The 47,646-nt window shown below is 60.6% G+C and carries 45 protein-coding genes (1 of these 45 only partly in view); 22 read left to right on the forward strand and 23 right to left on the reverse strand.

Features of this window, described 5'->3' with window-relative positions; all coding sequences use genetic code 11:
- Positions 1-775, reverse strand: the beginning of a protein-coding gene (gene rlmKL / locus ACP7EW_RS06000) for a bifunctional 23S rRNA (guanine(2069)-N(7))-methyltransferase RlmK/23S rRNA (guanine(2445)-N(2))-methyltransferase RlmL (protein ID WP_016979274.1). Its footprint begins 1,490 nt before the window's first position; the window shows 775 of its 2,265 coding nt (coding positions 1-775); it begins with the start codon at positions 773-775; the stop codon falls past the left edge of the window.
- 532 nt (positions 776-1,307) lie between these two features.
- On the opposite strand from rlmKL, the gene rmf reads away from it, so the two are divergent.
- Positions 1,308-1,523, forward strand: a complete 216-nt coding sequence (gene rmf / locus ACP7EW_RS06005; RefSeq protein WP_002553055.1) for a ribosome modulation factor — start codon at positions 1,308-1,310, stop codon at positions 1,521-1,523.
- 126 nt (positions 1,524-1,649) lie between these two features.
- Here rmf and ACP7EW_RS06010 read toward each other — a convergent pair whose 3' ends face one another.
- From ACP7EW_RS06010 to sctC, 5 genes are all read right to left on the reverse strand, one after another.
- Positions 1,650-2,675 (reverse strand): quinone-dependent dihydroorotate dehydrogenase, encoded by a 1,026-nt coding sequence (locus tag ACP7EW_RS06010; protein WP_033900535.1) that lies wholly within the window; start codon positions 2,673-2,675, stop codon positions 1,650-1,652.
- Positions 2,676-2,760: 85 nt separating this feature from the next.
- Positions 2,761-3,222: a transglycosylase SLT domain-containing protein gene (locus ACP7EW_RS06015; RefSeq protein WP_038847164.1), complete on the reverse strand. Its 462-nt coding sequence runs from the start codon at positions 3,220-3,222 to the stop codon at positions 2,761-2,763.
- Positions 3,215-3,610 (reverse strand): winged helix-turn-helix domain-containing protein, encoded by a 396-nt coding sequence (locus tag ACP7EW_RS06020; RefSeq protein ID WP_269131663.1) that lies wholly within the window; start codon positions 3,608-3,610, stop codon positions 3,215-3,217. The genes ACP7EW_RS06015 and ACP7EW_RS06020 overlap by 8 nt, the downstream gene beginning before the upstream one ends.
- Before the next feature lie 155 nt (positions 3,611-3,765).
- Complete coding sequence (locus ACP7EW_RS06025; protein ID WP_033900531.1) at positions 3,766-3,990, reverse strand: FliM/FliN family flagellar motor switch protein; 225 nt, start codon at positions 3,988-3,990, stop codon at positions 3,766-3,768.
- A 15-nt stretch (positions 3,991-4,005) separates the two neighbouring features.
- A complete protein-coding gene (sctC, locus tag ACP7EW_RS06030; RefSeq protein ID WP_426215929.1) occupies positions 4,006-5,433 on the reverse strand; it encodes a type III secretion system outer membrane ring subunit SctC in 1,428 nt (475 codons plus the stop codon).
- A gap of 272 nt (positions 5,434-5,705) precedes the next feature.
- On the opposite strand from sctC, the gene ACP7EW_RS06035 reads away from it, so the two are divergent.
- From ACP7EW_RS06035 to cobA, 5 genes are all read left to right on the forward strand, one after another.
- Positions 5,706-6,932, forward strand: a complete 1,227-nt coding sequence (locus ACP7EW_RS06035) for a CmpA/NrtA family ABC transporter substrate-binding protein (protein WP_426215931.1) — start codon at positions 5,706-5,708, stop codon at positions 6,930-6,932.
- 13 nt (positions 6,933-6,945) lie between these two features.
- Entirely contained in the window at positions 6,946-7,521 is a 576-nt protein-coding gene (locus ACP7EW_RS06040) for an ANTAR domain-containing response regulator (protein ID WP_010208501.1), read from the forward strand.
- Positions 7,522-7,678: 157 nt separating this feature from the next.
- Positions 7,679-8,890: a nitrate/nitrite transporter gene (locus ACP7EW_RS06045; RefSeq protein WP_016979267.1), complete on the forward strand. Its 1,212-nt coding sequence runs from the start codon at positions 7,679-7,681 to the stop codon at positions 8,888-8,890.
- Positions 8,890-10,560, forward strand: coding sequence for a protein kinase domain-containing protein (locus ACP7EW_RS06050; protein ID WP_426216399.1), 1,671 nt, complete (start codon positions 8,890-8,892; stop codon positions 10,558-10,560). Before ACP7EW_RS06045 ends, ACP7EW_RS06050 begins: the two co-directional genes overlap by 1 nt.
- A gap of 26 nt (positions 10,561-10,586) precedes the next feature.
- A complete protein-coding gene (cobA, locus tag ACP7EW_RS06055) occupies positions 10,587-11,330 on the forward strand; it encodes a uroporphyrinogen-III C-methyltransferase (protein WP_426215933.1) in 744 nt (247 codons plus the stop codon).
- A 60-nt stretch (positions 11,331-11,390) separates the two neighbouring features.
- Here cobA and ACP7EW_RS06060 read toward each other — a convergent pair whose 3' ends face one another.
- From ACP7EW_RS06060 to ppsA, 8 genes are all read right to left on the reverse strand, one after another.
- The gene (locus ACP7EW_RS06060; RefSeq protein WP_015885346.1) at positions 11,391-12,371 is read right to left on the reverse strand and encodes an OmpA family protein; all 981 of its coding nucleotides are present in this window, start codon (positions 12,369-12,371) and stop codon (positions 11,391-11,393) included.
- Between the two features lie 107 nt (positions 12,372-12,478).
- Complete coding sequence (gene sigX / locus ACP7EW_RS06065; RefSeq protein WP_010208495.1) at positions 12,479-13,069, reverse strand: RNA polymerase sigma factor SigX; 591 nt, start codon at positions 13,067-13,069, stop codon at positions 12,479-12,481.
- 87 nt (positions 13,070-13,156) lie between these two features.
- Positions 13,157-13,981: a mechanosensitive ion channel family protein gene (locus tag ACP7EW_RS06070; protein ID WP_003175519.1), complete on the reverse strand. Its 825-nt coding sequence runs from the start codon at positions 13,979-13,981 to the stop codon at positions 13,157-13,159.
- 2 nt (positions 13,982-13,983) lie between these two features.
- Complete coding sequence (locus ACP7EW_RS06075) at positions 13,984-14,229, reverse strand: hypothetical protein (RefSeq protein ID WP_005790375.1); 246 nt, start codon at positions 14,227-14,229, stop codon at positions 13,984-13,986.
- An 86-nt stretch (positions 14,230-14,315) separates the two neighbouring features.
- On the reverse strand, positions 14,316-15,311 hold the full coding sequence (locus ACP7EW_RS06080) for a zinc transporter ZntB (RefSeq protein ID WP_426215936.1): 996 nt from the start codon (positions 15,309-15,311) through the stop codon (positions 14,316-14,318).
- Positions 15,312-15,324: 13 nt separating this feature from the next.
- Positions 15,325-15,816: a ribonuclease E activity regulator RraA gene (gene rraA / locus ACP7EW_RS06085; RefSeq protein WP_028617513.1), complete on the reverse strand. Its 492-nt coding sequence runs from the start codon at positions 15,814-15,816 to the stop codon at positions 15,325-15,327.
- A 188-nt stretch (positions 15,817-16,004) separates the two neighbouring features.
- Positions 16,005-16,994: an alpha/beta fold hydrolase gene (locus tag ACP7EW_RS06090; protein ID WP_269131669.1), complete on the reverse strand. Its 990-nt coding sequence runs from the start codon at positions 16,992-16,994 to the stop codon at positions 16,005-16,007.
- A gap of 106 nt (positions 16,995-17,100) precedes the next feature.
- Complete coding sequence (ppsA, locus tag ACP7EW_RS06095) at positions 17,101-19,476, reverse strand: phosphoenolpyruvate synthase (protein ID WP_028617515.1); 2,376 nt, start codon at positions 19,474-19,476, stop codon at positions 17,101-17,103.
- Positions 19,477-19,654: 178 nt separating this feature from the next.
- On the opposite strand from ppsA, the gene ppsR reads away from it, so the two are divergent.
- On the forward strand, positions 19,655-20,473 hold the full coding sequence (gene ppsR, locus ACP7EW_RS06100) for a posphoenolpyruvate synthetase regulatory kinase/phosphorylase PpsR (protein WP_003193298.1): 819 nt from the start codon (positions 19,655-19,657) through the stop codon (positions 20,471-20,473).
- A 76-nt stretch (positions 20,474-20,549) separates the two neighbouring features.
- Here the strand turns inward: ppsR and ACP7EW_RS06105 are convergent, their stop codons facing one another.
- Positions 20,550-21,974, reverse strand: coding sequence for a PLP-dependent aminotransferase family protein (locus ACP7EW_RS06105; protein ID WP_033901208.1), 1,425 nt, complete (start codon positions 21,972-21,974; stop codon positions 20,550-20,552).
- 160 nt (positions 21,975-22,134) lie between these two features.
- Here ACP7EW_RS06105 and ACP7EW_RS06110 point away from each other — a divergent pair, with 160 nt between their 5' ends.
- The 5 genes from ACP7EW_RS06110 to ACP7EW_RS06130 are packed head-to-tail and all read left to right on the forward strand — an operon-like array spanning position 22,135 to position 27,623.
- Positions 22,135-23,028, forward strand: coding sequence for a DMT family transporter (locus tag ACP7EW_RS06110; protein WP_162240124.1), 894 nt, complete (start codon positions 22,135-22,137; stop codon positions 23,026-23,028).
- Between the two features lie 41 nt (positions 23,029-23,069).
- Positions 23,070-24,932: a molybdopterin-synthase adenylyltransferase MoeB gene (gene moeB / locus ACP7EW_RS06115; protein ID WP_426215938.1), complete on the forward strand. Its 1,863-nt coding sequence runs from the start codon at positions 23,070-23,072 to the stop codon at positions 24,930-24,932.
- Between the two features lie 15 nt (positions 24,933-24,947).
- Complete coding sequence (locus ACP7EW_RS06120; protein ID WP_426216401.1) at positions 24,948-25,862, forward strand: PLP-dependent cysteine synthase family protein; 915 nt, start codon at positions 24,948-24,950, stop codon at positions 25,860-25,862.
- A 37-nt stretch (positions 25,863-25,899) separates the two neighbouring features.
- A complete protein-coding gene (locus ACP7EW_RS06125; RefSeq protein WP_033901211.1) occupies positions 25,900-26,892 on the forward strand; it encodes a serine O-acetyltransferase in 993 nt (330 codons plus the stop codon).
- Positions 26,893-26,894: 2 nt separating this feature from the next.
- The gene (locus tag ACP7EW_RS06130) at positions 26,895-27,623 is read left to right on the forward strand and encodes an alanyl-tRNA editing protein (RefSeq protein WP_038851169.1); all 729 of its coding nucleotides are present in this window, start codon (positions 26,895-26,897) and stop codon (positions 27,621-27,623) included.
- A gap of 47 nt (positions 27,624-27,670) precedes the next feature.
- Here the strand turns inward: ACP7EW_RS06130 and prpD are convergent, their stop codons facing one another.
- The 6 genes from prpD to ACP7EW_RS06160 form a co-directional block, all read right to left on the reverse strand.
- Positions 27,671-29,155, reverse strand: a complete 1,485-nt coding sequence (gene prpD, locus ACP7EW_RS06135) for a 2-methylcitrate dehydratase (RefSeq protein ID WP_269131673.1) — start codon at positions 29,153-29,155, stop codon at positions 27,671-27,673.
- Positions 29,156-29,230: 75 nt separating this feature from the next.
- Positions 29,231-30,421, reverse strand: coding sequence for a 2-methylaconitate cis-trans isomerase PrpF (prpF, locus tag ACP7EW_RS06140; RefSeq protein WP_426215942.1), 1,191 nt, complete (start codon positions 30,419-30,421; stop codon positions 29,231-29,233).
- A gap of 9 nt (positions 30,422-30,430) precedes the next feature.
- Complete coding sequence (acnD, locus tag ACP7EW_RS06145) at positions 30,431-33,025, reverse strand: Fe/S-dependent 2-methylisocitrate dehydratase AcnD (protein WP_426215943.1); 2,595 nt, start codon at positions 33,023-33,025, stop codon at positions 30,431-30,433.
- Between the two features lie 197 nt (positions 33,026-33,222).
- Complete coding sequence (gene prpC, locus ACP7EW_RS06150) at positions 33,223-34,350, reverse strand: bifunctional 2-methylcitrate synthase/citrate synthase (protein WP_033901216.1); 1,128 nt, start codon at positions 34,348-34,350, stop codon at positions 33,223-33,225.
- Between the two features lie 40 nt (positions 34,351-34,390).
- A complete protein-coding gene (gene prpB, locus ACP7EW_RS06155) occupies positions 34,391-35,284 on the reverse strand; it encodes a methylisocitrate lyase (RefSeq protein ID WP_016979248.1) in 894 nt (297 codons plus the stop codon).
- Positions 35,284-35,994: a GntR family transcriptional regulator gene (locus tag ACP7EW_RS06160; RefSeq protein WP_016979247.1), complete on the reverse strand. Its 711-nt coding sequence runs from the start codon at positions 35,992-35,994 to the stop codon at positions 35,284-35,286. The genes prpB and ACP7EW_RS06160 overlap by 1 nt, the downstream gene beginning before the upstream one ends.
- A gap of 272 nt (positions 35,995-36,266) precedes the next feature.
- Here ACP7EW_RS06160 and ACP7EW_RS06165 point away from each other — a divergent pair, with 272 nt between their 5' ends.
- From ACP7EW_RS06165 to ACP7EW_RS06190, 6 genes are all read left to right on the forward strand, one after another.
- Complete coding sequence (locus tag ACP7EW_RS06165) at positions 36,267-36,803, forward strand: ATP-dependent zinc protease family protein (protein ID WP_016979246.1); 537 nt, start codon at positions 36,267-36,269, stop codon at positions 36,801-36,803.
- A gap of 5 nt (positions 36,804-36,808) precedes the next feature.
- The gene (locus ACP7EW_RS06170; RefSeq protein ID WP_038847322.1) at positions 36,809-38,341 is read left to right on the forward strand and encodes an inactive transglutaminase family protein; all 1,533 of its coding nucleotides are present in this window, start codon (positions 36,809-36,811) and stop codon (positions 38,339-38,341) included.
- Positions 38,341-39,327, forward strand: a complete 987-nt coding sequence (locus tag ACP7EW_RS06175) for an alpha-L-glutamate ligase-like protein (protein ID WP_033901220.1) — start codon at positions 38,341-38,343, stop codon at positions 39,325-39,327. The genes ACP7EW_RS06170 and ACP7EW_RS06175 overlap by 1 nt, the downstream gene beginning before the upstream one ends.
- 99 nt (positions 39,328-39,426) lie before the next feature.
- The gene (pabB, locus tag ACP7EW_RS06180) at positions 39,427-40,770 is read left to right on the forward strand and encodes an aminodeoxychorismate synthase component I (protein WP_426215946.1); all 1,344 of its coding nucleotides are present in this window, start codon (positions 39,427-39,429) and stop codon (positions 40,768-40,770) included.
- 229 nt (positions 40,771-40,999) lie between these two features.
- Positions 41,000-41,302 (forward strand): type II toxin-antitoxin system HigB family toxin, encoded by a 303-nt coding sequence (locus ACP7EW_RS06185; protein WP_426215948.1) that lies wholly within the window; start codon positions 41,000-41,002, stop codon positions 41,300-41,302.
- The gene (locus tag ACP7EW_RS06190) at positions 41,302-41,658 is read left to right on the forward strand and encodes a helix-turn-helix domain-containing protein (protein WP_177112708.1); all 357 of its coding nucleotides are present in this window, start codon (positions 41,302-41,304) and stop codon (positions 41,656-41,658) included. The genes ACP7EW_RS06185 and ACP7EW_RS06190 overlap by 1 nt, the downstream gene beginning before the upstream one ends.
- 12 nt (positions 41,659-41,670) lie before the next feature.
- Here the strand turns inward: ACP7EW_RS06190 and thrH are convergent, their stop codons facing one another.
- Complete coding sequence (gene thrH / locus ACP7EW_RS06195) at positions 41,671-42,288, reverse strand: bifunctional phosphoserine phosphatase/homoserine phosphotransferase ThrH (protein ID WP_095017258.1); 618 nt, start codon at positions 42,286-42,288, stop codon at positions 41,671-41,673.
- Between the two features lie 151 nt (positions 42,289-42,439).
- Between thrH and ACP7EW_RS06200 the strand changes: the two genes are divergently transcribed.
- From ACP7EW_RS06200 to ACP7EW_RS06210, 3 genes are all read left to right on the forward strand, one after another.
- Complete coding sequence (locus tag ACP7EW_RS06200; RefSeq protein ID WP_003214958.1) at positions 42,440-43,174, forward strand: phosphoadenylyl-sulfate reductase; 735 nt, start codon at positions 42,440-42,442, stop codon at positions 43,172-43,174.
- A 344-nt stretch (positions 43,175-43,518) separates the two neighbouring features.
- Complete coding sequence (locus ACP7EW_RS06205) at positions 43,519-45,045, forward strand: NCS1 family nucleobase:cation symporter-1 (RefSeq protein WP_038847340.1); 1,527 nt, start codon at positions 43,519-43,521, stop codon at positions 45,043-45,045.
- 13 nt (positions 45,046-45,058) lie between these two features.
- On the forward strand, positions 45,059-45,775 hold the full coding sequence (locus tag ACP7EW_RS06210) for an aspartate/glutamate racemase family protein (protein WP_426215951.1): 717 nt from the start codon (positions 45,059-45,061) through the stop codon (positions 45,773-45,775).
- Here the strand turns inward: ACP7EW_RS06210 and ACP7EW_RS06215 are convergent.
- Complete coding sequence (locus ACP7EW_RS06215; RefSeq protein ID WP_269131682.1) at positions 45,756-46,685, reverse strand: LysR family transcriptional regulator; 930 nt, start codon at positions 46,683-46,685, stop codon at positions 45,756-45,758. The genes ACP7EW_RS06210 and ACP7EW_RS06215 overlap by 20 nt on opposite strands.
- Positions 46,686-46,811: 126 nt before the next feature.
- Between ACP7EW_RS06215 and ACP7EW_RS06220 the strand changes: the two genes are divergently transcribed.
- Entirely contained in the window at positions 46,812-47,558 is a 747-nt protein-coding gene (locus ACP7EW_RS06220) for a 3-oxoacyl-ACP reductase family protein (RefSeq protein WP_033901224.1), read from the forward strand.
- The last annotated feature ends 88 nt before the right edge of the window (positions 47,559-47,646 follow it).

Genomic DNA, 47,646 nt, shown 5'->3' on the forward strand with positions numbered 1-47,646 from the left:
TCATGCCGATGGCGGCACGTTCAGCAGCTTCTGCGTGCAGCTTCTTCCACAGCGCCGGGACGTGACCCAGCCAAGTGGTGAAGCCCCACAGTTCACGATTCAGGTTGGGCGCCATGTCGGCGGCGATCATCGCGCCTTCCACCAGGAAGGTGCCCACGCCGCACATCGGGTCGCTCAGCGCACCGCCTTCAGCGGCAATACGTGGCCAGCCTGCACGGATCAGGATCGCGGCGGCCAGGTTTTCCTTCAACGGTGCCGCGCCTTGCTGCAGGCGGTAACCGCGCTGGTGCAGGCTGTGGCCGGACAAGTCGAGGGACAGGATGGCTTCGCCACGGTCCAGACGCAGGTGGATGCGCAGGTCCGGGTTGATCTTGTCGATGGACGGGCGTTCGCCGGTCGGCGTGCGCAGCTTGTCGACGATCGCATCCTTGACCTTCAGCGCGCCGAAGTGGGTGTTGTCGATACCCGAGCCGTGACCGCTGAATTCAACAGCCAGGGTACCGTCCGGCACCATGTGGTCGGCCCACTCGATGTCCAGCACGCCGTGGTAGAGGTCTTCGGCGTCCTTCATCGGGAAGCGCTTGAGCACCAACAATACGCGGTTGGCCAGGCGCGACCAGAGGCACAGGCGGTAGGCGGTTTCCATGTCGGCCATGCCGCGCACGGCCGAGGTGTGCTCGCGGGCTTCCTCAAGGCCAAGCCCGACGGCTTCCTCGATCAGCAGGCCTTCGAGGCCCTTGGGGCAGGTGAGGAAGAGTTCAAAACGGTCCGACATGGGGCATTCCAGGCTTTTCAGCAATAAATGAACGGGCGACGCATCGCCGGCTCGGTTTTCAATCAAGCACTTTTCTTGAAGAGTGCTCGCGTGGCACGAATGTGCCGTCCCACCCCGTCCGACAGGCGTTTGGGCCTTTATTGACGGGGCAGATAAACAATTAGCTGTAACAAAAAGAAATATTCCGACCCTTCGTCGAATAATAACCGACTGCAACGGGCGGACATTCTCACTAAAGGATTAAACCCATCCTCTATGCAGGGTGCATCATAGCTGGCTTTACCCCACAAATGGGGCGAAAAGCCATCCCAGCTTATGGCTATAGCATCGTTATCGTTACGTGCTTATGACAAAACGATCATTGAATCCATGTGACCTATTGGTTAGAACTCAACACAGGTTGGCGCCGTAACGACGCCGACACATAGGCTCGCCACGCCGGCAGCGAGCCCACCAACGGCAGAAAAACTCTGCCCGGCCCCAAGCGGGGCCGAAGGATATCAAGACAGTCAACAAGTGAGGGAAACACCCTATGAGAAGACTTAAGCGTGATCCGTTGGAAAGAGCATTTTTACGCGGATATCAATATGGCGTTCATGGCAAATCCCGTGAGCTTTGCCCATTTACTCTACCGTCGGTACGCCAAGCCTGGATCAACGGCTGGCGAGAAGGACGCGGCGACAACTGGGACGGTATGACTGGCACTGCGGGAATCCACAGACTCAACGAACTTCACGCCGTCGGCTAATCAAGGGCAACTAATTCCGACATCACCACCGATGAAGATTTAACGACTTAACCACGCACGCCCCATCCGGGCGGCGGGCTTCGGCCCAGGGGGCTCCTTGATGGAGCCCTTTTTAATGGGCGCAGTTCAGGCTTTAGGCAGTGCTGCGATAGCGTCCACCGACTGGCGGATCAGCGCCGGGCCCTTGTAGATAAAGCCGGAGTACAACTGCACCAGGCTGGCACCTGCGGCGATCTTCTCCGCTGCGTGCTTGCCTTCGGTGATGCCACCTGCGGCGATGATCGGCAAACGCCCAGCCAGTTCGGCGGCCAGCACTTTGACGATATGAGTGCTCTGCTCACGTACTGGAGCACCGGACAGACCGCCCGCCTCATCACCATGGGCCAGGCCTTCGACACCGACGCGGCTGAGAGTGGTGTTGGTCGCGATCACCGCGTCCATGCCCGCGTCCACCAGGGCCTGGGCAACCAGTACCGTTTCTTCGTCACTCATGTCCGGGGCAATCTTGATCGCCAGCGGCACGCGCTTGCCATGGCGCACGGCCAGGTCTTCCTGGCGCTGGCGCAGGGCTTCCAGCAGTTGCTTGAGGGAGTCACCGAACTGCAGGCTGCGCAGGCCCGGTGTATTAGGCGAACTGACGTTGACCGTGACATAGCTGGCGTGGGCGTAGACCTTGTCCAGGCAGATCAGGTAATCGTCAACGGCACGCTCGACCGGCGTATCGAAGTTCTTGCCGATATTGATACCGAGAATGCCCTTGTACTTCGCCGCCTGAACCCGCGACAGCAGATGATCAACGCCCAGATTGTTGAAGCCCATGCGGTTGATGATCGCCTCGGCTTCCGGCAGGCGGAAGATGCGCGGCTTGGGGTTGCCCGGCTGTGGACGTGGGGTGACGGTGCCGATTTCGACAAAACCGAAACCCAACTGCGCAAAGCCATCGATGGCCGCACCGTTTTTATCCAGGCCAGCCGCCAGGCCGACCGGGTTGGGAAAATCGAGCCCCATGACCGAGACCGGCATTTTTGCCGGAGCCTTGCATACCAGGCCATTGAGCCCCAGGCGGCCACCGGCACCGATCAGGTCCAGGGACAGATCGTGGGAAGTTTCCGGGGAAAGTTTGAACAACAGCTGGCGGGCCAGGGTATACATGGGCGGGCTAGACTCGGAGGCGGCGAAAGGTGACGGCGATTATAGCCGGGGTGACAGGTAAGGCGCGAGGCGTGAACCCCAATCGTCAGTAACGATGCGCGACCAACTGCTCGTAATACGCCCAGATTTTCTGCGCATACTGCAGGCGCAATGCCTCACGCTCGGGCCCGGCGCCTGTCCCCACATTGTACGAACCCACTGCCGTCCAGTTGTACCCAAAGCGCTGGATGAACTCGGCCAGGATCGAAGCCCCCACCTCAACCGACAAACACGGCTCGTTGATCAAGCGATCCTCGGTGATGCCCTGCTTGAGCAAGCGTGGCAGATGAATGCTGTTGATCTGCATCAGGCCGATGTCCCGGGTGCCATTACGGTTGGCATGATTCATCGCTTGCGCGCGATTACCCGACTCCACGACGGCGATCGCCTGCAACAACTCCGGCTCGATATTGTAGTGACTGGCAGCCTCCTCCCAGCAGTAGGCCAACGCTTGATGACTGACCATCAGCGCACCCAGCACCCAGCCCTTGCTCCAGAACCTAGCCACGCTTCAACAAACCCTGGCTGACGTGCCCGCAGGCGGCACACACCTGTTGCGCACGCCCCGACACTGCGCGCACCGGACAGGTAAACCGATATCCCCGGCCGTAGATCGTCTTGATAAACCCCTTGTCGGCACCGAGGTACTTGCGCAGCGAGTAGATGCAGCGTGTCAACGACTCCTCGGCAACCTCTCCCTGCGGCCAGCCCAGTTCCAGCAAGCGATCCTTGGTCATCAAGGCACCGTCAGACACCAACAACAGCCGCAACACCTGGCACTCCTTGGGCGGTAATTGGACATCCGAACCCTCACCGGTCAGGCGGCCGTGGTGATGCAGGGTCCAACGTGCGAACACCAGGGAAGTCGCTGTCCCTCCATCATCCCTGACGGCCATGCGTACCTCGGCATCCGACTGCTGACATTGAAGCCCTCATTTCAATCACTGACCCATGCACCCATGTCACGACTATAAAAACCTGGCTCACGACTCACACTAGGAAAAAACCCATACATCCAGCGGCTTTTGAAAACGTGCTGTAAGACGTTTCGCTACCCCTCTTCCACAGGCAGCCACGCTTGATACACCTCATGCAACTCAACCCCCAGTCGGTCCTCCAACTGCACCAGCTCGCCCAAGGCCAGCAGTTGCCCGTTCACCCGGACTTCCACGCTGTGGATGATCTCCGGTGCCAACGGCAGCACCTTTCCGGGTGCAAAGGCCGCCAGCCGCCTGCGGCTGATCAGTTGTTCCTGCAGAAGAATTTCCAGATGCATGGGTTAACACCTTGTTTACGGTGAGACATCGCGCTGCGGTCGCACAAACGCACGCTGGACACGCTCGTACTGCGCCGTAGTCAGGGGCGGTGGCCCGCCCGCCTCTTCCTGCCCCTTCAATTCACTACCCACCGCCCTGGCCTGGATCACAAACAGGCGCACTTGGGCTGCACGACCTGCCGCTCGCCCTTCTGATTCCCGTCGAAACGCCCCCAACCACAAGCGTCTGCCCTGAGGCACTCGGACCACGCTGTTGATGCCGATCTGCCCCACCGCCGCATTTTTTTCACGCTGCCCCGGCTCACTCATCTGGCGCCCTTCGTCCACCTCTAGGCGCATCTCAATCTGGTTGCCCTCGCCAAAACGCGGCAGCACGCTGACCTGGGTGCCATAACGCATCGGTTTCCAGTCAGCGCGATCATCTCCGCGGGGCGGCAGATAAAACGTGTGATTGTCCTGAAACACCGCCGGCACATTCTCCTGGGTGAGGATCACCGGCAACGTCACCACCTTCGCCCGTCGACGGCGCTCCAATGCACCCACCTTCGCCATAAGCTGGCTATCGTCCAGGGGAGCCAAGACGCGCGTGGTCGACGCCTTCGGTTGCTCGTCCGAATCCAGGCCCAACTTCTTCAATTCATCACGCTCAACATCCACCAGCCACAGCGAAACCTCGATCGCTCGCTTGGGCACGTCGAGTTCCGCCACCAGTTTCTGGATGAAACTCACCTGGGCCGGCTTGCCCTTGATCAACAGGCTGTTGCTGTCCGGGTAAGCGATCACGCCCAGGCTCTTGTCCGAGAGCAAGCCCTTTTGCTCGCTGTCCAACAAGGTCTCGATCATCGACGCCATCCCCGGCACGGTGACCGGGTTGTCGCGCGTGCCGTACTGTCGATCCACTACATCAGTGTTGAGCACCTGGACGACGGCAAAAGACTGAGCGCCCACCCGCAATTCCGCCCGTTGCCGGTCCATCAGCTGAGCCAGACGCAGCACCTGGTCGATGTAATTCGGCGGGCCGGAGACAGAAAACGTGCGTGCTCCGCTTTCACGCAACGGATAGCGCGACGCATCGAGGCCGGAGCGCCGCATGAGGTTACGCAGCCTGTCGACGGAGATATGCCGCAAGGTCACCGCAGAGCTCTTGGCTTCACCCGCGTCATAGACATACAACGCTTGCCCGTCGCTGTACCAGATCAACCCTTGCTCAAGTGCAACCGCCTCCAGGGCCTGTTGAGGCGCATCAAAATCCAGTGCTGCGCTGAGGCGTTTGCGTGCAACTTCGCGACTGACAACGATGGGCAACCCAAGTGGCACCGACAGCGCAGTGAACACGGTATGCAGGCTCTCGTCCTGTGCTTGGTAAAGCTCGCCCCAGGCCAGCGCACTGATCAGTAGCAGCACGACAAACAACAGTCGGCGGTATAGCCAGAGGCGAGGCATCGTTGCTGGGACTTCGGCGTACACCGTGGGCTTTCCTGGGGGCTGGCAATGAGAGAGTCGCCATACTGAGAGCCCGCCCGCTTTCAATCTTGATGAAAAGTTGATGACTCTCCAGGCCCAGCCAGCCGTGGCATGTGCCTTGCTATGAACTCTGTATCAGAGCACGCGCCAACGGCGGAGCGAGCTTACGGACAAAGGCGTCGTTACCCGCGTTGGCTTACATCGCCATCTGAGGGAACGACGCTTTTTTTTGAAAGAAAAGGTAGGTGTTGATGAACGATTCGGTTGGCAACAGCCCGATGAACGACCCGCTGGCCTGGGTCAACGGCAGTGATGCCCCGGAAAAGAGCAGCCTCGACCTAGGCTTCATGGCCTTGAGCGACTGCGCCTCGATGGTGGTGGCGGCCACCCAGGGCTTCGCGCAACCCTATGGCTTGACCTTGAACCTCAAGCGCCAATCGTCCTGGGCCAACCTGCGCGACAAACTGGTCAGCGGCGAACTCGACGCCGCCCACAGCCTGTACGGGCTGATCTACGCCGTGCACCTGGGTATCGGCGGCGTCGCACCCACTGACATGGCTGTGCTGATGGGGCTCAACCAGAACGGCCAGAGCATCAACCTGTCCCACGGCTTGCAACAACAGGGGGTGATCACTCCTGAGGCACTGGACCGCCACGTGCACCAAAGCCGAACAAAACTGACCTTCGCCCAGACGTTTCCCACAGGCACCCATGCCATGTGGCTGTATTACTGGCTGGCGAGCCAGGGCATTCACCCCTTGCAGGATGTGGACAGCGTGGTGGTCCCACCGCCGCAAATGGTAGCGCACCTGCAAGCCGGGCGCATCGACGGGTTTTGCGTGGGCGAGCCCTGGTGCGCCAGCGCGGTCAAGCAAAACCAAGGATTTACCCTGGCAACCACCCAGGCGATCTGGCCGGATCATCCGGAAAAGGTACTTGGCTGCACCCAGGCGTTCGTCGACCAGTATCCAAACACGGCACGCGTGCTGGTGAGGGCGATCCTGGAGGCCAGCCGGTTTATCGAAGAAAGCACCGAAAACCGCCGCTCCACCGCGCAACTGCTCAGTGGCCGCGAATACCTTGACGCTCCGCTGGATTGCATCGAACCGCGCCTGTTGGGCGCCTATGACGACGGCCTGGGCAATCAGTGGCAGGATCCCCACGCGCTGCGCTTTTTTGCCGACGGTAAAGTGAACCTGCCCTACCTCTCCGACGGCATGTGGTTCATGACCCAGTTCCGGCGCTGGGGCCTGTTGCGCGAAGACCCCGACTACCTCGACGTCGCGCGCCAGGTGCAACAACTGGCGCTGTATCGCCAGGCCGCCGATGGGCTGGGTATCGCCACAAATGACCAGGACATGCGCAGCAGCCAGCTGATCGACGGCAAAATCTGGGACGGTTCCGACCCCGCCGGCTATGCCCGCAGCTTCCGGTTGCATGCGCTGGCCGATCCGACCCACCGCCAAGCCTTGCGCTGACAGGAGGACCTCCATGCTGCGAATCCTGCTGATCAACGACACGCCGCGTAAAGTCGGCCGACTGAGGACGGCACTGATCGAAGCCGGCTTTGACGTCATCGATGAGTCCGGCCTGACCATTGACCTGCCCGCACGCGTCGAAACGGTGCGCCCGGACGTCATCCTGATCGATACCGAGTCACCGGGCCGCGATGTGATGGAGCAAGTGGTGCTGGTCAGTCGCGACCAACCCCGGCCCATCGTGATGTTCACCGACGAACACGACCCGAACGTGATGCGCCAGGCGATCAAGTCCGGCGTCAGCGCCTACATCGTCGAAGGTATCCAGGCCCAACGCCTGCAGCCGATCCTTGATGTAGCCATGGCCCGCTTCGAAAGCGACCAGGCCTTGCGCGCGCAGCTTCAAGCCCGCGACCAGCAGTTGGCCGAGCGCAAGCGCATCGAGCTGGCCAAGGGCATGCTGATGAAAATGAAAGACTGCAACGAGGAAGAGGCCTACACCCTGATGCGCCGCCAGGCCATGAGCCGCCAGCAGAAGCTGATCCAGGTGGCAGAGCAGATTATCGCCATGAGCGAACTGCTCGGCTGATTTGGCGCAGCTCTTGCTAAGCATTCATCACAGGTAGCCAACGGCGGTTGCCCCTCCCCGACAAAGACGTCGCACACCCGGTTTGCCCTCGCGAACCCGGTGGCGGCGTTTTTTCGTTTTGGCCTTCTTGCAAGACTCCCAACCGTTGAGGTGCGTGATGAAATCAAGCTTCTGGAAATCCGGGCACACCCCGACCCTGTTTGCCGCGTTCCTGTATTTCGACCTGAGCTTCATGGTCTGGTACCTGCTCGGCCCCTTGGCGATACAGATTGCCGCCGACCTGCACCTGACCACTCAGCAGCGTGGCCTGATGGTCGCGACGCCGATCCTCGCCGGTGCGATTCTGCGCTTTTTGATGGGCATGCTGGCAGACAAGCTGTCGCCCAAGACGGCCGGGCTGATTGGTCAGGTGATCGTGATCTGCGCCCTGTTCGGCGCCTGGAAACTCGGAATCCATAGCTACGAACAAGCGCTGTTGCTGGGCGTGTTCCTCGGCATGGCCGGTGCCTCGTTTGCCGTTGCGCTGCCCCTGGCCTCCCAATGGTATCCGGCGGAACACCAGGGCAAAGCCATGGGCATCGCAGGTGCAGGCAACTCCGGCACGGTGTTCGCCGCGTTGCTGGCACCGGTTTTGGCGGCCGCGTTTGGCTGGAGCAACGTGTTCGGTTTCGCGCTGATCCCTCTGGTGCTGACCCTGATTGTCTTTGCCTGGCTGGCGCGCAACGCCCCGGAACGCCCGAAGGCCAAGTCCATGGCCGACTACTTCAAGGCGCTGGGTGACCGGGACAGCTGGTGGTTCATGTTTTTCTACAGCGTGACCTTTGGCGGCTTTATCGGCCTGGCGAGCGCCCTGCCCGGCTATTTCAATGACCAATACGGCCTGAGCCCGGTAACCGCTGGCTACTACACCGCCGCCTGCGTGTTCGGCGGCAGCCTGATGCGCCCACTGGGCGGCGCATTGGCGGACCGTTTCGGCGGGATTCGTACCCTGCTGGGCATGTACAGCGTGGCGGCGATCTGCATCGCGGCGGTGGGATTCAATCTGCCGAGTTCCTACGCAGCGCTGGCGCTTTTCGTCTGCACCATGCTGGGCCTTGGCGCAGGCAATGGCGCGGTGTTCCAACTGGTGCCGCAGCGTTTCCGCCGTGAAATCGGCGTGATGACCGGCCTGATCGGCATGGCCGGCGGTATCGGCGGCTTTGCCCTGGCAGCCGGCATGGGCGCGATCAAGCAAAGCACCGGCAGCTATCAGATGGCGCTATGGTTGTTCGCCAGCCTGGGCGTGCTGGCCTGGTTCGGCCTGCACGGCGTGAAGCGTCGCTGGAGAACCACCTGGGGCTCGGCGGCCGTGACGGCTGCGCGGGTCTGATGAGCCTGCAACTGAGCGTCGCCCAGGCCAGTGCCATTGGCCCACGGGCGGAAAACCAGGACGCGCTGCGGGTGGTCACGCCCGTGGCCGAACTGGCGGCGAGCAAGGGCTACCTGTGCGCCATCGCCGACGGCGTGAGCCAATGCGCCGACGGCGGCCTGGCCGCGCGCTCGACCTTGCAGGCACTGGCCTTGGATTACTACGCCACACCGCAAACCTGGGGCGTGGCCCAGGCCCTGGAGCGTTTGCTGCTGGCACAGAATCGCTGGCTGCAAGCCAATGGCGGTGGTCAGCCGCTGCTGACCACCCTGAGCGCGCTGGTGTTTCGCGGCCAGCGTTTTACCCTGGCGCATGTCGGCGATTGCCGGGCGTATCGTTGGCTCGCCGGCCAATTGCAGCGCATTACCGAGGATCACGTGTGGGAGCAACCGGGCATGCAGCATGTGCTCAAGCGCGCCCTTGGCCTGGATCAGCACTTGGTGGTGGATTTTCTCGACGGTCAGTTGCGTGAAGGCGAATGTTTCCTGCTGCTCAGTGATGGTGTGTGGGCCACCCTGGGCGATCAGAGTATTCAGGCAATTCTGCGCGAACAGACGGACATGCAATTGGCCGTCAACACCCTGGTGACTGCCGCGCACCTGGCCGGCAGCCAGGACAATGCCAGCGCGCTGCTCATCCGGATCGACACCCTCGGCGCCGCCACCCTCGGTGATGCGCTGGTGCAGTTGCAGCAATGGCCACTGCCACCGCCGTTGAAAGCCGGGCAGCATTTTGAAGGCTGGCAGGTTGAAAGCGTGTTGGCACAAAGCCGGCAGTCACTGCTTTACCGGGTGCGCGATGCCCAGCAGCAACCCTGGCTGCTGAAAACCCTGCCGCTGAGCCGCGACGATGAGCATGATGCCGGCCAGGCCTTGCTGTCGGAGGAATGGTTTCTGCGGCGGGTTGCGGGACGGGCGTTTCCTGAAGTGCATGCCGGCAGCGGGCGCCAGCATTTGTACTATGTGATGCGTGAATACTCCGGCCAGACCTTGGCCGAACTGTTCCTGCATCAAGGCCCCTTGCCCTTGGCACAATGGCAGTCGATTGCCGAGCGTTTGCTGCGCGCTGTGGGCATGCTGCATCGACGGCAGATTCTGCATCGCGATATCAAGCCAGAAAACCTGCTGCTCGGGGACGACGGCGAATTGCGGGTGCTGGATTTCGGCCTGGCGTATTGCCCAGGCCTGTCGGAAGACAGCGACCATGCGTTACCGGGCACGCCTAGTTTTATTGCACCTGAAGCCTTCAATGGCGACCGTCCTACGGCCCAACAGGATTTATACAGCGTTGGCGTAACCTTGTATTACCTGCTGACCGGACATTACCCCTACGGCGAAATCGAGGCTTTCCAACGGCCACGGTTCACTCAACCTGTCAGCGCCAGCCGCTACCGCCCGGACCTGCCGGATTGGCTGCCCCTCAGCCTGGAGCGGGCCGTGGCGGCCCAACCCGCCCATCGCTATGAGACCGCCGAAGAGTGGTTGCGCGTGCTGGAACAGGCTGACCGCCAGGAACTTAGCATCCGCCCCAAGCCATTACTGGAGCGTGAACCCTTGAAGTTCTGGCGCACCCTGGCGCTGCTCTCGCTGCTGATCAATCTGGTGCTGCTGTACTCACTCTTTCACCGCTGACGTCATCCCTGGACGAGGAACACCTTATGAATGCAAAAGTCTGGCTGGTAGGCGCGGGTCCGGGTGACCCGGAGCTGTTGACCCTCAAGGGGGTACGCGCCCTGCGTGAGGCCGATGTGGTGCTGATCGATGACTTGGTCAACCCGGCCGTGCTGGAACATTGCGTTGAAGCGCGGGTGATTACCGTGGGTAAACGCGGTGGCTGCCGGTCGACCCCGCAGGATTTCATCCACCGCCTGATGCTACGTTATGCGCGCCAAGGCAAGTGTGTGGTGCGCCTCAAAGGCGGAGACCCGTGCATTTTCGGGCGCGGTGGTGAGGAGGCGATGTGGCTGCGTGAACGGGGTGTCGAGGTGGAGTTGGTCAACGGCATTACCGCAGGGCTGGCAGGCGCGACGAATTGCGCGGTGCCGTTGACCTTGCGCGGGGTGAGTCGCGGCGTGACGCTGGTTACGGCGCATACCCAGGACGACAGCAGCCTGAATTGGCGTGCGCTGGCAGAAGGCGGGACCACTCTGGTGGTGTACATGGGCGTAGCGAAGCTGGAGGAAATCCGCCAGCAACTGCTGGACGGCGGGATGGCGGCGGATATGCCGGTGGCGATGATCGAGAATGCATCGCTGCCACAGCAGAGGGAATGTCGCAGCGAGCTGTGGCGTCTGTACGAAGATGCGCAGGCATTCGCCTTGAAGAGCCCGGCTATCCTGGTGATCGGCCGTGTTGCAGCCCCAGGCCAGGTCGCTAGACTCGCCCAAGTCGCCAGCGCATGAGGCAAATTGCAGGCGAAAAAAAGCCCGGCCTAAGCCGGGCTTTTTTCTACCACTCAGTAATTACTGAGCTTGAGCTTCAACCGACGCTTCTACGCGACGGTTAACAGCACGACCAGCTTCAGTTGCGTTGTCAGCAACTGGGCGGGATTCGCCGTAACCTACTGCGGTGATACGGCTAGGAGCAACGCCGTCTTTAACCAGGACTTGCTTAACAGCGTCAGCACGACGCTGGGACAGCTTCTGGTTGTAAGCGTCTGGACCTACGGAGTCAGTGTGACCAGCAACTTCTACGTTGGTAGCTGGGTACTGAGCCATGAAGTCGGCCAGGTTTTTCACGTCGCCGTAGCTGTTAGGCTTAACAACCGACTTGTCGAAGTCGAACTTAACGTCCAGCTCAACACGTACAACCTGAGCAACTGGAGCTTCTGGCTCTGGAGTTGGCTCTGGAGCTGGTGCTGGGGTAGGAGCTGGAGCAGCTGCGCCAGCGTTACCGCCGAAGTTCACGCCCAGGCCGACCAGTGCGGAGTAGTCCCACTTGCCGTTGTCCAGACCGTAGTCAGCTTCAACACCGGCACGAGCGTACAGGTTGTTGGTGAAGTAGTACTTCACGCCAGTACCAACGGTAGCGAAGGTAGTCTGGTCGCGACCGCTGTGGCCGTCAGCTTGAACGTTGGTACGGCTCTGGTGGCCGAAACCGCCTTCTACGTATGGACGCAGGCTGTCTACGCCAGCTTGACCGAAGTGATACTGGGCAACCAGGCTGCCGGTATCGCCTTTGATCTTCTGGTTACCAGTACCGTCGTTCGAACGGGTGTGGTTGGTTTTGTCGTAGGACAGGTTCAAGGACAGGTCGTCGGTCAGGAAGTAACCGATGCGAGCGCCAGGATTGAAGCCGTCTTCGATGTGCTTGACGCTATCGTTGTACTGCTTCTTGTAGAACAGCTCGCCTTCAACTGCGCCTTGGCCTTGTGCCAGAACGCCGAAAGAAGTAGCGGCAATAAGAGAACCAATGGCCAAGCCCAAGGTGTTTTTCAGTTTCATCCGTTAAATCCCCATCTGGTGATTGTAAAGCAGTCCCACAAACCGGGGGACAACTCGGCGACAAGTCTAACAGAACTTGCCTACACGTAAGAGATATTTGCCACGCACTAAGTTTCAGTCTCGCCCGCAAATTTCTCACGTAATTTATCAAGAGCACGTTTGTAACGCATTTTTGTAGCACTCAAACCCATGTGCATGATGTCAGCGATTTCCTGAAATTCCAGCTCTGCGACAAATCGTAGCACCAGAATTTCCCGGTCAATCGGGTTCACATACACCAACCAGCGATCAAGTCCGCCCTTCTCCTCGGGTGCCGGCGCCTTCTCTTCAGACGCCTCCTCGAGGGGGTCCAGACTCAACGCGTCCATCAAGCGACGCTTTCGCCGTTCCTTACGATACTGCGTGATGCACTCGTTGTACGTGATGCTGTATAGCCATGTCTTGAACTTCGATTTGCCCTCGAAGTTCTTCAGGCCGTACAGCACCTTGAGCATCACTTCCTGACAGACATCATCCGCATCTCTATCGTTCCCTAAATACCTTGAACAAACGTTGAACAGAGTGCGTTGATATCTGCGCATCAATTCTTCGTACGCGCGAGTTACGTGAAACAGCTCCGTGTGCGAGCGCGCGACCAACTCCTCATCAGAGAGCTCACGGGGGTCATAGCGCGTGGACAGCGTTTGGGCTTTATTCAAAACAAGTCGTGCCGACAGTCAGGTCAATGTCCGCCACAGCCCGGTCAGCCGGGTTTGCGGCGGCGTACATTAGCAGGGTTTGCCGGATTAGCGGCTACTGACCTGCTGCTCCAAGAGAATCCGATTGGACAACGACACCAGGTCGCCGTCATCGGTCAGCACCGTCGTCTTGACTGTGCCGATCTCCTCGATTTGCCCTTCGACCTCGCCCACACGCACCTGTTGCCCAACCTGATACAACTCACGCACATAGATTCCCGCAAGAATCTGACCGGCAATTTCCCGGCTTCCCAAGCCCATGGCCAGCGCAACGGCCAGACCAACGGTAATCAAAACGATCACAATCACGTGGTTGAGCAGGTCAGTCTTGACCTCCAACTGGCTGATCGCGACCGAAATACTGATAATAATGACCAAGCCCTGAGCGATCCGCCCCAGGCCCGCAGCATAGTCCAGCCCCACGCCTTCGGCGGCACCGCGCACCAGCCCATTGGCCAGTTGCGCCAGCAAAACGCCTACCAGCAGCACCAGCGCGCCGCCGAAAACCTTCGGCAAATACAGCGCCAGCATGTCGAGCGTAGCTGAAACTCGCTCAAGTCCAAGGGATTGAGCCGCAGAAACCAGAAAAATCAGCAAAACAAACCAATAGACGATTTTGCCGATCAAGGTAGAGATCGGCACTTGCAGCCCGGCGCGCCCCAGCAGCTTGGTCAGGCCAGTGCCGGCCATCAGGCGATCCAGGCCCAGTTTCGCGAGCAATTTGGACAGCAGGGTGTCGAGCAGCTTGGCCACGACAAAGCCCAGCAGTACCAGCACCAAGGCACCAAACAGGTTGGGAATGAAATTCGCCACCTTGGTCCACAATGCGGTCATCGCGGTGACCAGGCTCTGGGTCCAGAGATCAAGTTCCATATTCAATCAGCCTTATCAGCAGTGCGAGCAAGAGGTTTACGACGGGAAACCGGCGATACGTGGGCCGAACCGTTGTTCAGGGCCATCATCAACGCCGGCAGCCAGCGGCCGAGCAGACCGAACAGGTCACCCGCACCCACCTGGCGGTTGGCAGTTTTCAACACGCGGCCCAGGCAGGCATCGTCGTCGCGGTTGGACGGCGAGGCATTGAGCATGTCACGCAAAGACTGTTCGAACGGATCGTGCATAAAGACCTCTCGCAAGTGATTTAAAAGACGAGGGTAAAATTCTTGGGGTCACATAGGACCCTTCCTACGTTCAGGTCATATTCAGCTCAAACCCAGCGCAATCGTCGAAAAAGCCACCATTGTCCGAGTGCCACCGAGACCATCAACAGGCACGCCACCATGAATCCATAGGGGCTGGCGGAGAACGGAATACCGCCCACATTGATCCCCAGCAGACCGGTGAGAAAACTCATCGGCAGGAAGATCCCGGTGATGATCCCGAAGCGGTACATGGTACGGTTCATGCGCACGCTCAAACGCCGGTCTTCGGCCTCCAGCACAAGCCCCACGCGCTCCCGGGTCAATTCGAGTTCTTCCAGGTAGCGGGTCAGGCTGTTGTTCAATTCGTTCCAGTAGTCGGCATCGTCATCACAGAACCACGGCAATTTGATCCGTGTGAGCTGGGCAAAAATATCCCGCTGCGGAGCGAGGAATCGCTTCAGCCCGGCCGCTCGTCGGCGGATCTGCAAAATGCCGCCGTGTTCCGGGGTATACCGTTCGTCGGTATCGAGTTTTTCTTCCTCGGCATCGACGATTTCAGACAGGTCGGAGACCAGATCCTGCACTTTATGGGTCAGGTACTGCGCCATATAAAGGATGAGTTCCGACGCGGTTTTCGGCCCTTTGCCGTCCGCCAACTGCACCAACAGCTCGTCAGTGGCGCGCAAGGGGCGCAGGCGCAAGGAAATCACACGGCTGGCAGCCGCAAAGATGCGCACCGAGACCATGTCTTCCGGCTCCGCACCGGGGTTCAGGTTGACCCCGCGCAGGAACAGCAGCAATTCCGAGTCCGGCAGCGGCAACAGGCGCGGACGGGTGTTTTCTTCCAACAACAGGTCACAGGCAAACTCGCTCAAGCCGCTGGATTTGCGCAGCCAAGTCTGGGTTTGCGGGTGGCTGCGATCCCAATGCAGCCACAGGCTCTCCTGGGGCTGCAGTTGCAAGTCGTCGAGTTCAGTCCGGGCAATCGAACGCGCACCGCCTTTACCGTCCAGCACCAGGGCATGCACCAGGCCCCATTGCGCGTTTTCTTCCTCGAACATCCTTGCTCCTGTCTTATTCGGGCATTTTCAGCGGGCTGGGGGAAACGATCACGCCATTGTTATCGGCATAGATGTATTCACCCGGACGAAAGGTCACACCCGCGAAAGTAACGACCACGTTCAGGTCGCCAATACCGCGTTTATCAGTCTTCATCGGATGGCTGGCCAAGGCCTGTACACCCAGATCGGTCTGGGCAATGACGTCGACATCACGGATGCAACCGTAGATCACCAGCCCTTCCCAACCGTTTTTTGCCGCTTTCTCGGCGATCATGTCGCCCAGCAGCGCGCGACGCAGGGAGCCGCCACCGTCGACCACCAGCACCTTGCCGGCACCCGGCTGATCGGCTTGTTCCTTGACCAGGGAGTTATCTTCGAAGCATTTGACGGTGACGATCTCGCCGCCGAAGGAATCCCGGCCGCCGAAGTTGCTGAACATCGGTTCGAGCACCTGCACCAGGTCCGGGTAGGCGTCGCACAGATCGGGGGTCACGTAATGGTTCATTGAAAAATTCCTTTCCGTCAAAGAGGTGTCTTTCGAAAGAAGCGCCAGCCAGGGCAGGTGCGAAACATCCCATCCGTCTCGCCGCAACGCAATAGCCACTGCGCGACTGAATATGACCAGAAGCGTTTAACGCGTCATATCTTAGCCGCAACCACACACGAGCGAAACGCCCTTGGCAGAGCCTTGCCTCAAACCGTGGCCAACACCTCGGCCTGCGCGCCTGGCAAGGGTGTGAGCGGATCTTTCAGCCACTGCATGACCAACGGCCACACTTCGGCCTGGGCGGCTTTGCTCACCAGCATCTCCACATGCCCGAAATCCCCGGTAAAGCCTTGCTGACGGCCCAGGCACAGGTACTGACGGTGCTCCGAGCCGATTTGCTCGAACAGCTTGCGGCAGGCCCAGTCGGGGTCCTGATGATCCCCGGCCGCGCTGACGGCCAACAGCGGCACATCGACTTCAGCCAGGCCTTTCCACCAATCGTTCTTGCCCTCGCCGAAGCGGCCAAACAGGCCATTCCAGCGCATGGCTTCGATCATCACGCCCGCCGGTTCGTCCTCGGGGCCACGCTTCAGGCGCGAGCCGGACACTTCGCCAAAACGCTTCAACAGCAGGCGCCCGGTCCATTCCACGGGTGGCAGTTTCAACGGCCAGTGGGTGCGACTGACCTGGCAGCCAAACAGCGCCACCGACGCCACGGCCGGCGCACCCAGGTGCTGCCCACCCAGGGCCGCCGCCAAGCTGGTGCCGCCGAGAGAATGGCCGATCCAGTGGGGAATCTGTCCGCTTTGCTCACGCACGAACGCGCCGATGGCCGGCAAATCATAACGCGCATAGTCCGCGACGCGGTTGCGGGCGTAGTCATGATTGCGCTTGGACAGGCCATGGCCGCGCATTTCCGGGATCCAGACATCAAACCCCTCTCGCGCCAGATAAGCACCCAACCCGATGCCTTTTGGCGAATACCAGAAGCGTCGGTTGGAAAAACTGCCATGCAACAAAATAACCGGGATGCCCCGGTTTTCCGGGACATCGGCCAGGCCCAAACGGGTAACCGCCAGCTCGACAGTGCCGTCGGGGCTGTTACCGGGTTTTAGGCGATACACGTCTTCACTCAGGTCGCCACGACGTTCAGCGCTGATCAGGGCGACGGGAAACAGGTTGCTGCTGCTTTGCATAATGCTCTTGCACAAAAAAGGGCGGCGTCCGCGAGGATTCCCGCCCTGTACAGATAAGAATGCCGGTCACCCATGATGGGTGACCGGCACTTTTGACGTGACGATCTTAGGCGGACGCTTGGCCTTCCGCCAGGAAGAACCAGGTTTCCAGCACGGAATCGGGGTTCAGCGAGACGCTTTCGATGCCCTGTTCCATCAGCCATTTGGCCAGGTCCGGGTGGTCGGAAGGGCCTTGGCCGCAGATACCGATGTACTTGCCGGCCTTGTTACAGGCCTGGATGGCGTTGGCCAGCAGCTTCTTGACCGCAGGATTCCGCTCGTCGAACAGGTGCGCGATGATCCCGGAGTCACGGTCCAGGCCCAGGGTCAGCTGGGTCAGGTCGTTGGAGCCGATGGAGAAACCGTCGAAGAACTCCAGGAATTCTTCGGCCAGGATGGCGTTGGACGGCAGTTCGCACATCATGATCACGCGCAGGCCGTTCTCACCACGGGACAGGCCGTTCTCAGCCAGCAAGTCCACCACCTGGCTCGCTTCGCCCAGGGTGCGCACGAACGGCACCATGATCTCGACGTTGGTCAGGCCCATCTCGTTGCGCACGCGCTTGAGGGCGCGGCATTCAAGCTCGAAGCAGTCACGGAACGCTTCACTGATGTAGCGCGAGGCGCCACGGAAGCCCAGCATCGGGTTTTCTTCTTCCGGCTCGTAGAGCTTGCCGCCGATCAGGTTGGCGTATTCGTTGGACTTGAAGTCCGACAGGCGCACGATGACCTTTTTCGGGTAGAACGCCGCCGCCAGGGTACTGATGCCTTCCACCAGCTTCTCGACGTAGAAGCCCACCGGGTCGTTGTAGCCGGCGATGCGCTTGTCGACACTTTCCTTGATGTCCAGCGGCAGGCCGTCGTAGTTCAACAGGGCCTTGGGGTGCACGCCGATCATGCGGTTGATGATGAACTCCAGGCGGGCCAGACCCACACCGGCGTTCGGCAATTGCGCGAAGTCAAAAGCGCGGTCCGGGTTACCGACGTTCATCATGATCTTGAACGGCAGGTCCGGCATGGCGTCGATGGAGTTCTGCTTGATATCGAAGCCCAGCTCGCCTTCAAAGATGAAACCGGTGTCGCCTTCGGCGCAGGAAACAGTCACGCCTTGGCCGTCTTTCAACAGCTGGGTCGCGTTGCCGCAGCCCACGACCGCAGGAATCCCCAGTTCACGGGCGATGATCGCCGCGTGGCAGGTACGCCCGCCACGGTTGGTGACAATGGCGCTGGCGCGTTTCATCACCGGTTCCCAGTCCGGGTCGGTCATGTCGGAGACCAGTACATCGCCTGGCTGGACTTTGTCCATTTCGGACACGTCTTTGATGATCCGCACCTTGCCGGCGCCGATGCGCTGGCCGATGGCACGGCCTTCCACCAGCACGGTGCCGGTTTCTTTGAGCAGGTAGCGTTCCATGACATTGGCCGACGTGCGGCTTTTCACGGTTTCCGGACGGGCCTGCACGATGTACAGCTTGCCGTCGTCACCGTCCTTGGCCCACTCGATGTCCATCGGGCACTTGTAGTGCTTTTCGATGATCATCGCTTGCTTGGCCAGTTCGCTGACTTCAGCGTCGGTCAGGCAGAAGCGCGCGCGTTCGGCCTTGTCGACTTCAACGGTTTTCACCGAGCGACCGGCCTTCGCCTCGTCGCCATAGATCATTTTGATAGCCTTGCTGCCCAGGTTGCGGCGCAGAATGGCCGGGCGGCCGGCTTCAAGAGTGTGCTTGTGTACGTAGAATTCGTCAGGGTTGACCGCGCCTTGTACGACGGTTTCGCCCAGGCCGTAGGCGCCGGTGATAAACACCACGTCACGGAAGCCCGATTCGGTATCGAGGGTGAACATCACGCCGGCAGTGCCGGTTTCCGAACGCACCATGCGCTGCACACCGGCAGACAGGGCTACCAGCTTGTGGTCGAAACCTTGGTGCACACGGTAGGAAATGGCGCGGTCGTTGAACAGCGAGGCGAACACTTCCTTGGCCGCGCGGATCACGTTTTCCACGCCGCGGATGTTCAGGAAGGTCTCTTGCTGGCCGGCGAAAGAGGCGTCCGGCAAGTCTTCAGCGGTGGCCGAGGAGCGCACGGCCACGGCGACGTCCGGGTTACCGGCCGACAGCGCGGCAAAGGCGGTGCGGATTTCTTCGTTGAGCTTCTCGGGGAACTCGGCTTCCATGATCCATTGGCGGATCTGGGCACCGGTCTTGGCCAGGGCATTGACGTCGTCGACGTCCAGGGCGTCCAGCGCGGCGTGGATCTGAGCGTTGAGGCCGCTCAGTTCGAGGAAATCGCGGTAAGCCTGGGCCGTGGTGGCGAAACCACCGGGCACCGAGACACCAGCGCCTGCAAGATTACTGATCATCTCGCCGAGGGATGCGTTCTTGCCCCCCACGTGCTCTACATCATGGACGCCGAGCTTATCGAGGGAAACTACGTACTCTACCAAGGTGATCTCTCCACTAACTGTGTTGGAAAAGCTCAGGACGCCGGCTGCTCAGTAGGAGCAATCGCCAGCGCTTGTGGCCTGGACCTGGAAAATAAGTGAGAATGCGGCCCACTGCGGGACGGCAAAATCGCGCCTATCATATCCAAGATTCGCCATCAGCTTAAGGCCCAGGGCTCAAATGAAACGATCTGCTTTCTTTATCTCCGACGGCACCGGCATCACAGCCGAAACATTGGGTCAAAGCCTGCTCGCGCAGTTCGAAAACATTACCTTCGCCAAATTCACGCGGCCGTACATCGACAGCGTGGATAAAGCGCGGGCCATGGTACAACAAATCAATCTGGCGGCCGAAAAAGACGGTTTTCGTCCGATCATTTTCGACACCATCGTCAATCAAGACATTCGTGAGATTCTCGCAACGTCGAATGGTTTCATGATCGACATTTTCTCGACGTTCCTGGCGCCGCTGGAACAAGAGCTGAGTGAACATTCGTCGTACTCGGTAGGAAAGTCCCATTCCATTGGGCACAACTCCAACTATATGGAGCGTATCGAGGCGGTGAACTTCGCCCTCGACAACGACGACGGCGCCCGCACCCACTACTACGACAAAGCCGACCTGATCCTGGTGGGCGTATCCCGCTGCGGCAAAACGCCCACCTGTCTGTACATGGCCATGCAATTCGGCATCCGCGCGGCCAACTACCCGCTGACCGAGGACGACATGGAGCACCTGACGCTGCCGGCCGCCCTACGTGCGCATTCGCACAAGCTGTTCGGGCTGACCATCGATCCGGATCGGCTGACGGCGATCCGCAATGAACGCAAGCCCAACAGCCGGTATTCCAGCTATGCACAGTGTGAATTCGAGGTCCGTGAAGTAGAAAATCTGTTCCGTCGCGAGAATATTGCGCACATCAATTCCACGCATTTTTCGGTGGAAGAGATTTCGGCGAAGATTCTGGTGGAGAAAGGCGTGGAGCGGCGCTTCAAGTAATATTTTCTGCCTGGCACTTTTGTGGTGAGCGAGCTTGCCTCGCGCGGGCAAGCCCGCTCACCACAAAAATCAAGGCCTACAGCTGGAAGCGCCCTCCACCCTGCCCCAGCGCCGTCGCCAGCGCATCAAACCCCGCCCGCAACAACTGATCATCCCCCGACGTATTGCAGATGCTCGCCCGAATAAACTGTGGCACCGCCGTTTGCCCAACGGCGAATGCCTCGGCGGTGGCGATCAGGTAATTATTCTGCTTGAGCTCCGCCTCGATTTCCGACGCCCGCCACGGCTCCGGCACTTCGATCCAGAAATGCGGGCTATTGAGATGGGTGCGATATTCCAGACCGGCCAGCAGGTCGCGGACCAAGGCCTTACGCCGGCTGATCTCGTTGATCTGTTGGCGCAACAGGTACTCCGCCGTGCCGTTTTCGATCCACTGGGTAGCAAGCTCCAAGGTGACGGGCGTAGCCATCCAGCAAGTCGAACGCAGCGCCGCCGAAATACGGCTGACCAACGCCGGTGGCGCGTGCACATAGCCCACACGCAGCCCGGCCGACACCGCTTTGCTCAGGCTACTGATCAAAATCGTACGTTCAGGGGCGAAATGGCTGAGGGGCGGCGGCCGGTCTTCGACCAGTACACCGTGGGCTTCGTCCTCAAGAATCAGCAGGTTGTGCTCACGACACACTTTGACCAAGGCCTCGCGGCGCGCCACTGATAGCACCGCCGTGGTCGGATTCTGGATGGTCGGCGTGCAGTACAACGCTGAAACCCGGTGATTTCGACAGACTTCGTCCAGCGCGCTCGGCAGCACACCTTCTTCGTCCATCTCCAGGCCGATCAGCCGGATACCCAGCATCCGCGCAGCGGTAATCAGGCCCGGATACGTCAGTTGCTCGGTGACCACCGTATCGCCGGCCCGTAACAGCGCCATCATCGAACACAGCAAGCCGTGCTGGCCGCCATTGACGCAGATGACCTGTTCTGGGATCGGGTGAAAATCACGCTGCACCAGCCATTGCGCGCCCGCTTCACGGTAACGCGGCAGGCCGGCGTCCGGGGTGTAGGCGCTGATGTCCTGGAGGAATTTGGCGTTGGTCGACAGGGTCTGGAAGCTCTGGGCCAGGAACACGGTTTCCTGACCGGGGATGTGCATATTGCGGCTCATGTCGAAGTACTGGCGCGGTTCTTCGCTGAAGTTGCGAAAACCTTCATCGCGCTGGCGCTCCATCCCACGCTTGCGCACGAAAGTACCGTCACCAACCCGCGCCACCACCAACCCCAGGCGTTCCAGCTCACCGTAGGCCCGGCTGATGGTGCCGATCGTCACACCCAGGTTGTCGGAAAGCACCCGATGGGGCGGCAGTTTTCGTCCTGGTTCAATCAAGCCTTCAAGGATGCCCCGTTCCATGACATCGGACAGGCGCTTGTACTTCACGCCCTGACCGTTGGACAACCCCTCACGCATAATTGACACCATGTCAATATTTGTTTTGACAGCCATCTTTCGCCCTAATAGTGTGCTTTTACGGGTTCAATCGCCGAATTTTACAACTCATTACAAGCTCAATATAGAGTTCAATTCCGGCTCAGGGAAGCAATAAACGATGCCAATGTCCGCCGTTCTCGAAAACACCGCCAAGACCAAAACCCAAAAACAGTGGTTGGCCGGGCTGATCACCAGCGTGATGTTCCTGATCGTGTGCCTGAGTTGGGGCACCACGTGGCTGGGGATCAAGATTGCCGTGGAGAGCGTGCCGCCACTGACGTCCGCCGGCCTGCGTTTCCTGATCGCCTTCCCGCTGTTCCTGTGTTTTGCCATGGTGCGCCGCGAGCCGATCCTGTTTCCCCGTGAGAGCCGCTGGTTCTTCGTGTTCGTGACCCTGTCCTACTTCAGCGTGCCCTACTACCTGCTCAACTACGGCGAGATGCATGTCTCGTCCGGCCTGACCGCGTTGCTGTTCAGCTGCATGCCGGTGTTCATCCTAATTTTCTCCGCGCTGTTCCTGCGTGAGCGCATCTACTTTTCCCAGGTGGTTGGCATCGGCATCGGTTTCGGCAGCCTCTACATGATCATCAAGAGCCAGGGCCTGCACCTGGACCACGCGGAGTTCTTCGGCGTGCTGGCGATCCTCACCGCTGCGGTCATGCATGCCTTGTGCTATGTGATTACCAAGCAGAAAGGCAGCGCCATCAGCGTGATCACCTACAACACGCTGCCCATCGGGATTGCCGGGCTGATGTTGTTCGTCGCCGGGCTGTGGTTTGAAACGCCGACTTTCGAGGCCATCACCTTGCGCTCCTGGGGCGCGCTGTTCTACCTGGGCCTGGTGGCTTCGGTGGGCGGGTTCATCGTGTACTTCATGCTGCTAAAGCGCTTGAGCCCGATCATCCTGTCGTTCGTGTTCATCATTTTCCCGGTGTTCGCCGTGATCATCGGCGCCTGGTACGAAGGCGTGTCGATTTCCCGCGACCTGATGCTGTACTCGGCCATCCTCCTGGCCGGTTTTGCGATTACCAAGTTGCCGGTTGAAAAACTCCTGGCCAAGAAAAATTGACCCTTGCCCTGCCCCATCAACTTCAGCCACGCGAGAGAAACATGGACGTCCTCCGCCCCACAGCCCTGGAACAGATCTACGCCCACGCCAGCCGCAGCTACCCCGAGGAATGCTGTGGTTTTGTCTTCGCCGACGGCAGCGTGTACCTGGGCAGCAATATCCAGAATGAACTGCACCACAAGAACCCTGAGATGTACCCGCGCAGCGCGGCCAACGGCTACACCTTCTCGGTGGCCGACACCCTGCTGATGAACAAGGCGTTTCGCAGCGACAACCCGGTGGTGGTGATCTACCACTCTCACCCCGACGTGGGTGCCTATTTCAGCGATGAAGACCAGGACAAGGCGCTGTTCATGGGCGAGCCGATCTACCCCGTCAGCTACCTGGTGGTCGACGTTCGCCAGGGCCAGGCCCTGGGCTCCAAGCTGTTTGCCTGGGATGGCAAGCATTTCGCCCTTCAACCCTTCAACGACCTGCACACGGAGTTGTCCATGAACGCTGTCTCTTTCCCCGACATTCTGGTTCGCGTGGCCAAGCTGCCGGAATCGACCCTCGAGGGCACCGGATCGACATTGCGCGAAGTCATTGAAAACCTCTGCAGCAGCCACCCACAGTTGCGTCCGCATCTGTTTCACGAGAAGAACAACCAGCTCAAGGAACACTTCCTGTTTACCGCCGAGGAAGAGCTGGTTGGCGCGGATGACCCACTGCCCGAGAAAGCCAGAATCGAGGTGCTGCTGGCCACGTCCGGCGGCATGGACGTCGACGCGCTGAGCAACGAAGAAGTACAACGCTACGTGCGCCACATCACCCTGCCCGGCGTGGGTCGCGAAGGTCAGTTGAACCTCAAGAAAGCCAAGGTGCTGATCATCGGCACCGGCGGCCTGGGCTCGCCGATCAGCCTGTATCTGGCGGCGGCCGGGGTCGGTACCCTGGGGCTGGTGGACTTCGATGTGGTCGAAAGCAGCAACCTGCAACGCCAGATCGTCCACGGCAACAGTACGTTGGGCATGCCCAAAGTCGAATCTGCCAAGCAGCGCCTGCAAGACCTCAACCGCCATATCCAGATCAACGCCCACGACACAGCGCTGAACGCCGACAACGCCCTGGAACTGGTGGGCGCCTACGACTTGGTGATCGACGGCACCGACAATTTCGACACCCGCTACCGGGTCAACGATGCCTGCGTGCAACTGGGCAAGCCGTTGGTGTACGGCGCGATCTATCGCTTCGACGGGCAGATCAGCGTGCTCAACTATAAAGGCGGGCCGTGCTACCGCTGCCTGTTCCCCAGCGCGCCGCCCGCAGAACTCGCGCCCAATTGCAGCGCCGGTGGCGTGATCGGCGTGCTGCCCGGTGTGGTCGGGATGATCCAGGCCACCGAGGCAATCAAACTATTGATCGGCATTGGTGAACCGTTATCCGGCCGTCTGATGCGCTTCGATGCGCTGGCGATGAAGTTCAGCGAAATCCGCTTCAAGCGCCGCGCCGACTGCCCGTGCTGCTCCGAAGCGCGGCACAGCGAATCCCTGGCCCCCGCAGTTTGCGCGGATGCCGTGCCCAGCCAGCCCTCGCTGGCCGAAGAGAGCTACATCAAGCCGCAAGTACTCAAGCAAGTACTCGAACACCCCAGCAGCGCAGACGTGTTGCTGGATGTGCGCGACGCCAGCGAACTGGAAGTGTGCAAATTGCCGGGCGTGGTGCATATCCCCCTGGCTGAACTGGACGGCCACCTCGACCGCCTCAGCCGGGACAACACCCACTACCTGATCTGCTACGCCGGCACCCGCGCGGAGCAAGCCGCCAGTACCTTGCTGGCCGCCGGTTTCGCCAACACCAAAGTCCTGCAGGGTGGCATGAAGCATTGGGTTCGCGACGTCGAACCCGACATGCCGTTGTATTGAGCGGGGGGCTGAATGATGCTGCATAACTCCATCCTCGACGTGATCGGCCAAACGCCGATCGTGCGCCTGGCGCAGTTTTCCGAAGACCTCGGTATCGAGGTCTACGCCAAGCTCGAATCCCTCAACCCCGGCGGCAGCCACAAGGCACGCATCGCCCTGGGCATGATCCTCGACGCCGAGCGCCGGGGCGTGCTGATCCGTGATTCCGGACAAACCATCATCGAACCCAGCGGCGGCAACACCGGCATCGGCCTGGTGATGGCGGGCAATGTGCTGGGCTACAAAGTGGTGCTGGTAATCCCCGACAACTACAGCCCCGAAAAACAGAAGCTGCTGCGTTTATATGGGGCCAAGGTGGTGCTGTCGGACAGCCGCCTGGGCAACAATTCCCACGGCGAAAAGTGCATGGAACTGCAGTTGGAAAACCCCAGCTACGTGATGCTCAACCAGCAGCGCAACGGCGCCAACCCGCAGACTCATCGCGACACCACCGCACCGGAAATCCTGCGAGCCTTCGGTGAGCTGCGCGCCGACTACTTTGTCAGCGGCATCGGCACCGGAGGGCATATCACCGGCATCGGTGAAACCCTCAAAGCCGCTTGGCCGCAGCTGCGCATCATGGGCGTGGAACCGGAAGAATGCGACCTGCTGAAAAACCAGCACGCACCGCATCACATCCAGGGCCTGTCGATCGGCCTGATCCCGAGCATTCTCAACCTGGACGTGATCGACGGCATGCTCAAGGTCTCGCGCCAGGACTGCATCGACATGATGAAACGCATCATGCGCACCGACGCTATCAGCCTGGGCCTGTCGTCCGCCGCCAACATGGTAGCCATCGCCAAGCTCGCCCCCGAATTGCCGCCCGAAACGGTGGTGCTGACCATGGTCTACGACAATGCCGACAGCTACCTGCCCAGTTTCGAATAAACGGGTTTCCAGCCAACCAGAATACGGGGGTGCCTCCATGGGCGGTTTTATCGACATGCAACAGTTGCACGATGAGTTGCTCACCCACCTCATCAAGACCCTCACGCCCGCCCAGCTGAAACAGCTGGAACCGCACCTGGCCACGCTGATCCAGAATGCGGCGCAGGCGGTAGCAGAGGACCTGATCGCCTACGCCTACCGTGATCCGGCCTCACGTGGGCGCGGTGAGTTGATCCTGGAATCCTACGCCTCGTTCAAGGCGGTGCTGTATTACCGCCTGGCGCACCTTGTGTGGCATTTCCCGGACCAGACCAACGGCGTGTTCTCGCGCATTGCCCTCAAGCTGAGCAACCAGGGCAAGGTGCTTTCCGGTGCAGAGATTCATCCGGCGGCGCGCATCGGCCGACGCTTCGTGCTGGACCACGGCTACGGCACGGTGATCGGCGAAACCTGCGAAATCGGCAACGACTGCTACATCCTCTGTGGCGTGACCCTGGGCGCCCGTGGCATCGCCAACAACCCCGATGGCAAGCGCCATCCACGCCTGGGCAATAACGTCGAGGTCGGGTCCGGGGCCCGCGTGCTGGGCTATGTGCTGATTGGCGATAACGTGTTTATCAGCCCGTCCTGCGTCATCACCCAGGACGTTCCCGCCGGCACCAAGGTCAAGGTGGTGAACCAGATCCAGCTGCAAAAAAACGATGAATCGGACCACAGCAACTACCTCGGCGCCTTTGCCCTGGATGAGCGATTGCACGTGGTGGGCGAGATCAACGCCAGCCATAAAGTGACCGTGCTGGACGCCGATTTCCATCCCTTGCCAGGGCTGATGCTGGAGCCCACGGTCAAGGAGCGCCACCACCTGCAATTTCGCTTGCATCGCGTCGAGTCGGGCAGCCATTTGCCACGCTTGCCGCTTAACCTGAAAGTCTGCGGCCCGGAATTTGAAATCACCCTGCTCTCGCCCCCTGGCTTGAGTGCAATGGTGCGTTCCCTGCTGCAAGCCAGCCCACTGATCGTCGGAGGTTGAACATGTCCGTGCACACCATGGAAACCCTGGCGCTGTTCGACAGCGCGCCCTACCAGAACGCCTTCAGCGCCCGGGTGATTGCCGTCAGCGAACACGGCATCGCCCTGGAGCACACCTTGTTCTACCCCACAGGCGGCGGACAGCCCGGCGACACGGGGCACCTCACACTCGCGGACGGTACGCGGGTCGACGTGACCGGCACGGTGCGCGACCCGGTGCTGCGCTCGATCATCTGGCACCAGGTGGAACACTGCCCCGCGCAGCTGACGGCTGGGGTACAGGTGGATGCCGGCCTCGACTGGGAGCGGCGCTACCAGCACATGAAAATGCATACCTGCCTGCACCTGCTGTGTTCGATCATCGATGCGCCGGTCACCGGATGCAGCATCAGTGCGGACAAGGGCCGGCTGGATTTCGACCTGCCCGAAATGACCCTCGACAAAGACAGCATCACCCGCGACCTCAATGCGCTGATCGAACAGGCTCACCCGGTGAAAACCCTGTCGATGCCGGCTACGGAGTATGCAACGTTACTGCAGATCACCCGCACACAGGCCGTGGCGCCACCCGTGATTCAAGGCTCGGTCAGGGTGATTGAAATCGCTGGCATTGATATCCAGCCGTGCGGGGGCACCCATGTGATCAACACCGAAGAAATCGGCCGGGTGTTTTGCGAGAAGATCGAGAAGAAGAGCAAGCATAACCGCAGGGTGATCCTGCGATTTGAGTGAAGGCGATCCAATGTGGGAGCCAGCTCCCACATTGACCGCGTCGCCTGCTAGATCACGAACAGGTCCACAAACCGGTTGACCGGTGTGGCCTCAAGCCGTGCCTGATCCTTGCACAGCGCAAAAATCTCGGCGCTGCGCTGCCCGGTAAACCGTGTGGCCAGATTGGCCTTGAACTTGTCTTCCAGCAACGGAATGCCCTCCACACGGCGCCGACGATGGCCAATCGGGTACTCCACCGCCACCTGCTCGGTGCTGCTGCCATCCTTGAAGAACACCTGCACCGCATTGGCGATGGAGCGTTTGTCGGCCTCCAGGTATTCGCGGCTGTAGCGTGGGTCTTCGACGATGACCATTTTGTCGCGCAACTGATCGATAATCGGGTGGGCGGCGTGGAATTCATCTTCGTACTGCTCGGCCACCAGATTGCCGAATGCCAACGGCACGGCAGTCATGTATTGCAGGCAATGGTCGCGGTCGGCGGCGTTGGCCAATTGGCCGACTTTGGAAATGATACGAATCGCTGACTCATGGGTAGTGATCACGATGCGCTCGATTTCCTGCAGGCGGTCTTTCACCAACGGATGCAAGGTCACCGCTGCTTCACAGGCCGTTTGCGCATGGAACTCGGCCGGGAAGCTGATCTTGAACAGCACGTTTTCCATCACATAGGTGCCGTAGGGCTGGGACAGGCTGAACGCGCGCTTGTCCTCCGGCTTGAGCGCCAGGTCCTTGTTGGTGTGGCTGAACAGCACGTCGTAGAAACCCCACTGCGGTGCGCTCAAGACACCCGGAATGCCCATCTCGCCACGCAAGGCGATGTCCGCCAGGCGCACGCCCCGACTCGATGCATCCCCCGCCGCCCAGGATTTGCGCGAACCGGCATTCGGTGCATGCCGGTAAGTGCGCAACGCCTGCCCATCGACAAACGCATGGGACAGCGCCGCCAGCAACTGCTCACGGTTGGCACCCATCAGCTTGGCGGTGACCGCCGTGGAGGCGACTTTGACCAGCAGCACATGGTCGAGCCCTACCCGGTTGAAGGAGTTTTCCAAGGCGATCACGCCCTGGATTTCGTGGGCCATGATCATCGCTTCCAGCACTGCGCGCACGGTCAACGGCGCGTCGCCATTGGCCACGCGTTTCTGCGACAGGTGATCGGCCACGGCGAGGATGCCGCCGAGGTTGTCTGAGGGGTGACCCCATTCGGCAGCGAGCCAGGTGTCGTTGTAGTCAAGCCAACGCACGATGCAACCGATGTCCCACGCGGCCTTGACCGGATCCAAACGAAACGACGTGCCCGGCACCCGCGCGCCAAACGGCACCACCGTGCCTTCGACAATCGGCCCCAGGTGCTTGGTGCACTCGGGGAAACGCAGGGCCAGCAGGCCGCAGCCCAAGGTGTCCATCAGGCAGTTGCGGGCGGTGTCCAACGCATCCCGGGAGTCGATCCGGTAGTTGAGGACATAATCAGCAATGTCCTGCAGGACCTGATCGTAGTCCGGGCGGTTGTTCTGGTCGACGTTAGCGCTCATGGCAGTACTCCAAAAAGGGGTTGGGGTCAGTCCTCGGGCTCACGGTTGTCGGGGGCAGATCTTGACTGTCTGCCTTTAAAAGGAATCACCTGGCACGCGCACGAAACCCTCCATCAGCACCCGTGCACTGCGGCTCATGATTGCTTTTTTCACCACCCATTCGCCGTCGACCTGGCTGGCTTCAGCGCCGACGCGCAAGGTGCCGGACGGATGACCGAACCGCACCGCATTGCGCTCCACGCCACCCGCCGCCAGGTTGACCAAGGTCCCGGAAATCGCCGCCGCCGTGCCAATCGCCACCGCAGCGGTGCCCATCATCGCGTGGTGCAACTTGCCCATGGACAGTGCGCGCACCAGCAGGTCCACATCACCGGCCTTGATCGCCTTGCCACTCGATGCCACGTAGTCCAAAGGCTTGGCCACAAACGCCACCTTCGGCGTGTGCTGGCGCTGGGCGGCTTCGTCCAGGTCCTTGATCAGGCCCATGCGCAACGCGCCGTAAGCCCGCACGGTTTCAAACATGGCCAAGGCCTTGGGGTCGCTGTTGATCGCGCCTTGCAGCTCGGTGCCGGTGTAGCCGAGGTCTTCGGCGTTGATGAAGATGGTCGGGATGCCGGCGTTGATCAGCGTGGCCTTGAAGGTGCCGACGCCGGGCACTTCCAGGTCGTCGACCAGGTTGCCGGTGGGGAACATCGAACCACCGCCGCCCTCTTCTTCCGCTGCCGGGTCCATGAATTCCAACTGCACTTCGGCGGCCGGGAAGGTCACGCCGTCCAGTTCAAAATCACCGGTTTCCTGCACCGCACCGTCGATGATCGGCACATGAGCGATGATGGTTTTGCCGATATTGGCCTGCCACACGCGCACCACAGCCACGCCGTTGTGCGGAACACGGGCCGGGTCGACCAGGCCAGCGCTGATGGCAAAGGAACCGACCGCCGCCGACAGGTTGCCGCAGTTGCCGCTCCAATCCACGAACGGCTTGTCGATGGAGACCTGGCCAAACAGGTAGTCCACGTCATGCTCGGCACGGGTACTTTTGGCCAGGATCACCGTCTTGCTGGTGCTGGAAGTGGCGCCGCCCATGCCGTCGATCTGTTTATCGTAGGGGTCGGGGCTGCCGATCACCCGTAACAGCAAGGCGTCGCGCGCGGCGCCCGGCACCTGCGCCGGCTGGGGCAGGTCCTTGAGGCTGAAAAACACGCCTTTGCTGGTGCCGCCACGCATGTAGGTGGCGGGGATCTTGATTTGCGCTACGTGTGCCATGTTTACCTCTCAGGCCGTCGCCGCCGATTCCAGGAAGTCCTGGGCAAAACGTTGCAACACGCCGCCCGCCTCGTAGATCGACACTTCCTCAGCGGTGTCCAGGCGGCAGGTCACCGGCACTTCGACACGTTCGCCATTCTTGCGGTTGATCACCAGCGTCAATTGCGCACGCGGGGTGCGTGCACCGACCACGTCATAGGTTTCGCTGCCGTCGATCTTCAGGGTGTTGCGGTCGGTGCCCGGCAGGAACTCCAGGGGCAACACGCCCATGCCCACCAGGTTGGTGCGGTGGATGCGCTCGAACCCTTCGGCGGCAATCGCCTCCACCCCGGCCAGGCGCACGCCCTTGGCGGCCCAGTCGCGGGACGAGCCCTGGCCGTAGTCGGCCCCGGCAATGATGATCAGCGGCTGCTTGCGTTCCATGTAGGTCTCGATGGCTTCCCACATCCGCGTGACCTGGCCTTCCGGCTCGATACGCGCCAGGGAACCCTGCTTGACCTTGCCGTTTTCAACCACCATTTCGTTGAACAGTTTCGGGTTGGCAAAGGTCGCGCGCTGCGCCGTCAAGTGGTCGCCACGGTGAGTCGCGTAGGAGTTGAAGTCGACCTCCGGCAAGCCCATTTTCGCCAGGTATTCGCCGGCGGCGCTGTCGAGCATGATCGCGTTGGACGGTGACAGGTGATCAGTGGTGATGTTGTCGGGCAGCACCGCCAGCGGGCGCATGCCCTTGAGCGGCCGCGCCCCGGCCAGCGCGCCTTCCCAGTACGGCGGACGGCGGATATAGGTGCTTTGCGGGCGCCAGTCATACAGCGGTGCGACTTTCGGGCCGGTGTCTTCGTGGATGGCGAACATCGGGATATACACCGCGCGGAACTGCTCCGGCTTGACCGAGGCCTTGACCACCGCGTCGATCTCTTCGTCGCTCGGCCAGATGTCCTGCAGGCGGATCTCCTTGCCGTTGGCGTCCAGGCCAAGCACGTCTTTTTCGATGTCGAAACGGATGGTGCCGGCAATCGCGTAGGCCACTACCAGCGGCGGCGACGCCAGAAACGCTTGCTTGGCGTACGGGTGGATACGCCCGTCGAAGTTGCGGTTGCCCGAGAGCACGGCGGTGGCGTACAGGTCGCGGTCGATGATTTCCTGCTGGATCACCGGGTCGAGCGCCCCGGACATGCCGTTGCAAGTGGTGCAGGCAAATGCAACCACGCCAAAGCCGAGTTTTTCCAGCTCATGGCCCAGGCCCGCTTCCTCCAGGTACATGGCCACGGTTTTCGAGCCGGGCGCCAGGGAGGATTTGACCCAAGGTTTACGCGTCAGCCCCAGTTTGTTGGCATTGCGTGCGAGCAGGCCTGCGGCAATCACGTTGCGTGGGTTACTGGTGTTGGTGCAACTGGTGATGGCCGCGATGATCACCGCGCCGTCGGGCATTTGCCCCGGCACTTCGTCCCACTGGCCTGAGATGCCCTTGGACGCCAGGTCGCTGGTGGCAACACGGGCATGCGGGTTGCTCGGGCCGGCCATGTTGCGCACGACGCTGGACAGGTCGAAGGTGAGGCCGCGCTCGTATTGCGCGCCTTTGAGGTCATCTGCCCACATGCCGGTGTGGCGGGCGTATTGCTCCACCAGGGTGACTTGTTCGTCTTCACGGCCAGTGAGTTTCAGGTAAGCGATGGTCTGCTGGTCGATATAGAACATCGCCGCTGTGGCGCCGTATTCCGGGGCCATGTTGGAGATGGTTGCGCGGTCGCCCAGGGTCAGTGCCGAAGCGCCTTCGCCGAAGAACTCCAGCCAGGCGCCGACCACTTTCTGTTTACGCAGAAACTCGGTCAGCGCCAGCACCATGTCGGTGGCAGTGATGCCCGGCAGCAGCTTGCCGGTGAGTTCCACGCCAACGCTTTCCGGCAGGCGCATCCAGGAGGCGCGGCCGAGCATTACGCTCTCGGCTTCCAGGCCGCCGACGCCAATGGCGATCACGCCCAGGGCGTCCACGTGCGGGGTGTGACTGTCAGTACCAACGCAGGTGTCCGGGAACGCCACGCCGTCGCGCACCTGGATCACCGGGGACATTTTCTCCAGGTTGATCTGGTGCATGATGCCGTTGCCCGGCGGGATCACGTCAACGTTCTTGAAAGCCTTTTTGGTCCACTCGATAAAGTGGAAACGGTCTTCATTGCGACGGTCTTCGATGGCACGGTTTTTCTCGAACGCGTCCGGGTCGAAACCACCGGCTTCGACGGCCAGGGAGTGATCGACGATCAGTTGGGTCGGCACCACCGGGTTCACCTGGGCCGGGTCGCCGCCTTGCTGGGCGATGGCATCACGCAGGCCGGCGAGGTCGACCAGGGCGGTCTGGCCGAGAATGTCATGGCACACCACACGCGCCGGGAACCACGGGAAATCGAGGTCGCGCTTGCGTTCGATCAGTTGGCTCAGGGACGCGTTGAGGGTGGCCGGGTCGCAGCGACGCACCAGGTTTTCCGCGAGCACGCGGGAGGTGTAAGGCAAGGTGGCGTAGGCGCCGGGGGTGATTGCTTCAACTGCCGCGCGGGCGTCGAAGTAATCCAGGCGGCTGCCGGGGAGCGGTTTGCGAAATTCAGTGTTCATCGTCAGGACTCGGTCACGGTGGTTGCAAAAGGAGCCCACGGATCCTGGGAGAGAATGCGATCAAAAGGTGGGAGCGGGCTTGCTCGCGAAGGCGGTTTAACCGTCGTCAGGTGTGTTGAATGACACACCGCTTTCGCGAGCAAGCCCGCTCCCACATTTCTGATCCGGTTTCACCCCGGGATCAGCGGTTTCTCCATTCAGCGACGTTCGATTGGCACGAACTTGCGCTGTTCTACGCCGGTGTATTCGGCGCTTGGACGGATGATGCGGTTGTTGGCGCGCTGCTCGAACACATGCGCGGCCCAGCCAGTCAGGCGCGAGCACACGAAGATCGGCGTGAACAGCTTGGTCGGGATGCCCATGAAGTGGTACGCCGAGGCATGGTAGAAGTCGGCGTTGGGGAACAGTTTCTTCTGCTCCCACATCGTCTTGTCGATGGCTTCGGAGACCGGGAACAGCACCGTGTCGCCCACTTCGTCAGCGAGTTTTTTCGACCAGCCCTTGATCACTTCATTACGCGGGTCGCTGTCTTTGTAGATCGCGTGGCCGAAGCCCATGATCTTGTCCTTGCGCGCCAGCATGCCGAGGGTGCCTTCGACCGCTTCTTCAGCGGACGAGAAGCGCTCGATCATTTCCATCGCTGCTTCGTTGGCACCGCCATGCAGCGGGCCACGCAGGGAGCCGATGGCGGCGGTGACGCAGGAATACAGGTCGGACAGGGTCGAAGCACACACCCGCGCCGTGAAGGTCGAGGCGTTGAATTCGTGTTCCGCGTAGAGGATCAACGAAACGTTCATGACCTTGACGTGCAACTCGCTCGGCTTCTTGCCATGCAGCAAATGCAGGAAGTGGCCGCCAATGGAGGGTTCATCGGTCACGCAATCGATGCGCTTGCCGTCGTGGCTGAAGCGATACCAGTAGCACATGATCGCCGGGAAGGCGGCCAGCAGGCGGTCGGTGACGTCGCGTTGCACGCTGAAGTCTTGCTCGGGCTCGATATTGCCCAGGAACGAGCAACCGGTGCGCATTACGTCCATCGGGTGGGCGTCGGCGGGGATGCGTTCCAGCACTTCCTTCAGCGCTTGCGGCAGGTCGCGCAGCTTGCTCAGCTTGGCGCTGTAGGCAGCCAGTTCGGTCTTGGTCGGCAATTCGCCGTACAGCAGCAGGTAGGCGACTTCTTCAAACTGCGCATCGGCGGCAAGTTCGCGCACGTCATAGCCGCGATAGGTCAGGCCGGCGCCCGCTTGGCCCACGGTGGACAATGCGGTCTGCCCGGCCACCTGGCCACGCAGGCCGGCACCACTCAGTACTTTTGCTTCAGCCATGTCGGTTCTCCAATCTTGAATTTATTAGGGAGGCTGTTCTTTACTTCTTGGCTGCGAACAGCGCGTCGAGCTTCTGCTCGAAGGTGTGGTAGTCGATGCGATCGTAGAGCTCCATGCGGGTTTGCATGGTGTCGATCACGTTCTGTTGGGTGCCGTCGCGACGGATCGCGGTGTAGACGTTTTCGGCGGCCTTGTTCATGGCGCGGAAGGCCGAGAGCGGGTACAGCACGATGGAAACATCGGCCGATTTCAATTGTTCGGTGGTGTACAGCGGCGTGGCGCCGAACTCGGTGATGTTGGCCAGGATCGGGGCCTTCACACGGGAAGCGAACAGCTTGTACATCTCAAGTTCGGTGATGGCTTCCGGGAACACCATGTCGGCGCCGGCTTCGATGCAGGCAGCGGCACGTTCCAGGGCGGACTCCAGACCTTCCACCGCCAGGGCATCGGTGCGCGCCATGATCACGAAGCTGTCATCGGTGCGCGCATCCACGGCGGCCTTGATGCGGTCGACCATTTCCTGCTGGGACACGATTTCCTTGTTCGGACGGTGACCGCAGCGCTTGGCGCCGACCTGGTCTTCGATATGGATCGCCGCCGCGCCGAACTTGATCATCGACTTGACCGTGCGCGCCACGTTGAACGCCGAGGAGCCGAAACCGGTGTCCACATCCACCAGCAGCGGCAGGTCGCAGACGTCAGTGATGCGGCGCACGTCAGTCAGCACGTCATCCAGGCCAGTAATCCCCAGGTCCGGCACACCGAGGGAACCGGCAGCCACACCGCCGCCCGACAGGTAGATCGCCTTGAAACCGGCGCGTTTGGCCAGCAGCGCGTGATTGGCGTTGATCGCACCGACCACCTGCAAAGGCTGCTCGCTGGCGACCGCGTCACGGAAACGCTGGCCGGGAGTCGTCTTGTTATTGGAACTCATCATTCACCTCGTGATTGGGCAGTGCCGTCGGGGAAGTGACGGGCAATGTTGCGTTTGGATGCGCCGATATGCCGGCGCATCAACAGTTCGGCCAGTTCACCGTCGCGATCGGCAATCGCGTCAAGGATGCGGTGGTGCTCGGCAAAGGCCTGGCGTGGACGATTGGGGGTGGCGGAGAACTGGATGCGGTACATGCGCACCAATTGGTACAGCTCGCCGCAGAGCATTTGGGTCAGGGTGCGGTTGCCGGCGCCTTGAATGATCCGGTAATGAAAATCGAAGTCGCCCTCCTGCTGGTAATAGCCGAGGCCGGCCTGGAAGGCTTCATCGCGCTCATGGGTGTGCAGCACCTGGCGCAACTCTTCGATTTCCGCGTCGGTCATGCGCTCGGCGGCCAGGCGACAGGCCATGCCTTCGAGGGACTCACGGATTTCATAGAGCTCGATCAGCTCGGCATGGCTCAACGAAACTACCCGCGCGCCGACATGCGGCACGCGCACCAGCAGGCGCTGGCCTTCCAGCCGATGGATCGCCTCGCGCAGTGGGCCACGGCTGATGCCATAGGTGCGCGCCAGTTCCGGCTCGGAGATCTTGCTGCCGGGGGCGATCTCGCCCTTGACGATGGCGGCCTGGATACGCCGGAAGACGTTCTCGGACATGGTCTGGGAATCGTCTTGCGCCACCACTGGGGATTCCAGCTGATCCAGCATATTGTCGACACCTTTAAAAGCAATGCCGCAAAAACTAGCCAATCAGACCTGGATAGTCAAAGAATAAATACACATTGTCGACAATCGTCTAATAACCAGGGTTGCACCCTATCAGGGCATGGCCGCCTGCCAGCGCTGGCGCCAAAAAAGCATCATGTTAGAATGCCCGGCACTTTTGCCTGACATCGCGAGATGAAACGGCGCACGAGGGAGCTTGCGCAGTAATGCCAGTCGCCTTGAATTGAACATCGCACTGCACCGCCTCGGGATTTATGAGACTCAAGCCCTTCCTTCTATTGATTTGCCTGTTATCCGCACCGGGCCTTGGCGTCGCCGCCGAGAAGACCGTGTACGGCCTCAACGAATACGCCCAATTGGCCGGGATCGACCTGGAAGTCGCCGCCAAACTGGACACCGGTGCCAAGACCGCCTCCCTCAGTGCCCGTGATATCAAGCGCTTCAAGCGCAACGGCGAATCCTGGGTGCGCTTCTACCTGGCCATCGACACCGCCCATTCCCATCCCATCGAGCGCCCCCTGGCCCGCGTCAGCAAGATCAAGCGCCGCGCCGGTGACTACGACCCCGATGAGGACAAGAACTACACCGCCCGTCCGGTGATTGCCCTGGATATCTGCATGGGCACTGCTTTACGCAGCATCGAAGTGAACTTGACTGACCGCAGCGCATTCCAATACCCGCTGCTGATCGGCTCCGAAGCGCTGAAACGCTTTGATGCGCTGGTCGACCCCAGTCTTAAATACGCAGCAGGCAAACCCGCCTGCGCCGCCGACGCTCATACCGCCGAGTAAACCGAATGCGCTCTCTGACCCTGCACCTGAAAATCCTGATCGCCATCCTGGTGGTGTTGGGTATTTCGGTCACCGCCTACCAGATCTTCGTATTGGGGATCCCCGTCACCGAGGACGCCACCGACGACTTGTGGAACATCGACGCCAAGGTCGAGTTCGTCGCCAACCCGAAAGACCCGGTGAAGATTCAGATGTTCGTGCCGCCCCTGAGCCGCGACTTCGTCAGCCTCAACGAGAGCTTTATCTCGAACAACTACGGCGTGAGCGTCAACCGCACCGACGGCAACCGCAAGGTGACCTGGTCGGCACGCCGCGCCAAGGGCAACCAGACCCTGTATTACCGCCTGGTCCTCACCAAGCGTTACAGCGGCGAAAAGGTCAAGGTCAAGGGCCCGACCTTCCGCGACAGCATTGCCGTGGAAGGCCCGGAGAAAATCGCCGCCGAAGCGCTGTTAGCGCCGATCCGCCAGCACTCGGCCGACGTCGAGACCTTTATCAGCGAAGCCATCAAGCGCACCAACAACCTCAATGACGACAATGTAAAGCTGCTGCTGGCCGGCGACCCGTCAACGCCGCACAAGGCCAAGATCGTCGAATTGCTGCTGTCCATCGCCCATGTGCCGGTGGAGAAGGTCCACACCATCCGCCTGGTGGCCGACCAGCCGCAAACCCCGGAACTGTGGCTGCGCAGTTTCAACGGCAATGACTGGTTGTACTTCAACCCGGAAACCGGCGAACAAGGTTTGCCCACCGACCGCCTGCTGTGGTGGACCGGTGATGAAAACCTGATCACCGTCGATGGCGGCAAGAAGGCCATGGTGACCTTCAGCCTGAACAACAGCGAAATGAACGCGATTCGCCTGGCCAAGCTGACGGACGAGAACACCGACGCCAACTTCCTCGAATACTCGCTGTACGGCCTGCCGCTGCAAACCCAGCAGACGTTCATGATCATGGTGATGATCCCGATTGGCGTACTGGTGATCTTGATCCTGCGCAACCTGATCGGCCTGCAGACCCTGGGCACGTTCACGCCGGTGCTGATCGCCCTGGCGTTCCGCGAGACGCAACTGGGCTTCGGGATTGTGCTGTTCACGATTATCACGGCGCTGGGGCTGTCCCTCAGGTCGTACCTGGAACATTTAAAATTGCAGATGCTGCCGAGGCTGTCGGTGGTGCTGACGTTCGTGGTGGTGCTGATCGCGGCGATCAGCCTGTTCAGCCATAAGCTGGGGTTAGAGCGTGGGTTGTCGGTGGCGCTGTTCCCGATGGTGATCTTGACCATGACCATCGAACGCCTGTCGATCACCTGGGAAGAACGCGGCGCCAACCATGCGCTGAAAGTGGCGATTGGTACGCTGTTCGCCGCATCGCTTGCGCACATCATCATGAGCGTGCCGGAGCTGATCTACTTTGTGTTCACCTTCCCGGCGATCCTGTTGATCCTGGTGGGCTTCATGCTGGCCATGGGTCGTTATCGTGGTTACCGCCTGACCGAGCTGGTGCGTTTCAAGGCATTCTTGAAGGCTGATAAGTAATGTTCGGTTTCTGGAAGACCTGGAAGGCCCTGGAAGCGCGAGGGATCATGGGCATCAACCGGCGTAATGCCGACTACGTGCTCAAGTACAACAAGCGCAGCCTGTACCCGATCGTGGATGACAAGATCATCACCAAGGAGCGCGCCCTGGCCGCCGGTATTCATGTGCCGGAGATGTACGGGGTGATTTCCACCGAGAAGGAAATCGACAAGCTCGACGACATCATCGGCGGGCGCAGCGACTTCGTGATCAAACCGGCCCAGGGCGCCGGCGGTGACGGCATCCTGGTGGTGGCGGACCGTTTTGAAGGGCGCTATCGCACGGTGTCCGGCAAGATCATCAGCCATGAAGAGATTGAGCATCAGATCTCCAGCATCCTCACCGGCCTGTATTCACTGGGCGGCCACCGCGACCGTGCGTTGATCGAATATCGCGTGGTGCCTGACCAGATCTTCAAGAGCATCAGCTATGAAGGCGTGCCGGACATTCGCATCATCGTGTTGATGGGCTATCCGGTGATGGCCATGCTGCGCTTGCCGACGCGCCAGTCGGGCGGCAAGGCCAACCTGCACCAGGGCGCCATCGGCGTGGGCGTGGACCTGGCGACCGGCCTGACCCTGCGTGGCACCTGGCTGAACAACATCATCACCAAGCACCCTGACACCACCAACGCGGTGGACGGCGTGCAACTGCCTAACTGGGACGGTTTCATGAAGCTCGCGGCGGGCTGCTACGAGCTGTGCGGGCTGGGTTACATCGGCGTGGACATGGTGCTGGACCAGGAGAAAGGCCCGCTGATTCTTGAGTTGAATGCGCGGCCAGGGCTGAATATCCAGATTGCCAACGACTGCGGCCTGACCCTGCGTACGCATGCGGTGGAAGCACGGCTGGAAGCACTGAAAGCCGCTGGCGTGACGGAAACGCCGGAGGAGCGGGTGAAGTTTGTGCAGGAAATGTTTGGGCATATTCCGCCCGTCGAAGGTTAACGCGACTTTTCATCGCCCTATCCCCGACATCCCCTCTAGGAGCAAATCCTACAGGGGACTACAATCCCCTCCCCCGCGCCAATGGCTGATCCACCCCGCATGTCGACCTGCTCTGTATACCCACTGCCTTACCAGGCCAACCCCGCTGCGTATTTTGCGGCGATCCGCCATGCGCCTGGCGCGGTGCTGCTGGACAGCGGACGTCCGGCAGCCGAGCGCGGGCGTTATGACCTGCTGAGTGCCTGGCCACAAGCGACATTGACGGTATCGCCCGACGAAAGCGGTGTTGATTTCCTGCAACGCTTGCGGGCAAATCTTACGCAGTTGGGCAAGGCGGATCTGCCTGCTGGCTATAAGCTGCCGTTTGCGGGTGGACTGATTGGTTACCTGAGCTATGACTTTGGTCGCCATCTTGAGCACATGCCGCACCTTGCCGCAGACGATTTGCACCTGCCAGACGCGCGGTTCGGGTTATATGCCTGGGCATTGATCAGTGACCATCAGGCGCAGACCAGCCAACTTGTATTTCATCCGGCCCTGGCCGAGAGCGAACAGCGGCGCTTGATCACTCTGTTCGGCCAGCCAGTCGCCCACCACGCGGCGACCTTCAAGCTTGACGGCCCCATGGCTGCGGACCTCACCGCCGAGGCCTATCGCCAGGCCATCGTGCGCATCCAGGACTACATCCAGGCCGGCGACTGCTACCAGGTCAACTTTGCCCAGCGCTTCCGCGCGTCGTGTGCGGGCGATCCCTGGGTTGCCTACTGCGCCCTGCGCGAAGCCTGCCCGACGCCATTCTCCGGGTTCCAGAGCCTGCCGGACGACGGCGCGGTGCTGAGCCTGTCGCCCGAGCGCTTCGTGCATATCAGCGAGCGCCGCGTCGAAACCCGGCCGATCAAAGGCACCCGCCCCCGCGGCCTGACACCCGAAGAAGACGCCGCCAACGCCGCCGAACTGCTGGCCAGTCCCAAGGACCGCGCCGAGAACCTGATGATCGTCGACCTGCTGCGCAACGACCTTGGCCGCACTTGCCGCACCGGCTCGGTGAGCGTGCCGGAGCTGTTCAGCCTGGAAAGCTATCCCAACGTGCACCACCTAGTGAGCAGCGTCATCGGCGAACTGGCCGATGGCAAAGACGCCCTCGACCTGATCGCCGGCAGCTTCCCCGGCGGCTCCATCACGGGCGCACCGAAGATCCGCGCGATGCAGATCATCGACGAACTGGAGCCGACGCGACGCGGGTTGTACTGCGGGTCGCTGGTGTATCTGGACGTGCGGGGCGAGATGGACAGCTCCATCGCCATTCGCAGTCTGTTGGTCAAGGATGGGCAGGTGTGCTGCTGGGGCGGTGGCGGGATTGTGGCGGATTCGCAGTGGGAGGCGGAGTATCAAGAGTCGCTGACCAAGGTGCGGGTGTTGTTACAAACACTGGAAAACCTGTAGTCCCCAGGCCACTCCTGGCTCTGCAACATAGGGCCCGGCAGCAAGAAAGATCCTGATTCAGAACGCGTGTGGACGATGAGTGAACTGGAAGATAGCGTCCAGCTCCGACCGTCCACCCGCCGTTTGTGAGGGATCACATGAAGCGTCTGCTTACTCGTCAGAATTTGTTTCCGAGATTGCATCTCAACCCAACCACACCTAATATCTCCCAAATTGGGAGGTTGCAGCGATGCGGATAATCGCGCTCTCTACCTTGCGAATATTCTGGGAAAGCCACTCAGCTTATTCCGACGCCAAAATACCTCTTGTAGAGCTGTATCGCCATATGGAAAAGGCGAATTACCCAACGCCGCAAGCGCTCAAAGCAGAGCTTAGAACGGCAAGCATTCTTAAAAGTGGCAGGGTTGTCTTCAACGTGGGCGGCAACAAGTATCGAGTGATCATGGCGATCGACTATCAGCGACAGCTTGGGTTTATACGTTTCGTGGGGACTCATGCCCAGTACGATCAGATCAACGCGGAGACCGTGTGATGAACATCAAACCTATACATTCCCATGAGGATCTAACCGCTGCGCTTGCGCGCGTGGAGCAGATATGGGGAGCGGAAATCGGCTCACCCGAGGGTGACGAACTGGAAATCCTCGCCATTCTCATCGAGAAATACGAGGCCGAGCATTTTCCAATGCCCCCTTCAGATCCGGTGGAGGCAATCAAATTCCGCATGGAACAACTGGGCATGACCGCCCGCGACCTGGAGCCCTTTATCGGTACCAGTGGGCGGGTGTCAGAAGTGTTGAACCATAAGCGCAAGTTGAGTCTGTCGATGATCAAGCGCCTGCATGAAGGCTTGCGCATCCCCTATGAGAGTTTGCTGGCAGGCGTTTGATCACGCGAATGGTTAAAGGCTCAACGCCCGATTCGACGCTTTTATGAACTCTTTCTTCAAGTCTTCAAAGGTGTGCACCGCCGGAAACTGCGGGAATTCGCGGATCACGTTTTCCGGCGCATGGAACAGAATCCCACGGTCGGCTTCGCCCAACATGGTGGTGTCGTTGTAGGAATCGCCGGCGGCGATCACCCGGTAGTAGAGGGTCTTGAAGGCCAATACCGACTGGCGCTTCGGGTCTTTCTGGCGCAGTTGGTAACTGACCACGCGATCGGTTTCGTCGGTGATCAGGCGGTGGCACAGCAAGGTCGGGAAACCCAGTTGGCGCATCAGCGGCTGGGAGAATTCATAGAAGGTGTCGGACAGGATCACCACCTGGAAGCGCTCGCGCAGCCAGTTGACGAACTCGACAGCGCCGTCCAGCGGCTTGAGGGTCGCGATGACTGCCTGGATGTCGGCGAGCTTGAGCCCGTGTTCGTCGAGGATGCGCAGGCGCTGCTTCATCAGCACGTCGTAGTCGGGAATGTCCCGGGTGGTGGCCCGCAGGGATTCAATACCGGTTTTTTCGGCGAAGGCGATCCAGATTTCCGGAACCAGCACCCCTTCCAGGTCGAGACAGGCAATTTCCACAAGACACTCCCATTTGATGTTGTTAGTTGAGCGAGCAAAAGGACTGCCGAACTCTAGCGATTCAAGCTCGCCGCCGCAACGCAGAGCGGATTTTGATACCATCGCTCCCCTATAGAGCGCTCAGCGCCAATGACCTGTAGGAACCGTCCTGATGAACCAAGCCTTCGACGTCGCTGAACTCGCCGCGACTTACGCCAACAAATCTGCCCAGGATATTCTCAAGCTGGCGTTCAGCCAGTTCGGTGATGACCTGTGGATTTCCTTCAGCGGCGCCGAGGACGTGGTGCTGGTGGACATGGCCTGGAAGCTGAACAAGAACGTCAAGGTGTTCAGCCTCGACACCGGCCGCCTGCACCCGGAGACCTACCGGTTCATCGAGCAGGTGCGCGAGTTCTACAAGATCGACATCGAGCTGATCTCGCCAGACCAGAGCAAGCTGGAACCCTTCGTCAAAGAAAAAGGCCTGTTCAGCTTCTACAAGGACGGCCATGGCGAATGCTGTGGTGTACGCAAGATCGAACCGCTGCGCCGCAAGCTCTCCGGCGTCAGCGCCTGGGCCACCGGCCAGCGCCGTGACCAGAGCCCCGGCACCCGCAGCCAGGTGGCGGCGCTGGAAATCGACACAGCCTTCTCCACGCCGGAACGCACCCTGTACAAGTTCAACCCGCTGGCGCAGATGACCAGTGAGGAAGTCTGGGGTTACATCCGCATGCTGGAGCTGCCGTACAACAGCCTGCATGAGCGCGGCTTTATCAGCATCGGCTGCGAGCCGTGCACCCGCCCGGTGCTGCCAAACCAGCACGAGCGCGAAGGCCGCTGGTGGTGGGAAGAAGCCACACAGAAGGAATGCGGGCTACACGCAGGGAATATCATCAGCAAGGCCTGACCTTCTATCTGTACACAAGAATGTCACCATTAGTGCCATTCTTGTGTGCACTTATAAAATTACGCACCGAAAAGTTACATTCTTCCCCGCCTCACTCCCCTCGCTGTTTTGCACACACTTCACCCAACAAAATAAATAGCTGTTCAAACGGTCAATTTATATTGCTTTGAATTCAGCCAGTTATTTCTTACACCTATAAAAACGAAATTACCTACAGCTTTCATAGATCAAAAACTGGCACGCAAGTGGCTTAAGGTGAAATGCGCTTTGTATACAATAAATACAAAACCTACATACACTTTGCCATCTGCGGCTTGGCTGCCGATGCGCTGGAGCCTGCCGGAATGCGTACAAGCCTCTCGAATAACATCGCACTGGATCTGCCCTCCTCCCTGAAGCCCGAAGCCATCGAGCCCGGTCCGCTGGTGCTCAGCCCACGGCTGCACAACAAGGACCTGGCACCCACCAAGGTCGAAGGCCGGCGCTGGGGGCGCTACAGCATCTTTGCGCTGTGGACCAATGACGTGCACAACATCGCCAACTACTCCTTCGCCATTGGCTTGTATGCCTTGGGCCTGGGCGGCTGGCAGATCCTGCTGTCCTTAGGGATTGGCGCGGCGCTGGTGTACTTCTTCATGAACCTGTCGGGCTACATGGGCCAGAAGACCGGTGTGCCCTTTCCGGTGATCAGCCGTATCAGCTTCGGCATTCATGGTGCGCAGATTCCGGCGCTGATCCGAGCGGTGATTGCGATTGCCTGGTTCGGTATCCAGACCTACCTGGCCTCGGTAGTTTTCCGCGTGCTTTTGACGGCCATTCATCCGGGTTTTGCCGACTACGACCACAACTCGATCCTCGGCCTGTCGTCGCTTGGCTGGGCCTGTTTTGTGGCGATCTGGCTGGTGCAATTGGTGATCCTGGCCTACGGCATGGAGATGGTGCGGCGCTACGAAGGCTTCGCCGGACCGGTGATTCTGCTGACGGTGGCGTCGTTGGCCGGGTGGATGTATTTCCAGACCGGCGGGAACATCGCCTGGTCGATCCGCGAACCGCTCAGCGGTGGCGAGATGTGGCGCAATATCTTTGCCGGTGGCGCGCTGTGGCTGGCGATCTACGGCACGCTGATCCTTAACTTCTGCGACTTCGCCCGCTCTTCGCCGTGCCGCAAGACCATCCAGGTCGGCAACTTCTGGGGCTTGCCGGTGAATATCCTGGTGTTTGCCGCGATCACCGTGCTGCTGTGCGGGGGGCAATTCCAGCTCAATGGCCGGGTGATCGAAAGCCCCACTGAAATCATCGCGGCTATCCCGAATACCTTCTTCCTGGTACTGGGTTGCCTGGCGTTCCTGATCGTCACCGTGGCCGTGAACATCATGGCCAACTTCGTCGCACCGGCCTTTGTGCTGAGCAACCTGGCGCCCAAGTACCTTAACTTCCGCCGCGCCGGGTTGATCAGCGCTACCGTGGCGGTGCTGATCCTGCCGTGGAACCTCTACAACAGCCCGTTGGTGATCGTGTATTTCCTTTCCGGCTTGGGCGCCCTGCTGGGGCCGTTGTACGGAGTGATCATGGTCGATTACTGGTTGATCCGTAAAAGCCGGGTAGACGTGTTGCAGCTGTATAGCGAAGACCCGAATGGCGTTTATTACTACAGCCGTGGGGTCAATCTGCGCGCAGTGGCGGCGTTTATTCCCGCAGCCGTGATTGCCATTCTCCTGGCGCTGCTGCCCGGTTTCGCCAGCGTGTCGCCGTTTTCCTGGATGTTTGGCGCCGGTATTGCAGGGGTGCTGTACCTGTTGATCGCCAAGCGCCAGCCGTTCTATGCCGATGTCAGCGGCGAAAGCATTGCAGTCGATAACGTCAGTCATTAATCAAGGACTTTCCATGCGTATCCTCGTGGTCAACGTCAACACTACCGAATCCATCACTGAAACCATCGCCCAGCAGGCACGCGCCGTGGCTGCGCCCGGCACTGAGATTGTCGGGCTCACGCCCTACTTCGGCGCGGAGTCGGTGGAGGGCAACTTTGAAAGCTACCTGGCGGCCATCGCGGTGATGGACCGGGTGATGGCTTACGACCAGCCGTTCGACGCGGTGATCCAGGCCGGCTACGGCGAGCATGGCCGTGAAGGCTTGCAGGAATTGCTCAACGTACCGGTGGTGGACATCACCGAAGCCGCCGCCAGCACCGCAATGTTCCTGGGCCACGCTTACTCGGTGGTGACCACCCTGGACCGCACCGTGCCGTTGATCGAAGACCGCCTGAAACTGGCCGGCCTGTACCAGCGTTGCGCCTCGGTACGGGCCAGTGGCATGGCGGTGCTGGAGTTGGAAGAAAATCCGTTGGCGGCCATGGAAGCCATCGTGCGCCAGGCCGAACTGGCCATCAGCGACGACAAGGCCGAGGTGATCTGCCTGGGTTGCGGCGGCATGGCCGGGCTGGATGAGCAGATCCGCCAACGCACCGGCGTGCCGGTGGTGGACGGTGTGACCGCCGCCGTGACCATCGCGGAGTCGCTGGTGCGGCTGGGGTTGTCGACGTCGAAGATCAGGACCTATGCAACGCCGAGGCCGAAAAAAGTCATCGGTTGGCCGCGCTGAAACGCTGGTTCAACTGCTGCTCGGCAAACTGCTCGATGATGAACTCCACAAACGCACGGGTCTTGCCGGGCAACAGTTTGTGTTCGGCGTAGTAAATGGAGATGTTGCCGTCGTCGACGTACCAGTCGGGCAGCACCCGCACCACCGCACCACTGTCCAGGAACGGCACGGCCATGGGCATGCTTACCAACGCGATGCCCAGGCCCTGGGCGCTGGCGCAGCAAGCGGCTTCGGAGTCGCTCATGGTCATGCCTGGCTTGAGCACCAGCGGGCGGTGTTCACGCTCGGTGCTGGTCAATTGCCAGGAGCGGATGCGGCCGGTTTGCGGCGAGCGGATAAGGATGCCCGTGCAGCGCGCCAAGTCCTCTGGGGTTAATACCGCCGCGCGTTGCGCCAGGTAGTCCGGCGAAGCCACCAATACCCGATGCGCGGGTGTGAGTTTACGCGCCACGACCCCCTGGGGCAGCTCAAAACCACCGCCAATGGCTGCATCGAAACCTTGGCCGATCAGGTCCACCTGGCGGTTATCGAAATGCCAGTCCGGGCTGATGTCAGGAAAACGCTGCATGAACGCCCCCAGCAGCGGCACCACATAGCGATTACCAAACACAGTGCCCATGCTGACCTTCAGCGTTCCTACCGGCCTCCCTTCGGCGCTGGCCAGGTTGGCTACCGCATTCTGGATGGTGGTGAGACTGCCGCTGACCTCTTCCAGAAACAGTTTTCCGGCTTCAGTCAGGGTGAGACGCCGAGTGCTGCGCTGGAACAACCTGACCCCCAGGCGCGCCTCCAGCTTGGCGACACTTTTGCCGACGGCTGCCGGGGTCAGGCTCAGGTGCCGCGCAGCCTCCGCAAAGCTGCCACCTTCGGCGCTGCGTACAAAGCATTCGATACTGCCAAAGCTTTCCATATCGACCCATCCTAAACTTTTGGTTTACACAGACTATAGCAATCACGGTCTACCGGGAGGGGCTGGCGAGGTCGATACTCGGTTCCAACAACAAGGCATCCCGCCTTGAACAGCTAGGAGATCGACATGACCACACAGAACCTCAGCGGCAAAGTCGCCTTGATTCAAGGCGGTTCTCGCGGCATCGGCGCCGCTATCGTCAAGCGCCTCGCGGCGCAGGGCGCAGCGGTTGCCTTCACCTACGTCAGCTCGGCCGCCAAGGCTGAAGAATTGCAGAACAGCGTGATCAGCGAAGGCGGCAAAGCCCTGGCGATCCACGCCGACAGCGCCGATGCCGGTGCGATCCGCAACGCAGTCAACGCCACGGTCGAAGCCTTTGGCCGCCTGGATATCCTGGTGAACAACGCCGGTGTACTGGCCATCGCGCCGCTGGAAGACTTCAAGCTGGAAGACTTTGACCAGACCCTGGCGATCAACGTACGCAGCGTGTTTATCGCCACCCAGGAAGCGGCCAAGCATATGGGTGAAGGGGGTCGGGTGATCAACATCGGCAGCACGAACGCCGAGCGCATGCCGTTTGGCGGTGGTGGCCCGTATGCTATGAGCAAGGCGGCGCTGGTGGGGCTGACCAAGGGCCTGGCGCGGGACCTGGGGCCTCGGGGTATTACGATCAACAACGTGCAGCCTGGGCCGGTGGATACCGACATGAACCCGGCGAACAGTGATTTTGCCGAGAGTTTGATTGGGTTGATGGCGGTGGGTCGGTATGGGCATGTCGAGGAAATTGCCAGCTTTGTGGCTTACCTCGCAGGGCCGGAAGCGGGCTACATCACCGGTGCAAGCTTGACCATTGATGGTGGTTTCAGCGCTTAACTCAGTGTGGGAGCGGGGGGGGGGGGGGGGGGGGGGGGGGGGGGGGGGGGGGGGGGGGCGGGGGGGGGGGGCCGCGGGAGGGGAGGGG

The sequence above is a fragment of the Pseudomonas sp. DWRC2-2 genome (genome assembly GCF_049897885.1).
In the GTDB taxonomy this organism is placed as follows: Bacteria; Pseudomonadota; Gammaproteobacteria; order Pseudomonadales; family Pseudomonadaceae; genus Aquipseudomonas; species Aquipseudomonas azotoformans_A.

Excerpts from the sequence above, each read along its gene's own strand:
- ACP7EW_RS06190 (WP_177112708.1), top strand. The coding sequence starts at position 41,302 with ATGAACATCAAACCTATACATTCCCATGAGGATCTAACCGCTGCGCTT.
- ACP7EW_RS06200 (WP_003214958.1), top strand. The coding sequence starts at position 42,440 with ATGAACCAAGCCTTCGACGTCGCTGAACTCGCCGCGACTTACGCCAAC.
- ACP7EW_RS06070 (WP_003175519.1), bottom strand. The coding sequence starts at position 13,981 with ATGGAACTTGATCTCTGGACCCAGAGCCTGGTCACCGCGATGACCGCA.
- prpF (WP_426215942.1), bottom strand. The coding sequence starts at position 30,421 with ATGGCACACGTAGCGCAAATCAAGATCCCCGCCACCTACATGCGTGGC.
- ppsR (WP_003193298.1), top strand. The coding sequence starts at position 19,655 with ATGAAACGATCTGCTTTCTTTATCTCCGACGGCACCGGCATCACAGCC.
- ACP7EW_RS06035 (WP_426215931.1), top strand. The coding sequence starts at position 5,706 with ATGAACGATTCGGTTGGCAACAGCCCGATGAACGACCCGCTGGCCTGG.
- ACP7EW_RS06220 (WP_033901224.1), top strand. The coding sequence starts at position 46,812 with ATGACCACACAGAACCTCAGCGGCAAAGTCGCCTTGATTCAAGGCGGT.
- ACP7EW_RS06160 (WP_016979247.1), bottom strand. The coding sequence starts at position 35,994 with ATGCTGGATCAGCTGGAATCCCCAGTGGTGGCGCAAGACGATTCCCAG.
- pabB (WP_426215946.1), top strand. The coding sequence starts at position 39,427 with ATGTCGACCTGCTCTGTATACCCACTGCCTTACCAGGCCAACCCCGCT.
- prpD (WP_269131673.1), bottom strand. The coding sequence starts at position 29,155 with ATGAGCGCTAACGTCGACCAGAACAACCGCCCGGACTACGATCAGGTC.
- ACP7EW_RS06075 (WP_005790375.1), bottom strand. The coding sequence starts at position 14,229 with ATGCACGATCCGTTCGAACAGTCTTTGCGTGACATGCTCAATGCCTCG.
- ACP7EW_RS06205 (WP_038847340.1), top strand. The coding sequence starts at position 43,519 with ATGCGTACAAGCCTCTCGAATAACATCGCACTGGATCTGCCCTCCTCC.
- ACP7EW_RS06010 (WP_033900535.1), bottom strand. The coding sequence starts at position 2,675 with ATGTATACCCTGGCCCGCCAGCTGTTGTTCAAACTTTCCCCGGAAACT.
- ACP7EW_RS06025 (WP_033900531.1), bottom strand. The coding sequence starts at position 3,990 with ATGCATCTGGAAATTCTTCTGCAGGAACAACTGATCAGCCGCAGGCGG.
- ACP7EW_RS06050 (WP_426216399.1), top strand. The coding sequence starts at position 8,890 with ATGAGCCTGCAACTGAGCGTCGCCCAGGCCAGTGCCATTGGCCCACGG.
- prpC (WP_033901216.1), bottom strand. The coding sequence starts at position 34,350 with ATGGCTGAAGCAAAAGTACTGAGTGGTGCCGGCCTGCGTGGCCAGGTG.
- moeB (WP_426215938.1), top strand. The coding sequence starts at position 23,070 with ATGGACGTCCTCCGCCCCACAGCCCTGGAACAGATCTACGCCCACGCC.
- ACP7EW_RS06105 (WP_033901208.1), bottom strand. The coding sequence starts at position 21,974 with ATGGCTGTCAAAACAAATATTGACATGGTGTCAATTATGCGTGAGGGG.
- ACP7EW_RS06170 (WP_038847322.1), top strand. The coding sequence starts at position 36,809 with ATGCGCTCTCTGACCCTGCACCTGAAAATCCTGATCGCCATCCTGGTG.
- prpB (WP_016979248.1), bottom strand. The coding sequence starts at position 35,284 with ATGAGTTCCAATAACAAGACGACTCCCGGCCAGCGTTTCCGTGACGCG.
- ACP7EW_RS06090 (WP_269131669.1), bottom strand. The coding sequence starts at position 16,994 with ATGCAAAGCAGCAGCAACCTGTTTCCCGTCGCCCTGATCAGCGCTGAA.
- sctC (WP_426215929.1), bottom strand. The coding sequence starts at position 5,433 with ATGCCTCGCCTCTGGCTATACCGCCGACTGTTGTTTGTCGTGCTGCTA.
- ACP7EW_RS06130 (WP_038851169.1), top strand. The coding sequence starts at position 26,895 with ATGTCCGTGCACACCATGGAAACCCTGGCGCTGTTCGACAGCGCGCCC.
- cobA (WP_426215933.1), top strand. The coding sequence starts at position 10,587 with ATGAATGCAAAAGTCTGGCTGGTAGGCGCGGGTCCGGGTGACCCGGAG.
- ACP7EW_RS06080 (WP_426215936.1), bottom strand. The coding sequence starts at position 15,311 with ATGTTCGAGGAAGAAAACGCGCAATGGGGCCTGGTGCATGCCCTGGTG.
- ACP7EW_RS06215 (WP_269131682.1), bottom strand. The coding sequence starts at position 46,685 with ATGGAAAGCTTTGGCAGTATCGAATGCTTTGTACGCAGCGCCGAAGGT.
- rmf (WP_002553055.1), top strand. The coding sequence starts at position 1,308 with ATGAGAAGACTTAAGCGTGATCCGTTGGAAAGAGCATTTTTACGCGGA.
- rraA (WP_028617513.1), bottom strand. The coding sequence starts at position 15,816 with ATGAACCATTACGTGACCCCCGATCTGTGCGACGCCTACCCGGACCTG.
- ACP7EW_RS06040 (WP_010208501.1), top strand. The coding sequence starts at position 6,946 with ATGCTGCGAATCCTGCTGATCAACGACACGCCGCGTAAAGTCGGCCGA.
- ACP7EW_RS06175 (WP_033901220.1), top strand. The coding sequence starts at position 38,341 with ATGTTCGGTTTCTGGAAGACCTGGAAGGCCCTGGAAGCGCGAGGGATC.
- ACP7EW_RS06060 (WP_015885346.1), bottom strand. The coding sequence starts at position 12,371 with ATGAAACTGAAAAACACCTTGGGCTTGGCCATTGGTTCTCTTATTGCC.
- ACP7EW_RS06185 (WP_426215948.1), top strand. The coding sequence starts at position 41,000 with ATGCGGATAATCGCGCTCTCTACCTTGCGAATATTCTGGGAAAGCCAC.
- ACP7EW_RS06120 (WP_426216401.1), top strand. The coding sequence starts at position 24,948 with ATGCTGCATAACTCCATCCTCGACGTGATCGGCCAAACGCCGATCGTG.
- acnD (WP_426215943.1), bottom strand. The coding sequence starts at position 33,025 with ATGAACACTGAATTTCGCAAACCGCTCCCCGGCAGCCGCCTGGATTAC.
- ACP7EW_RS06165 (WP_016979246.1), top strand. The coding sequence starts at position 36,267 with ATGAGACTCAAGCCCTTCCTTCTATTGATTTGCCTGTTATCCGCACCG.
- ACP7EW_RS06125 (WP_033901211.1), top strand. The coding sequence starts at position 25,900 with ATGGGCGGTTTTATCGACATGCAACAGTTGCACGATGAGTTGCTCACC.
- ACP7EW_RS06210 (WP_426215951.1), top strand. The coding sequence starts at position 45,059 with ATGCGTATCCTCGTGGTCAACGTCAACACTACCGAATCCATCACTGAA.
- ACP7EW_RS06045 (WP_016979267.1), top strand. The coding sequence starts at position 7,679 with ATGAAATCAAGCTTCTGGAAATCCGGGCACACCCCGACCCTGTTTGCC.
- ACP7EW_RS06020 (WP_269131663.1), bottom strand. The coding sequence starts at position 3,610 with ATGGCCGTCAGGGATGATGGAGGGACAGCGACTTCCCTGGTGTTCGCA.